Genomic DNA, 55219 nt, shown 5'->3' with positions numbered 1-55219 from the left:
TCGGTGATGCTCCAGGTGCCCTTGCCGGAGATCTTGAACTCGAAGGCCGGCCCGAACGACAGGGTGGAGCCCGAGGTACCGAGCGGAATCACCCGCCGGTGCGCGTTCGCCCACGCCTCCTTGATCTTGCAGGTTGCCGCGGCGCCCACCGTGATCTTCCCGGTGGTCTGCACCTCGCCGGTGAACGCGGCGTCGTAACGCGGCCGGCGCACCAGCCCGCCGAGATCGAGATGCTGGTCCACGTCGACGTCGGTCACGGTCGACGTCAGATCGGCACCGAAGGAAACCGCTTGCCCGTGCGGATCCTGACAGAACAACGACGTGGGACCGGTCACCGAGAACTCGAAGGCCTTGCCGACCTCGACCGCCGCGGCCCTCGCCGCCGGGGGCGCCCCGACCGGCCCGGCGTAGTCCAGGCTCAACGTGTCCACGGCGCCTTCGAGATCACTGGGCGCGACCGTGACCCGGACGCTCCCATCCAGCTGGTCGGCCACCTCCGTGACCGTGCCCGCCAGCCCGCTCGGGAAAGCGGGATCGCCAGGACGCAGCACGAACTGCCGCCCCACGGCCGGGGCCGTCGACCCCTTGGGCAGCCCGACCAACCACGGCTCGGCAACACCGGTGTCGGCGTGGTACCCACCGGTCACCCACTCGACATCCGCCGCGACGAACGCCCCGGACGCCGGGGTCAGCTCGAGCGACGACTGCGCCGGCGGCTGGACGTACTCGAAAGCAAGCCCCCTCCCCCGCGTCGCGCCACCCGCGGTCGTGACGGTGACGGCAACCTTGCCGAGCACCCCGATGGGAGACCGCACGACGAGCACGCCGGCGCGACGACTGAGAATCGTGGCCCGCTGAGTTCCGAAATGGACCGAACGAGTGGTCTCGAAACGCTTTCCGGAAAGGGTGACGCGGGTGCCACCCGAAAAATACCCGCTCGTCGGAGAGATCCGGGAAAGCGTCGGAGCGGCCACGAACGTGTAACGCACTTTCTTGCTGACGGCGGACCAGCCGGCGGGGGTTTTCACGCGTACGGACACCGTTGCGGGCCGAGCGCTCCGAGGCGTGCGAACCGTCACGGAAGTGGCGGTGGACCTGCCCACCACGACACCCGGGAGATTGCCGAAACGAACCGCCGAGACACCGCGCAGATTGCTTCCGCGAAGGGTCAGCTTGATCTGCCGCAGCGGCCCCGAGCTGGGAGTCAGCTTGGTCAGGACGGGCTTGGCGGCCGCATCCGCGGGGGCGGCGAGACCAGGAAGAAGGAGTCCGATCGACATTCCGACGGCAAGCAGAAGGGCACGCACCCGTCCCGTCATGACATTCCACCTCGAGATCATTTTCGGGTCCGGTGGCCCGACGCAATCTCAAACTAGGTCGCCCACAACCACGCCGCCACGGCGTCGCCTGGAGGGATTAGTACGGCCGGCGTCCTGAAGGGACCAATCCCATGGCATTCACCTCGGACGAACTGGTTGATGCGCGTGACGCCACCCGTCTCGCCGCCCCGAAAGGCGTGGCGCCGCCCAGCGTTTACACGGGCGTTGTCGCGCCATGCGCTGAATGCTGCCTCTGCCGCCGTCTTCGGGTGGTGTGGCACGGTGTCCTTGAGACCCGAGGAGGCTCCGATGGCTGCGACGGACAACCGCGACAGCGCCGACCTGAAGCTCGAGGTGGTCACCCTTCCCGTCAGCGACCTGGACCGGGCGAAGGACTTCTACGCCGGCCTGGGCTGGCGACTCGACGCCGATTTCGTTCTCGGCGGCGCCCGGGCGATTCAGTTCACCCCGCCCGGTTCCGCCTGTTCGATTCATTTCGCCACCGGCCCCGGGGCCGCCGCGCCCGGTTCGGCGCAGGGCTTGTTCCTGGTCGTTCCCGATGTCCAGGCTGCGCGGGAAAGGCTGGCCGCGCGGGGGTTCGGGTCGGGGAGATTTTTCACCGTACGCCGGAAGGCCAGGCGGACGGGCCCGCGCCGGACCGGGCGTCGTACAACTCGCTCGCCACGTTCAGCGATCCGGACGGGAACGGCTGGGTGTTGCAGGAGGTGACGTCCCGGCTGCCCGGGCGGGTCGAGGGCGGCGGTACGACGTACACGTCAGCGAATGACCTGGCAGAAGCCCTCCGGCGCGCTGCGGCCGCTCATGGGGAGCACGAGCAGCGCACCGGTGAAGCCGACCCGAATTGGCCCGACTGGTACGCGGAATACCTCGTCAGCGAGCAGGCCGGGACAGAACCTCCCAAGTAGACGCGCGGCGGCCCCACGCTACGAAGACGAAGAGCGCGAAGAGCACGACGGGCGTGATCACCAGCGCGCCGCCGTGGAGGATGAACGCCTGCGTGATGGTGGCTCCCACCATGAGCAGGGCGAGGCCGGCCGCCGCCAGGCCGGCCAGGCGGGGCACCAGGAGCCCGATGCCGCCGGCGAGTTCCACCAGGCCGATGAAGTAGCGGAACCATGTCGCCGCGCCCATGTCTTCGAAGGTCTGGACCGCGTACGCCTCACCCAGAAGTTTGGGGCCGGCCGAGGCGACGATGAAGAAGAGCGCAAGCGTGATCTGCAGTGCCCACAGCGTGCGGTGGAGTCCCCGGGCGAGCGGTGCGGGTGCGGTGTTGACGGCGGTCATGACGATCATCTCCTTGCTCGAATGGTGAGTACACCTCCTCAGACTTGCGGAACGAGCCGAACTCATCGGTCGGCCGAGAAAAGATGGGCCGACGGTAGCCGCACGAGCAGGCCGGCCCCGCCCAGGTCGCTGTCCACGACCTCGAGCGTTCCGCCGTGGCCGGCGCAGATGTCGTGCGCGATGGCCAGGCCCAGCCCGGACCCACCGGAGTCGCGGGCGCGGGCGTCGTCGAGGCGGGTGAACGGCAGCAGCACCCGTCGGCGGTCGTCCGGGGCGATGCCCGGCCCGTCGTCGGCCACGGTCATGCGTACCGTTGTCGCGGCCGGATCGGGAACGACGGTGACCGTGACGACGCTCCGGGCATGGCGTTCCGCGTTGTCCAGCAGATTGCGCAGCAGCCGGTCCAGCTGCGCCCGATCGCCGGCCACGACGGCGGCCCCGGTCACCTCGCAGCTGACCCGCACCGGCCCGGCGCGGCCCCGGTCGGCGACCTGATCCCGGGCCAGGGCCGCGAGGTCGACCGGCTCGCGCGAAACCTCGGCGCCGGCCTCCAGCCGGGCGAGCAGCAACAGATCATCCGCCAGACGATGCAACCGCCGCGCCTCGGCTGCCGCCTCCCGGATCACGCCCTCCTTGTCGGCACGGTCGGGATGAGCGGCCGCGACCTCCAGGATCGCCCGCACGCTCCCGATCGGGGTACGCAGCTCGTGCGCCGCGTCGGCGATGAACCGGCGCTGGCGCTCGGCGGACGCGGCCAGCCGGTCCAGCGTGTCGTTGAACGTCACCGCGAGCCGGGCGAGGCGATCGTCGGAGCCGGGCACGGACAGCCGCCGGTCGAGCCCCCGCGCGCTGAACTCCGCCGTCTGCGCGCGCATCCGCTCCACCGGCCGCAACGCCCGGTCGGTCGCGAGCCACGCCACCAACGCCACGAGCACCACCGCCACCGGTACGCCGGGCAGAAGCAGACGGTCCACCCGTGCCACCGCCCGCTCGGCCTCGAACGGCAGAACCACGGCGTAGAGCCGGATGGGCGGGGTGTACAGCGGCTTGGCACGCAGCCCGAGCTGGCTCAGATCCCACGGGGTGTCGAGGTCGGTGTCGGCGTACAGCACCGGGTACGTGCGGTGTGCCAGCCGCGCCCGGGCGCCCGGCGGTGGCGCGCCGAGCCGTACCGAGCTGTCCTGCGGCCGGTAGTCGCGGACCCGGCCGGCAGGCGGTGCCGGCAGCAGCTTACGGTCCGCGACGTACGGCTCCAATTCCTGGCTGCCTCTGCGCACCGCGTCGTCGGCGGACACCAGGAGGTAGGCCACCGTGTCCGAATCCGGAACCGAGGACTCGCCCAGACTGAACGTGACGAAAACGTTCAGGTCTTCGGCCTTCAGCGAGGGGTTGCCGACGACGGTGTTCTGCAGGCTCAGCACCATCGTTCGCGCCTCCTGCTCAGCTGCGCGCATCCTTTCGGCGTACACGATGTGCCGAAGCCACAACCCGGCACCGAGCAGAAGGAGAAGGGAAGCGACGCCGGCGGCGAACGCCGCCCGGACCCGAAGGTCACGCACCGAGATCCTCCAGCCGATACCCGACGCCGCGCACCGTGTGGATGGTCCGCACCCCGAACGGTACGTCGATCTTGCGGCGGAGCGCGCTCACGTACACCTCGACGATGTTGACGTCGCCGTCGTGGTGCAGGTCCCACACCTGATCGAGAATCTCCGTCTTGCCGACCACCTCACCGGGCCGCCGGATCAAGGCCTCCAGCACCCCGAACTCCCGCGGCGTCAGCTCCACGGGCCGCCCCGCCCGCTGACACGTCCGCGCCGCCGGATCGACAACCAGGTCACCGACCCGCAGGTCCGGCGCCGCCCCACCCTTGCGCCGCAACAACGCCCGCAGCCGCGCGACCAGCACCACGTATGAGAAAGGCTTCCGCAGGTAATCGTCAGCGCCCGTGTCGAGCGCCTCGGCCTCGTCGTACTCGCCGTCCTTGGCGGTCAGCACGAGCACCGGCGTGGTGTCACCGAGGCGGCGCAGCTCGGCGCAGACGCGATACCCGTTGAGGCCGGGCAACATCAGATCCAGCACGATCGCCGCGTACCGCTCCTGCGCGGCATAGTCGAGCGCCGCCCGGCCGTCATGCACGAGATCGACGGCGAAACCGTGCGCCTCGAGGCCGCGGCAGATCGCCCCGGCCATCGCCCGCTCGTCCTCGACCACCAGAATCCGCACGCCGCCCAGCTTGACACGCCTTCGCGGGCACCCTGAAGACGATCTTCAGGCGGTTCAGGCCCGGTTCAACGGCCGATTGCCAGCCTCCACGCCGTGAACCCCCGCGTACGCCCTCCCTGGCCCTACGTCGTAGCCGTCCTGTGCTTCGCCGCATATGTCCTTCTGGCGGTCCGCCAGCACCGCCTGATCCACACAACCGGCTACGACCTGGGCATCTTCGAACAGGCGGTGCGGGCCTACGCCGACGGCCGGCCACCGATCGTGGAGCTGAAAGGCCCCGCCTTCAACCTGCTCGGCGACCATTTCCACCCGATCCTGATGCTGCTCGCACCGCTTTACCGACTGTTCCCCACCCCGGAAACCCTGCTGGTCGCCCAGGCCGCACTGGTCGCGGTCTCGATCATTCCCATCGGGCGTACGGCGGTGAGCATCCTCGGCCAGGTCGGGGGGACGTTCGTGGCTGTCGCGTACGGAATGTCCTGGGGCCTGCAGGAGCTGATCGGCTTCGACTTCCACGAGGTGGCGTTCGCGGTGCCGTTGCTGGCATTCAGCCTCGAGCGGCTGCTGCGCCGGCAATGGTCCGCGGCTGTCGCCTGGGCGGCGCCGCTGGTGCTGGTCAAGGAGGACCTGCCCCTGACAGTCGCAGCCATCGGCGGATATCTGCTGTTGCAAGGCCGACGCCGGCTCGGCGCGTGGACCATGGCGTTCGGCGTAGCGTCCACGGCGTTCGTGGTGCTGGTGGTGTTGCCCTTTTTCAATTCCGCACATCACTACGCGTACTCGATGCAGGCGGGCGCCGGAACCCCGCTGTCCGACCGCCTGGCGACGCAAGCCGGTACGGTCGTCGCACTGCTCAGCGTCGGTGCCTTTGTCGCCGTACGCTCGCCTCTGCTGTTGCTGGCGCTGCCGACGCTCGGGTGGCGCTTTCTCGCGAACAGCCCGAATTACTGGGGCACTCGCTTCCATTACAACGCGGTGCTGATGGTGATCGTGTTCGCCGCTTTCCTCGATGCGGCACGCTCCCTCGGACGGGATGCTGATGCCTCACGCCCGGCCGGTCGGCTCGGGGTCATGCTCGCAGCCGGGTGTCTGGTCGCGTGTGCCGCGCACGCGCCCGGGCGGCCTCTCCGGGCCCTGGCCGAGCCCTCGTTCTGGCGGCGGGATCCCCGGGTCGCCGCGGCGCACGCGGTCTTCGACCGGATCCCGGACGATGCCGAGGTGGCTGCCACCAATCGACTGGTCCCACAGCTGACGGGACGTGCGCGGGTGCGCATGTTCCCTCCGCCGGGCGCGACGTCGACGGCGGAATGGGCGGTCGCGGATACGGCGGTCGATGACTGGCCTTATCGAGCCGCGGAGGTGAGCGACGAGGTGGTCACGCTGCAGGCCGCCGGCTATCGGGTGGTCGCCCGCTCAGACGGATTCGTTCTGCTACAGCGAAGTCAGCCCGGAATGATCAGGTCGCCGGAACGTCAAGGTTGGCGCTGAGCGTGTCCATCACTCGTCCTCGCGCGCTTCGACCGCGGTGCCGGCATGTTGGTCCGAAAACGCAGCGTGGAGGTCGTGTTACGAGGCCCCCGGGTGCGGCCCGATCAGCGGGCAGTCGGGCAGCTCGGTATGGGTCACCCGGGCGCCCGGGCCGAGCGGCAGGGCGATATCGAACCGGAAGCAGACGTCCTTGCTGCCGGCCGGGTAACGCGTCGTCACGCCCCACCTGTCGGCGGAGCGTTCGTCCGTCCACATGGTCCCGACCACCGCGGTCACCTCAGCGTCGGTCAGCTCGCCGTCCGCAACCGCCGACACCAGCCTCTGCTGACTACGGTCGGCGAAGCCGCGGGCGACCGCCAGCGATTCGTCGTCGATCGCGTGCTGGTGCCGTGGCAGCGCGACCCCGAACACCCAGACGACCACGCCCGCCACAAGCAGGAACGCCAGCAGCGCGAGGCCGGCCAAGGTCGCGACAGACCCACCGATGAGGCGGAGCGCTCGCGACGCCGTGCCGGTGTTCTCAGCGGACATCAGCAACCTCCGTAGCCGGATTCGTGCTGCTGCAGGCAAGTCACCCGGAAATTACCACCTGGTAGGCACTGGTCGCCGGACGGATGTCGCCACCGTTGGTCACGATGGACCGTGCCTCCAGCCTCGCTATCCGGCCGTCGACGTTGGCGGTAAGCGTTTCGTCGGCCGAGGACAGCTCGCAGGCCTGTTCGTTCGTGCAGCTGTGCGTGTGGGTGACGGTGAGTTCTCTGCGGTCGCTGCTGCACTTCTCGTCGCTGTCGACGGTGTCGGGATGGCACAGCCGCTCTCCCGTGAGCCGGAATTCAAGCGCGACCGCAATAGTCGGCGTCTGCTGGGCGCGACCAGCCGTCCCGCATCCGTGCGCGGCACCGGCCGCTCGTGCGGTCACGCTGACCGCACGCGCACCGTCAGCACTAACGCGGGTCCCTGTCACTTGGATGCCCGCCTCCAAGTACGTCCCCTCTGAACGGCCCTCGGCATAGCACGCCGAGGCGGCAACTGGCTCGGTCACGACTGACGCCGCAGCAGGCGGGACGACCGACCGCCACGCGAACGTGAGGACAACCGCCAGGCCGAGAGCCGCGATCAGTGCGCCCCGTCGGCGTCGGCGCATCCGGGCAGAGACCGGCAGAGTCGAGGCGAGCATGAGGGCACGCTACAAGGTCATGATCTTTACCGCCGTCCCCTGTCATGACAGCCGCTCAGCAGGCCGATTAGTGGTAGCCGTAAGCGGCTGTCAGACCGCCATGGTCACCGGCGGCAAGACTGCGCTTCGACGTGTTGCACGCCAGGACACCGCCTGCCTTCTCGAGCGCGTCATGAACGATCGGCTGTCCGTTCTCTACAAGCTCGCCACGTACGCGGGGCTGCGGCGTGCCGAACTGTGCGGCGTGCGCTGGTCCGACCTCGACCATCGCACGCAAGATCACCGAGCTCCACCATCCGGTCCGCCTACCCAGCCGTCCTTGACCCCATCTCTGCCGTGAGTCCGCACACCATGGAACGGGCATGCTCCCTGCCATCAATACAACGCTCCACGTGTTGACGGCAGGGAGCCGCTCTGCCCGGCTCGGCCCGGCCTCCCGGTGGGGTGGGCGGCCCCATCTTTGTCGAAGATTCCCGCCGGAGGCATCGCTGATCCGGTCGCCGCCGCGGAGCTCGGCCGGCGTTCGGCGGCGGAGCTGATGTCGCGGACGCTGTTCGGTGCCCGGGAGCCAGAATGGCTCACAGGAGCCCAGTGGCTCCCAAGACCACCGGTGAGCAAATGCCGCGGACATGAGAAAGGCCCTCAACCATGCCGTTGTGGCTGGTGGAGGGCCTTCTCTGTGAAGCGCGCCCGAAGGGACTCGAACCCCTAACCTTCTGATCCGTAGTCAGATGCTCTATCCATTGAGCTACGGGCGCTCGGTGCGTTGCCAGCATACACACCGGCTCAACACGCGGAGACTCCGGGATTCGAACCCGGGAGGGGGTATAAGCCCCCAACCGCATTAGCAGTGCGGCGCCATAGACCAGACTAGGCGAAGTCTCCTCGGAAGCCTTCAGGCCACCGACCGTCGAGGATACCGGACCGCCCGAGGGCCCGGCAAAGAGGATCCCCTCCGCGCGCCGCGCCGGAAATTGATCGACCACACCCGCTTCCAACAGGTGAAACCTCCGCGGCCAGGCTAGGCTGCCACGGCATGGAGGAGAAGCAGCCGCCGCCGCGTCGTCCGCGGGCTCCCCGGCCCGCGTTCAGCACGTCTGACCAGCCCGAATCCTCCGCGCCGCCGGCCGGTCGGCCCCGCAGGACGCCACCCCCGGTGACGTTTCGGCCGCCGGCTGCGGACAAGACCCAGAATCCTTCGGGTACGGGCACACCGTCCCCGAACGCAGACGCGTCCACCCAAGTGAACGGCTCACCCTCCCGCGCCCGCAAAGCCACCCCGCCCAAGAAGGCGGCGAAGAAGGCCGCACCCGCCAAGGCAGGCCCGGCCGTGACGAAGGCCACCCCGTCGAAGGCCACCAAGAGCGCCGCGCCTCAGAAGCAGGCTGCGCCTCGGAAAGACGCCGTGCCCTCCGAGAACGCCACGCAGGTGGGCTCGGCAGTGCCGGGGACGGCAGCCACGCAGGCCGGTTCGGACACGGCAGCAAAGCCGGCCGACCCGGCAACGACAGGGACGGCTGCCCCGCGGGCCGGTTCGGACACGGCAGCAAAGCCGGCCGACCCGGCAACGCCAGGGACGGCTGCCCCGCGGGCCGGTTCGGACACGGCAGCAAAGCCGGCCGACTCGGCAACGCCGGGAATGGCAGCCACGGAGGCCGGTTCGGACACGGCAGCAAAGCCGGCCCGCTCGGCAGCCCAGGGAACGGCAGCCACGCAGGCCGGATCCGGAACCACAGCCGAGCAGAGGAGACCGGCCGCCGCAGCGAAGAACGCCGCACCGGCGAAGAAGGCAGCGAAGGCGACAACGCCGGCCAGAAAGACCGCGCCGCTCAAGAGGGCGATCAAGGCGGCCGCCTCGGAGCTGGCGCCGGCCGTGGTCGAGCCGGACATGACCACCGTCCCGGACGAGCCGAGCCCCACACCCGAGGAAAAGGCCGCGCCCAGCCGGTCGGAGCAAGAAGCGCCCAGCCGGCCGGAGGAGCAAGCCCCGAGCCGGCCGGAGGAACAAGCAGCCACCGCGCCGGAGGAGCAAGCAGCGACCGCGCCGGAGGAGCAAGCAGGGACCGCCTCGGGGAAGCAAGCCCCGAGCGGACCGGACCAGCAACCACACAACGCACCCGAGATGAAGCCGCGAAGCAGCCCGGAGGAGCAACCCGGCAAGAAGGCCGAGACTGCTGAGCCCCCGGCTACGGCCCCGGGGCAGCCGGGGGCTGTCGTCCCCGTACAGCCGACCCTCCCGCCGGCGGCCCTGCCATCGACGGACACCGAGTCCGTCGAAGCCCGCCGCGCCGCTGCCCGCTTCGAGGCCTGGGTCCGCATCCTCGCGGACCCCGCCCACTCCCCGGAGCTGCTCGCCCTCGCCGCCGTCCAGGCCGTCGGCCCACGTGCCGCCGAATGGGCTGAGCGCACGGCGGACGCCTATCCCGCCGCGACGCCTGACGCCATCGCTCGGCTGGCGGTACAGCAGTTCACCCGGTTCGGCAGTGTGAACAGTGTCTTCGCCGCGGTTGCCGGCTCGTACGCTCCGCTTGCCCTGCTCGGTGCCGCGGCCCTGACTCAGGCGGAGCTGGCCCTGCACGTGGCCGCGGCCTACGGGTTCGATCCCACCGATCCGGCGCGGGCCGTAGATCTGCTGGTGCTGACGCGGGTTCATCCCGGGCGAGAGGATGCCGAGGCCGCGCTCGTCTCCGCGCGGGAGCACGGCTATGAGGGTGCCGGGCTGAGCGATGCCGTGTGGCGGCTGGGCCGGATGGTCACGGCGCACGCCGGTGGCTGGGCTGTGCTGCGGGTGGTCAACCGGTTCTTCCCCGCCAGCAGCCTCCTTGCCGCCGTACTGACCAGCCGGGCTGCCGCCCAGACCATGGGCGCACGGGCCACGTCCTTCTACCGGGGCTGATCGGCGGATAATTCTGGACCGGTGGCGTACCCCTATCGGGTGACCCAACCACACGCACATCCGGACCTATCCGCACAAGCGACGCGCCGACTGTCGGCAATTGTGCGGTCTAAGTCGCACCTTCGGTGCGATGCGTAACCTGTTCCGCTGCTCACGCTATGCGCATGGGAGACCTCGCGCGTTTGCTCAAAGAGAGCTGGAGCCTCGTCGAGGAGCACCAGGACAAAGTCGCCGGTTATTTCTACGCGCGCATGTTCCTCTCGCACCCCGATCTCCGGGATCTTTTCCCGGTCCACATGGACGTCCAGCGGGCACGGCTGCTCAACGCGATCGTCACCGCGGTCCAAACGCTCGAGGATCCGGAGAAGTTCGACGAGTATCTCCGGGCCTTGGGGCGCGACCACCGCAAGTTCCACGTGGAACCGGAGCACTACGAGGTGGTCGGCGGCGCGTTGATCGAGGCCATGCGGCATTTCGGGGGCGAGCAGTGGGGGATCGAGTACGACCAGGCGTGGGCCGATGCGTACGCGGTCATCGCGTCGAAGATGCTGGCCGGTGCCGAGGCGGACACGAACCCGCCGTACTGGTATGCCGAGGTGATCTCGCACGAGCGCCGCGCCAACGACATCGCGGTCTTCACGGTCATGCCGATGCAGCCGCTGGAGTTCCGGGCCGGGCAGTACCTGAGCCTCGAGTGCCCGCGGTTCCAGCCGCGGTTGTGGCGTACGTATTCACCGGCCAACGCTCCCCGGCGCGACAACACCCTGGAGTTCCACGTACGCGCGGTCGGCGCCGGTTGGGTGTCGAGTGCGCTGGTGCGGCGGCTGGAGGTCGGCGACATGATCCGGCTGGCCGCGCCGATGGGGTCGATGAACCTGGACCGGCGGTCGACCCGGGACGCGGTGTTCGTCGCCGGCGGCACCGGCCTCGCCCCGATCAAGTCGCTGCTGGAGGAGCTGACCCGCTACAACCGCACGCGGTGGGTGCACGTCTTCTTCGGCGCCCGGACCCGCGACGACCTGTACGACCTCGCCGAGCTGAACCGCCTGGCCGCGCGCTATCCGTGGCTGTCTGTGGTGACCGCGTGCAGCGACGATCCGACCTTCCCCGGTGAGCAGGGCAACATCTCGGACGTCGTCGCCCGGTACGGCCCCTGGAACGAGCACGACTTCTTCGTCTCCGGTTCGGGCCCGATGGTCAAAGGGACCCTCAAGACCCTCGCCGAGCTGCAGGTGCCCTCGATCCGCATCAAGTACGACAGCTTCTCGGACATGTAGCCGAACGACAGGTCAGTAGCTCCACGGGCGGCCGGTCTGGCCGTACTCCTCGACCGGTACGAGCGCGGAGTCGGCCGCCATCCGGTCCACGTACAGGCGCCCTTCCAGGTGGTCGATCTCGTGGCTGACCAGGCGCGCCATGGCTTTCTCGAAGGAGGTGATGACCCGGGTGCCGTCGTAGCGGGCGTGTTCCACGTCGACGCGCAGCGGCCGGACGACGAGACCGCGGTAGTCGAAGAAGGAGAGGCAGCCCTCGTACTGTTCGTCGGTCTCCCCGGACTCGTCGACGACGCGGGGGTTCAGCAGGACGACGGGCTCGGCGCCGCGTTCCGGCGGCCGGACCATGGCGGCGGCAACCGCCAGGCCGATCTGCGGCGCGGCCAGCCCGACCCCCTTGCTGAAGTCGTGGACCGTCTCGAGCCGCCCCAGGGTGGCCCGCAGGGCCGCCACGGCCTCACGGGCGTCGGACTCCTCCCGGGGCAGTTGGAAGTGCCGGGCGCGCTGGCGGAGCAGGTCCGCCCCGCGCTGCACGATGCCTATTCCGCGCATCCGCTGGCTCGCTCTCAGCTCATGGCCGTTCGGCTCCGGTGTGCGGGGTTCCACGGCCGATCGTTGCCGGGGGACGCCTTCGTCTCCGGTGTGCGGGGCGGTCTGCCCGCGGAACCGCCATTCGAGGCGGTAGCGGGCGTTGAGCAGGGGTGCGTCGGTCGACCATTCGAAGACCGCGCGTTGGTCGTCGTTGTGCCGTTCGAGCGGGGTACGGACGGGCACCTCCGCGGCGAGGGACGTCTCCATGCCCCAGACCTGCGGTTCGAACTCGACCGGGAAGTCCAGCCGTACCGTGAGGTTGCGGGTGGGCAGGCGCACGGCCCGCTGAAACCAGTGGCCCCACTTCTCCTCTCCGACCGTGTAGGCGTAGTCGATCGTTGTCCGTTCACCCGGATAGAGCGGGAACTGGCCCTGGTCGTTGGCGAAGAGCAGCCACACCTCCTTGGCGGCGTCGCGGTCGAGCTTGAGCCGCCAGTGCATCGGCTCGGCGGCGTCGCCCTCGCCGGCCACCGCGTGCAGGTCCATCTCCTCGAAGCTGAGCGGGTGCTGGCGGTGATGCTGGTTGGAGCCGGCCGGGTCGTGCGGATAGCGGTCCACGGCGATCTTGACGAGGTACCGGGTCACGGGTTCGACGCCGGCGTTGTAGAGGGCGCGCCGGATCCGGCAGCGGTACGCGCCCTTCGTGTACGTGAGCTCGGCCACCTCCTGTTCGACGATGAGCCCGGTGCCCGGTGGCAGCCACTGGACGGGCACCGGGGGGTCGCGGTGCAGCTGGGTGCCGCGGGCGTGCCGGAGTTCGTCGTACTCCTGGAATCGCTGCCAGATCACGCCGCCGGCGGCCAGGACGGCCTCGGCCCGCCGCGCGAAGTCCTCGGTGGGTTTGTGCCGGCGCCCCTCGACGTGACTGACGTAGGACGGGTCGAAGCCCATCCGGGCGGCGAGCTGCTTCTTGGTCATGCCGCGCTCGACCCGCCACTGCGCAAGCGCCGCCACGAACTGGTCGGCGGCCCTCTCGACTGGCGAGGTGGTCATCACGGATGTCCCCTTTGCGACAGGAATTTCAGTGTCCATGTCTTCCGGTGTCCGCATGGGGCTTGTAGCGCGTTGCCGACAGATACCTTGACGAAACCGGCAACGCCGCAACGCTGCGTTAGGTCACCCTTGCTCGGGGTATTCGTCCAGAAATACCTGACCGGGGCCCGGCATCCCGCGGGCCCGCAGGAATGGTTAGGCTAGCCTTAACGGGGTATGGTGGGTGATCCGGAGCGACGGCCGCACAGCGGGAGGTGACAGCAGTGATTCAGCAGAGCTCCTGCTGCCGCCGGGCCGGCGGCCACCGGTGACCACGACCCTCGACCAGCCCTTCGCGGGCCATTCCGCCTTCGCCGAGCCGCCGCTCGCGCCGATCACCGCGACCCTGCGAGCCATGTTCGGCACGTCCACCGAGCTGCCGGGTCTGGCTCCGGATCTTCTGGTACGCGATACGACGGGCTGGATGCCCGCGTCCGAGCTGACCGGCGCCGCCCTGGACGTCCTGCTCGACTCCTCGAAGCGGCGCTGGCAGGCGCAGCCGCACGCGGCCGCCGCGCTGGCCTGGAAGGCGTACACGTACTGGCTGGCGTTGCCGGCGGTGCTGGGCTGGGCCTCGGCGCGGCGGGTGCCGCTGCTGACCGGCACCGACGTGCTGATGCACTTCGACGACCCGCGTCCGCTCGTGACCATCGGCCTGCACCCGGACGTGACGGTGGCGGTGCTGCCGTCCGACCCGCTGGCCCTGAGCGGCCGCCCGGGCGTGCGGGTGGTCCCGACCGAGGCGGCCCTGCTCGAGGAGCTGCGCCGGTCGCTGCTGGACCAGCACCTGACGCCGCTGCTGGACGCGATCCACAGCAAAGTACGCCTCGGCAAGCGCACGCTGCTGGGCTCGCTCGCTTCCGGGGTCGGCTACGCCGTGCTGCGCTCGGCCGACGTGCTGCCGGGTTCCTCGGCCGAGACCATCGGCGTGCTGCTCGGCGCCCTCGGCGTGGAGGACCTGATCGAACTGGTCCCGGGCCGCGCCGGCAAGCTGGACGTGCAGCGGAAGACCTGCTGCCTGGCCTTCACCCTGCCGAAGCCCAAGGTCTGCATGGGCTGCTGCATCCAGCAGCACTGACCTCCGGACGGGCTCCGGTCAGCTGAGATCCGGCCCGCTCAGCGTCGCCTTGGGATCGTCGACCAGCGCCCGGACGTTCCACACCCAGGCCCCGCCGGTCCAGGTCGGCTGGAAGCCCAGCAGGTCGGTCATCGCCCGGAGCATCTCGATGTCGCGCTCCTGCGGCGTGAGCACCACCACCCCGGCCTTCCAGTAGCGAAGGTCGGCCAGCGTCATCTCACGCCGGGTGTCGGTGATCTCCGGCGTGGGGTTCCCCTGCTTGATGGAGCTCATCAGCCCGCTGGTCGGCCGCCACGGCGGCGAGAACAGCGCCGCGCGGTCGTTGGGGTCGAGCGGGTTCTGGGCCGGCAGCAACGCGTACGCGCTCGCGATCCGCATGTCCTGCCCGGTGTAGGCGCTCCACCGCATGGGGTCGGGATACTGGCTGTCCGGCAGGGGCAGCGCGACCACGGTGTGGTTGTCGTCGACGTACTGCCGCCAGGCACCCGACGTGACGAAGTCCGGCACCGGGTCCATGGGGGCGGTCCGCAGCGGCGTCGGGGCGAGCGGCACCAGAGCCATCGCCACCGCCGTGATCATCGCGACCCGGACCGGGCCGCGGGCGGACGGCTGCGCCTTCATCAGGTCGGACGCCTTCTGGCAGCCCAGCGCCAGCACGATGCCGATGACCGGCGCGATCGCCATGGCCCACCGGGTCGGCACGGCCGAGTTCAGCACCGGAACGCTGTGCAGCAGCGCCCAGAGGCCGTTGACGCCGGTGTCGACGCCGTTGAGGTGGATCCGCGGGCCGAGCGACAGGGCACCGAAGAGCAGCGCCAGGGCGGCCAGCGTGACCACCGCGGCGCTGCGGCGCATCCACGCCACCAGGCCGAAGAAGAGGATGATCAGGCCCCAGCCGAAGAACGCGTTCTCCTCGGAGGCGTTCTGCGCCAGCCGGGCGGCGGTCACGCTGTTGCCGGCGATGGAGCGCTGTGCGTACGCCGTGAAGGCACCCAGGTCGGTGCCGAAGTACCGCACGAACTCGGACAGGCCGCGGTAGCTCTGCGGCCCGAAGAACTGCACCGAGAGCGGGTACGCGAGCACGGCCAGCGTCACCGCGGCGGTCACACCCAGCGCCCGGAGGAAGGCCATCACCTCGGTGCGACCGGCGCGCTTGCGCCGGGCGATCGCCATGACCGTGCAGAAGACACCCAGCCCGACCGCGGCCATGAAGAGGATCTCGAGGTTGATGAACGCCTGCCAGATCAGCAGGCCGGCGAGGATCAGCCCGTTGCGGACCGCCCGGCCCGGCGTACGCAGCTCGAGGGTGCGCCAAATGATCAAAGGCACCAGGAACTGCGAGACGATGTTCGGGTGGCCGCCGGCGTGCGCGATCATGCTCGGCGCGAAGGTGATGAAGAGCGCACCCACCCAGGCCGCCAGCCGCGAGGTGACGAACTGACGCGAGAGCACGAGATACCACGAGATGCCGGTGATCGACAACGCGAGAGTGAGAAACGCGTTGAACGCCACATGCGGCCCGAAGAGGACAGTGACCGGCGTCATCGGCAGTGAAACGGCCAGCACACTGGTGTTGGCCATCATGTTCACCCCATCGGGGTAATTCATGCGATCCGAGAAGAACGGATAAGCGCCATCCGTGAGCACGCGTGCACCGTGCGCCAGCATCCACTCAAAGAATGCCTGATCCTGAGGATCGTCGCGCAACTCATGATCAAGATTGAGCCACAACGGCGCCGTCAGGAAGAGCGCTACCCCGACGAAGGTGGCGATCGCCAGGGCGTCTCGCCAGGTGAGAGAGCGCCACCAGCGACGCCGCGGCGCCGCCTCCGGTGCCGTCTCGCCCGCCGTGCGATCTGCGGGTATGACCGAGATCGGCGCGGCTGCAACCTCGCTTTCGAGGGTCAGCAGCTCCGCGTCCAGGTCTTCGGCGGCGGCCTCGGGGTCCGGTGGCAGAACGTTCCCGCCGGGCGACTGGCCGGTCGAGTCAATACCCGTAATCGTCATAGCATCGGCGAGCCTAACGGAGCTTGGTAACAGTGTCGTGACGGGCGGCCGAGGCGTGATCGACCCGATATGTACGCGCGTTTTACCGCCGCCTCACGCCAGTGGTGCATGATGGGTAACGATCCCGGGTACCCCCGGGGCAATGTCTCAATCAGGCAAAAATGGAGCGGTCACCCCCCGCTCAACTTTCGGTTGCGCGCACCGGATGCTTAACTCTTCCGGTCCCGCTGTCAGCTCGGATCGGCAAGACGAGGGAACCTTACTTATGGCAGACATCACTGGAGACCAGCGGATCCAGTCCGAAGTGCTCGAAGGCCTCGCCATGGCCGTGAACCACCGACGTTGGTTCGTCGAGCTCGCTCTCCCCTACCTGGGGGAGAACCCGATCGAGATCGGCAGCGGTCTCGGCGACTACGCCTTGGAGTGGGCGGAGCACGTCCCGCACTTCACCGCCACCGAGGCGGACCCGGACCGGCTGGTGCAGCTCAAGGAGCGCCTGGCCGACCACTCGAACATCGACGTGCGGCAGATGCTCCTGCCGGCGCCCGACGCCGCGGGTGAGTACAGCGCCGCGGTGTCCTACAACGTGCTCGAGCACATCGAGGACCACGTCGGCGCGCTGCGCAGCATGGCCGAGCTGGTCCGCCCCGGCGGCCGGATCATCCTGATCGTCCCGGCGTTCATGTTCGCCATGAGCCAGGTCGACATCGCGACGGGCCACATCCGCCGCTACACCAAGAAGACGATGCGCGCCGCCATGACCGAGGCCGGCCTCACCATCGAGAAGCTGCACTACGCGAACGCGCTGGGCCTCATCGGCTACTACACCGCGACGAGCATCTTCAAGCTGGCCCCCAAGGAGGGCCCGATGGTGAAGATCTACGACAGCCTCGTGCTGCCGGTCACCAAGGCCGCGGAGAAGGTCGTGAAGCCGCCGTTCGGCCAGTCGGTCTTCGTCGTCGCCAAGGTTCCCGGCTGACCCACGAACACCAGAAAGCCCGCCCGGTCACGGACCCGGCGGGCTTTTCTGCGTACGGCGGGTGGTCAGCCCTTGACCTGGTAGGTGGGGCGGATGGTGGCCCGCGCCAGGGTGTGGAACGCCAGGTTGAAGCCGACGTACGCGGGAGTCGCGTCCTCGCCGACCTCCAGGCGGTCCACGTCGAGGGCGTGCACCGCGAAGACGTACCGGTGCGGGCGGTCACCCGGCGGCGGTGCGGCGCCGCCGTAGCCGGCCTCGCCGTAGTCGGTGCGGATGGTGAAGGCACCGTCCGGCAGCGGGTCGACCCCGCGCGGCAGCTCGGTGACCGAGGCCGGCAGGTTCACCACCACCCAGTGCCAGAAGCCGCTGCCGGTGGGTGCGTCCGGGTCGAAGCAGGTCACCACGAAGCCGCGGGTCTCGGCCGGGAAGCCGGACCAGGCGAGCTGCGGGGAGAGGTTCTTGCCACCCACGCTGGGATGCACGTAAAGCTCGTCGAGCGGCTGCCCGTCGGCCACGTCCGTGCTGGTCACCGTGAAGGACGGAACCGGCGGCAGGATGTCGTACGGATCCGGTGCCTCTGCGCGTTCCAAATTCATGCTGTTGTCCTTCCAGCTGTGCGGACTCCGCGGTCCAGACTGCCCCCTGTGAGCTAAAAGTAACCGGGTGAGATGTCGCACAGCTTTCGGACGCGATAACCCCGGCGCCCGGTTCGGCGAGAAACGCACAGCTGGTGCGCGCCGGAGGGCTTGACCCGGGCGATAGTGGTGTCAGACATCCGACCGGGTTCGAGCGGCAGAGATCCCCGTGCCCGGTGGTGACGGTCGCTCAGCGCAGCCGCGGCCAGCAAGTCGGCACCTGTCCCGCGGGACAGGTGCCGACTGCCGTTGTGGGGAGCTACAGACCGAACAGCGGCAGGCAGGGTTCCAGGCCCGTGATCTCCACCTCGGTCGTCCGCGCCGCGGTCCAGGCGGCCCGGTCCAGCACCAGCCGGCGCCCGAGGACCCGCTCTCCGCGTACGACGTGCCACTCGGTGCCGTTGTCGGTGTAGCCGAGCTTGCGGGAGACGGCGTACGAGGCGGCGTTGTCCTCGAACGCCTCCGAGGTGGCGAACTCGGCGCCGAGGCCGGTGAACGCCAGCTCCAGCACCGCCGCGCGCATATCGGTGCCGTACCCCCTGCCCTGGTACGCCAGCCCGAGCCAGGAGCCCGTACCGACGATCCGGGCCGTGGCGAAGTCCCGGGCGCCGATGTCCTGCGTACCGATCACTTCGCCCGCGGCGACCACCACCAGCTGCAGCGTCCAGTCGCCGGGCGACCACCGACCCCACTGGGCCCACTGCCACTTGATCGTGTTGCGGGCCCGCTCCTCGGGCGTCGCGTCGGTCCAGGGCGCCACGAACGGCATCACCGCCGGGTCGTGCACACCGGCGGCCGCGACGTCGCCGAGCCGGGCGAGGTCCTCGAGGTCGGGCAGGCGCAGTTCGAGCCGCGGCGTACGCAGCCGCAGCCCGAACAACGGCCAATGGTCGGCGATCATGCCGGAATATTAGAACCGCTCGATGTGCAGCCCCGCGTACAGGCGCCGGTACACCACCCCGGTCCGCCGGTTCCCCGCGTCGATCATCATGCCGCGGCCCATGTAGATGCCCACGTGGCCGGCGCCCACCACGAGGTCGCCGGGGCGCGCCGCGGCCCGCGAGACGGTACGTGCCCGCGCCGCCTGTCCACCGGACGAGTGCGGCAGCCGCAGACCGGCGTGCGCGTACGCCCGCTTGGTGAAGCCGGAGCAGTCGAAGGCGCGCGGACCCTCGCCGCCGGACGCATAGCGCTTGCCGACCTGGGCCCGGGCGTAGGCGATCACCGACGCCATGCGCGCGGGCGTGCCGCGTGTGATGCGAGGCCGGACGGCGACGGCCCGGCGGACGACGCGCTTGCGCACGGCCGGACGGGCGTGCGCACGGCTCGCGGTCGCGGCGGCACGACGCTCGGCGGCTACGGCACGGCGCCTGGCGGCTGCCGCACGGACTTCGGCGGCCACGGCGCGGCGCTCCACGACGACCTGCCGCTCCACGGCGGCCATGCGTTCGGCGAGGGACAGTGCCTCCTCGGCCTGGCGGACGAGCTCGTCGTCCCGCCGTACCGTCAAAGCTTGTCCCCGGGTGGCGGACCGGGAGGCCGCACGCTGGCGGGCACGGTCCTGCAGGGCCGGCATCGCCGCCTGGGCGGCAGCAGCAGCCGGAAGTCGGAGAAGAGGCAGGTCAGAGGGGGTTACGGGTTCGAGGACCGGTGCACTCACAGCCAGCGCCAGGGCGCCGGCGGCCAGCACGCGGCCGGTGGACGGACGGGACAGCAGAGCCTCCGAACTAGGCCCGGGGCACTCACGCGCATCCCGTCCGGCGTGACGCAACTGCCGCCGCACCGGCTGTCATCCGTTGAGCGGCGACAATGGGAACCCGGACGTTATTGGTTAATTCCGTCGACCATGCCAACACACATTCGTGGCGCTGTTCGGCGGAACAGAAAAAATTAATCCCGGGCCGGTGTCGATTCCTGGGGCCCACGTTCGTGTAGGTGTGACGAGTAAGTCGAGAGGAGCCAGAGATGAAGACGTACCTGCTCAGCGTGTATCAGCCGGACGGGCCGGCGCCTGCGCCCGAGGTCCTGGAGCCGATCATGCGGGGCCTGGCCGAGCTCAACCAGGAATTGCACGACACCGGAGCCTTCGTCTTCACGGCGGGGCTCTGCCCGCCCGACACCGCCACGGTGATCCGCGCGAAGGAGGGCGATGTGCTGCTGACCGACGGCCCGTTCACCGAGGGCAAGGAACACCTCGGCGGATTCACCGTCATCCAGGCGCCCGACCTCGATGCCGCCCTGCGCTGGGGCGAGCGGATGGCCGCGATCACCACGCTCCCGATCGAGGTACGGCCGTTCGCGAGCTGAGCGAGGTCTACCGCGCGGAATACGGCCGCGCGGTCGCCGTCCTGACCCGCCTCCTCGGCGACCTCGACCTCGCCGAGGAGGCGGTCCAGGACGCGTTCGCCGTGGCGGCGGCCCGGTGGCCACAGGAAGGCCTGCCGCCGAGCCCGGCCGGCTGGATCATCACGACGGCCCGCCGCCGGGCGGTCGACCATCTGCGGCGGGAGGCCGCCCGCGGGGCCAAGGAGACGGAGGCGCTTCGTCTGCTCCCGCCGGCGGCCGGCCGGGAGGAAGACGACCTCTTGCGACTCATCTTCACCTGTTGTCACCCTGCCCTGCGGCAGGAGGCGCAGGTCGCGCTCACCCTGCGGCTCCTGGGCGGGCTCACCACACCGGAGATCGCGCGGGCGTTCCTGGTGCCCGAGGCCACCATGGCTCAGCGCATCGTCCGGGCCAAGGCCAAGATCCGGGACGCGGGCATCCCGTACCGGGTGCCCGGGGACGCCGAGCTGCCGGACCGTTTGCCGCCGGTCCTGGCCGTCCTCTATCTGATCTTCAATGCCGGGTACGCGGCCGGCAGCGGCCCCGACCTCGTCCGCGACGACCTGTGCACCGAGGCCGTCCGGCTGACCCGGATGCTCGCCGGGCTGATGCCGGACGAACCGGAGGTGGCGGGCCTGCTCGCGTTGCAGCTGCTCATCAGCGCGCGCCGCCCCGCGCGCACCACTGTGGACGGCGAGCTCGTGCGCCTCGCCGACCAGGACCGGTCGCTGTGGGACAGTGCGCTCGTGGCCGAGGGGCAGGAGATCGTGCGGGCGTGCGTACGGCGGGGCCGGCCGGGGCCGTACCAGCTCCAGGCCGCGATCAACGCCGTGCACAGCGCCGCCCCGACCGCCTCGGCCACCGACTGGCCGGCGATCCTGCAGCTGTACGACCAGCTCCTGGAGTTCGCCCCGACGCCGGTGGTGGCGCTGAACCGCGCGGTGGCGGTGGCCGAGGTCGCGGGTCCCGAGCCGGCGTTGACCATCCTTGAAGGTCTGGCACTGGACCACTACTACGTCTTCCATGCGGTTCGCGCGGAGCTGCTGGCCCGATCGGGGCGCACCGACGAGGCGATGGATGCCTACGATCGGGCTTCCCAGCTCACCCAGAACGAGGCGGAGCGGTCCTATCTACGCCGGCACGGCCGTCCGTAATACTCGGCGTCATGCCGACCTCACCGATCGATGACATCCGTGCCCTCTCTCCGGCGATCCGCACGATGGCACCCCTCACCGAACAGGACCGCGGCGTGCCGCCCGCCCTGATCGAGCAGCTCGCCGAGCTCGGTGTCTTCCGGCTGGCGGCGCCTCGGGATTGCGGCGGCCTGGAGACCGAACCGGCCACGCTGGTCGAGATCTTCGAGGAGCTCGGACGGGCCGACGGCTCGACCGGATGGTGCGCGATGATCGGCGCGGCCACGTCGATGGCGCTCGGCCACCTGCCGCGGAACACCGCCACGGACCTGCTGCGGGATCCCCGGTTCCTGATCGCCGGCGTGGCCGCCCCGCTGGGACGGGCGACACCGGTCGACGGCGGATACCGGGTGAGCGGGCGGTGGTCCTTCGCGAGTGCGTGCCACCACGCGACCTGGCTGGTCGGCGGGGTCGTCACGCCCGCGGGCGCACGGCTGGCCGTGCTGGACGCGGCCGAGGTGTCCATCCACGACACCTGGGACGTGGCCGGGCTGCGGGGCACCGGCAGCCACGACTTCTCCGCCGACGACGTGTTCGTTCCCGCCGAGCGGACGTTCTCCCTGGCCGAGCCGCCTCAGCAGACCGGGCCGCTGTACGCCTTCCCGGCCCTGTCGCTGCTTGCGCTCGGCATCGGCGCGGTCGCCCTGGGCATCGCACGGGCGGCGATCGAGGACTTCAGCGAGCACGCCCGGGCCAAGCGCAGCCCGCTCACCGGGGAGCCGGTCGCCGCCAAGCCGGGCGTACGGGTCGCCGTCGCGGAGGCCACGGCGCTGCACGGTTCGGGTCTCGCGTACCTGTTGAGCTCGGTGCGGACGGCCCGCACGGACACAGCGGGCCGGGCGGCGCTACGACTCGCGATCTGCACCGCTACCCGCAACGCCGCACGGGCGGTGGACCTCGTCTACAACGCCGCCGGCGGCACCGCGGTGTACGACTCCAGCCCCCTGCAGCGGCATTTCCGCGACGTCCACGTGGCGACCCAACACGCCATGGTGTCCGGCGACGTGACCGAGACGGTCGGCGCGGTGCTGCTGGGCCTTGGCGACACCGTGCCGACCGCTCGGCTCTGATCAGGGGGTCAGGGTCGCGTACAGATGAAAACGGGTGACGCTGCGCGGATGCACGCCGGGCATGGTCCGGACCTTGTCCCACAGCGGGCCTCGCGAGACGCTGCCGTCGTTGGCGGCCATGGCCCGGCGGTGCGCCTCGGCGGTCTCCCACTCGGCGTAGTTGAGAACCTGGGTGCCGTCGGTGCTGATGTGGAAGAACCCGCCGATGCCGCCTTCGGGTAGCGCTCGGTCGGAGGCCAGGGCATCGAACACCGCGTCGATCCAGGTCCGCGCGATCTCCGGGCCGTCGGTGTCGACGCGGACGGTCACGATCGCGCCCGGGGTGCGGTCCACGGTCTGCCGTTCGCCGCGGTAGAGCCGGTACGCGCCGCCGCCCGGCAGGTCCATGGTCGGGTGCTCGATCGTCCACTGTGAGTAGTGCAGGATTCGATCACCGTCGGCGTCGACGAAGAGCGAAAGGGAAAGGAGCCCGTCCGGCCACGGCTTCGCCCGCCACGCGGCCGCGACCGCTTCCGCGCCGGCTTCCTTGTCGCCGGCTTCCCACTCGCCGGCAATCACCGTCACGGCGTCCTTACTAGCCGGGTCTGGCATTCGCATGGGTCAGCTCCCGTACGGGCGGACGGCGCGAGCGTCCCGCAGCGTGTGCCCCCACCAGGAGAGCCGGTCCAGCATCCGTTGCGCGGCGACGACGCTCTCCGGGTCCAGGGGCCGGCCCGTGGCGTCGAAGCACTGGCGGCCGCCGTGGAAGCTGACGGTGTCGCGCACGGTCACGGCATGCAGCTCGGCGAAGACGGGACGCAGGTGTTCCACGGCGCGGAGTCCGCCCGAGAGCCCGCCGTACGCGACGAAGGCGACCGGTTTGGCCTGCCACTCGGCGTAGTGGTCGTCGATCATGGCCTTGAGCGGCGCGGGATAGCTGTGGTTGTACTCCGGCGTGACGACGACGAACGCATCGGCCTCCCCCAGCTGCTTGGTGACGGTGTCGGCGGCGTCGGCGAGATCGACGATCTCGGCGGCGAGGTCGGATCGCCCGCCGATCTCGGCGGCTGTCCAGGCGGCCACGGTGGGGCCGAACCGGCCTTGCCGGGTGCTGCCGACGATGACTGCGGTGCGAAGCGGCATGGTGTCCATGGCAAGCGACGCTAAAACCCCAACTAATGTTGAGGTCAAGGCGACGAGGGGACGACGCGATGGAGCTCACGGTGGGGCAGCTGGCCGCCCGCAGCGGCGTGACGGTGTCGGCGTTGCACTTCTTCGAGCGCCAAGGCCTGATCACCAGTACGCGCACCGCCGGCAACCAGCGCCGCTATCGCCGGGACGCGCTGCGGCGGGTGGCTTTCATCCGGATCGCCCAGCGGGTCGGCATCCCGCTGAAGGACGTCGCCGCCGTGCTCGCGGTGCTGCCCGACAACCGCACGCCGACCCGCGAGGACTGGGCCCGGGTGTCGCAGTGCTGGCAGGAGGAGCTCGACCGCCGCATGCGCCACCTCGAGCAGCTGCGCAGCGACTTCACCGGCTGCGTGGGCTGCGGCTGCATGTCGATCGACCGCTGCCCGCTGATCAATCCCAACGACGAATTGGGCCGACTGGGCGCGGGTCCCCGCCGCTTGATCGGTGACTGACGCCGTTCGGACGAACCGGACTTAGTGGACTTTCGCCCGCACGTGGCCTCGGCTCCCCGCGCGTGTCAAGATTCGAGCGTTAAGTCCGAAAAGCCCCGAAAGGCGCCCGTCTTATGCGTCGCACGTCCTCGCTTCTTCTGGCCCTTCTCACCGCAACGGTCACCCTCGTCGCCGGCGCGGGAACGGCCGCCCACGCGGCCCAGGCAGCCGTCAAGATGACCTTCAACGCCGCCCCGGAGCCGGTGATCAAGGGCGCGCCGGTAACCCTGAGCGGCCGGGTCTGGATCGGGGCCACCGGCAACCGCTCCCGGGTGAGCTTCTACTTCCGCAAGAGCGGCACCACGGCGTTCGCCTACAAGGGCTTCGCGACCGCCACGGACTCCGGCGCCTTCACCCGCCGCTTCACCGCCGAGACGACCGGGACGTGGAAGGCGGTCTTCGCCGGCACCGCGGCCCGCCGGAACGCCGCCCGCCTCGACGCGGTCCAGGTGATCCAGCGCCGCTCCAAGGAGATCGCCACGTGGACGGGCGACTCGACGGCCTGGACGAGCCCGACCCTCAAGGTGCCGACCGTCGACTTCAAGGCGATCGCGTCCTGGGACTGCGCCGAGCCGGACTTCTCCTTCTTCTACCTGACCTGGGAAGGCAAGACGAACGGCTACGAATACGTCGGCGCCGACAAGCAGTCGGGCTCGCTGACGCTCAACGGGCACGAGGGTGGACGGCTCGGCTTCTTCACCGTCAGCACGGCATCGAACTGCACGTGGTCCCTCCGGATCTTCTCCGGCATCACCACCGTGCAGGTCTGAGCACCCTCACGGCAGCAGCACGATCTTGCCCAGGTGATCGCTGGACTCCATCAGCCGGTGGGCCTCGGCCGCGTCACGCATCGGCACGGTGCGGTCGATGATCGGACGAATCGCACCGGCGTCGACCAGCGGCCACACCTGATCCTGTACCCCACGCACGATGCGGGCCTTGTCCTTCACCGGACGGGCCCGCAACGTCGTCGCGGCGACCGAACCCCGCTTGGCCATCAGGGCACCGAAGTCCAGCTCGCCCTTGCGCCCGCCCTGCATGCCGATGGTGACGATGTGGCCGTCGGTCGCGAGAGCCGCGATGTTCCGCGACAGATACTTCGCGCCGATGATGTCGAGAATCACGTCGGCGCCGTGGCCCTCGGTGAAATCCAAGGTCGCCTCGACGAAATCATCGGCGGTGTAGTCCACGGCCAGGTCGGCACCGAGCGCCAGCAACTGCTCGTGCTTACGCTCCCGGGCGGTCACGATGACGGTGGCGCCGAGGGCCTTGCCCAGCTGGATCGCGAACGTGCCGATGCCCCCGCCGCCACCGTGGACCAGCAGCGTCCGGCCCTGCCGCAGCCGGGCGATGTCCACCACGTTCGACCAGACGGTGCAGGCGACCTCGGGCAGCGCGGCCGCCTCCTGCAGCGACAGGCCTTGCGGAACCGGCAGCAACTGGCCGGCCGGCACGGCGACCCGCTCGGCGTAGCCGCCACCGGCCAGCAGGGCGCAGACCCGCTCGCCGACGTGGCGCCCGGTCACCTCCGAGCCCAGCGCCGTGATCACCCCGGCGCACTCCAGGCCCGGATACGGCGGAGCACCGGGCGGCGGTGGATAGTGGCCCTGCCGCTGCATCACGTCGGCGCGGTTCACCGCGGCGGCGGTGACCTCGACGACGACCTCTCCGGGTCCCGGCTCCGGATCGGGGACCTCGGCCCAGACCAGCGCCTCGGGCCCGCCCGGCTTCTCGATCACGATGGCGTGCATGGGATCAAGCTTGCCCGAAGGATGTGACACTTTCTGAACGGGCTCGGTCGACCGCTGGTGGGCCGCGCTGTTGTTGCTCAGATCCGGGCCCTCACCGGATCCGACGCTCACCCTCGCGCCACCGCCGAGCCTGTCAATTCTGCGGGGCAACGGGTCGTAACAGTCCCTCGCCGCCGTCCCCGGCGATGACGGCCTCGCGCGGCAACTGGCGTCAAGCACGACGGGCGGTCATCGCTCCCGCGACCATCACGGGCCCCGGGAGAGACCGGAAGACATCGACGAACTGACATCAACTCAATCCAACGCTCCCTGGGCTCACTGCCACCGGGTCATACGTCTTAGCAGCTCACAGGTATTTTATTAAGCTTGATATAAGACGTAGCGATACACGACCGCTTCGCATAACAAGAACCGGGTCAAGAGCAGCCGTTCGGGCAGTCTTCCTTAAAGATTCCTTGTCAGGTTGAAGAACGCATCCATACTCGTCGACACTGCACGGGTCCCGCGGGACAAGGGGCCTGGTCGGCGCGGGGGCGCGCCGCCAGGCCCCGCGTCGCTCCCCGGTCGCACGTGAGGACAGCATCGCCATGGGACGCTCCATCGCCGGCCCTTCGGCACTCATAGCCGGCCGATGCCTTGACTTCGCCGGCGTTACGCCGCACCCGGCCTCCACGACCGTCGCCCCACCCCTCGACAAGGCCAACGGGCCGCAGACCGCTCCGACCCGTACCGAACAAGCCGCGGAGCACACGCACGTACGAGCCGGCCGCAGCCGCGACAGCCCCTCCTTGCAGGTCGGCACTCCCTGCACAATCGGCGTCACTGAGCGTTGTGACCGCGGATGGCAGGTGGCCACGAATGGCCGCACGCATCTCGAGGAAGCATGGAATCAGCTGGCGGGGATTTCGGATTCGGCACATTCGTGATGTCACAGAACGCATACGGATCCTTACCCGCGAAGATGCGTCTCGATCACACCTCGGCTTGACAAACGATGAACGACCCCCTTTAATAGTGGGCCCGCAAGATCAACCAAGGAATGAGCGAGTTGACTTTGAGAAAGAATTTGGTCGCCAGCGTCGCGTTGACACTTCTCGCTGGCGCAGTCGCCGTGGTGAGCGCTCCATCCGCCGCCGTCGCAGCCACCAACGACTACACTCGCCTTCAAAACCTCAAATCGCTTTACTACATGGTCAGAAAATCGAACGACTATGTCGTCCAGGACGAGGTTTACAACCCGAATGGGTATTGGCAACGTATTCAGCTCAGTAACGGTCATTACCAGTACATGAACCTGCAGACGAAGGGCGGCCTCGGCATCGACGGCGCCTCGACGAAAGCGGGAGCCGCGGCCTACGTGGGCGACTATTCCTCCAGCGCCGCCAATCAGCAATGGACCTTCCCGAGGACCACAGCCACCAGCAACGCCGGCTGGGCGATGATCAAGAACGTGAAGAGCGGCCTGTGCCTCGGCGTCTCGAGCGCGAGCACCACGGCTGGTGCCGCGGTCGCGCAGTACGCCTGCGACCCGTCCGCAAAGAACCAGGCTTGGCGACAGTACTCGCCGCTCTGACGGTGACCTCGACTGGTTTCGAGTAGCTGTTCGTACTCGAAATCGTTAACCTGCCCCGCCGCGGCGACGACACGTCGCCGCGGCGGAGGTCCCGGTGGAGCGCCACAGGCCTCCAGCGACCGACGAGGACGGCGAAGCGGCGTGGCGTCACAGTCGACGTCCGGATCGGTAGCCCGGGTGCAGGGCCGCCCGAATTCCGCGCCGAAGTTCCAATGTTTCCGGAGTACCAGGCGTCGACCGTTTCCGTTTGACCCAAAGGGTAGTTTCGGTGAGGCGGTCGCCGTCGAACAGCTTGCCATTCGGGATCACGTGCGACCAGCCGTCGGCGACGTCCGTGGCCCGAGCGTTCCGTGGCGAGCAGCCGGCCGAGGCACCACCCCACCAGGCACGTTCGTCGGTGTCATCTTCGGTAAGCATCATCGCTTGTCGAAATCGCCGCACTGTCGAACCTTCCGATGGTCAACGACGTACCGTTAAGCATGGGTGGGGATGTCGTCAACAGAACCGAGCTGGGTCCGACCGGCTGGAGTGCCACAGCAGTCGAGCCGATCTCGTCCGGGAAGTCGGGGGACATGCCCGCCGAGCAAGCAACCCATGACGGTGTGGTGAGGCCGAGAATGCGCGACAGCGCACCGGCCTGGCTGAGGGTGCGTTGGTCGCCGTCGTTGTTGCTGGTGTTGTTGCTGTGTGTCGCGGCTGGTGTGCGTTTCGGCCTGCTGGTCGCGGAGTGGCCGGCGAGTAACAGCGACGAGGGCACGATGGGGCTGATGGCGATGCACATCGCCCAGGGCCGCGATTTCCCCAGCTTCATGTACGGCCAGTCCTACATGGGCACCGCCGAGGCCTACCTCGCCGCCCTCATCTTCCGGGTGTTCGGTGCCTCGCTGATCGGGCTGCGCACCGCCATGCTGCTGATGTACCTACTGTTCCTGGCCACCATGTACGTCCTGGCCCGCCGCCTGTACGGCACCACGATCGCCCTGGTATCAGTAGCGCTGCTCACCCTGGGCTCCCGCGAGTTGTACGGCCACCAGCTGGTCGCCCAAGGCGCCATCCCCGAAACACTGCTCGCCGGCACCCTGCTGCTCCTGCTCGCCCACCGGCTGCTGGACACCACCCACGACACCAGCCACCCCCACGCACACCGGTGGCGGCTCGCCGGCTGGGGCGCCACCGCCACCCTCGGCCTGTGGAGCACCGTCCTGATCGCCCCGTTCGTGCTCACCTCCGCCGTACTGGTCTGGATGAGCCTGCGCCGGCGCACCACCCCCATTCCCGGCAGCTGGCCGGCCCTGGGCGCCGGCCTGCTCACCGGCGCCATCCCCTGGATCCTGCACGACCTCAGCCGCCCCTGGCACGACAGCGGGATCCTCGCCGTGATCAACATGTACCTGCACGGCGGCACCGGCCTCAACGGCGCCGCATCACCCGGCCTGACCACCCAGGTCATCAACACCGTCACCACCAGCCTGTCCTACGTCACCGGCGGCTCGGCACTCGCACACCCGAACTCCCCACCCGCCTGGTTCTTCGGCATGTCCGGAAGCTGGCACCCACCCACCGACGACCTCGTCTCCACGCTGTGGGGCATCGCCCTCATCCTGCTGTGGAGCATCGGACTCGTCACCGGCATCCGCCTGCTCCGCCACCACCGCGCCACCACAGCGCAACAACCCACCGCGGACATGCCCACCCAAGCCCAAACCTGGGCAAGATTAGCGATGCTGACCGCCGCCGCCCTGACCGTGCTCGCCTTCGCCGCCAGCCCCACCCCCGGCGTCGCCCCCGCCAACAACTTCCGCTACATCATCGGCGTGCTCATCGCCACCCCCGCCGTCATAGCCCCCCTCTGGGCCCTACCCGCCATCCCACCCCGAGCCGGTGCCCTGCTGCGAACCGCCGTGCTCACCCTCACCGCGATCACCCTCACCCTGGGCACCGTGCAGGCCTACCGCGACGCCGGCCAAGGCCCCACCGAAACACCCCGCCGACAACTCATCAACGCCCTGCACCACGAAGGCATCACCCACATCTACAGCGGCTACCTCGAATGCAACCGGCTCACCTTCCTCAGCAACGAACACATCACCTGCGCCGTACTCTTCGGCAGCCCCACCGACGGCCTGCACCCCGGACTCGACCGCTACCAGCCCTACCGCACCGCCGTGCAAGCCGACCCCCACGCCACCTACGTATTCCGCACCAGCGACATCCGCAACACCGTCCTGGCCCACTCCACCTGCCAATGGCAGAAACACTGGAACCTCGCCGGCTACCACGTGTGGCAACCAGCCCAACGCTGCCCCATCCCCGCCGAACAGGGTCGGTGACGCCCAATCGGTATGCCGCGGCCGGCGCGGAGATGGCGAGCGCTGGACACAAGCTCACGGGACACCATCACGCCGCCTCTCTCGTGGAATGGCCGGACGGCAGACGCGGCGGTCCGCAGCCGAAGCATGGCGTTCCCGGCGTACCGGTACTCTTCTCCCGAGACACCCGAGTAAGCCGGATCTACGGAACGTGACCTTCGGCTGGGGCAGCCGTGCACGACGGCGATGGCGTGGCCATCACCACCCTCCGCGCCGTGTCGCACACGTGTCGTTGGCCGATCTCTATACTCGGGGCTCATGGCTGCTAACGCAGCTCAGGAGGGCTCGCCTAGTGGCCGATGGCGCCGGTCTTGAAAACCGGTGAGGCGTTCCGCGTCTCCGTGGGTTCGAATCCCACGCCCTCCGCCTCTCACTACGCAGAAAGCCCGCTGATCTGCGCGGACGTACATCGGCGCGGCCTCCCTTGTCGATCGAGGCAGTCACACTGAGTCTCGGATGATCTCCCTCAGGCTGACCCCTCGCGGCAAATGCGCGGCAACCTTCAATCGCCATCCCCAGCTGTCGCGTCCAGCTTGAGGCGCTACGACGTACGGGTTGCGCGGGGATGGCATGAGAGCCCAGTTGCTCATCTCGGGCGGCACCGTGTCGCGAATCCGCTGCACCATCCGGCGTGCGTCGGCCTTCGCGTCCAGTAGTGAGTGACCTTCCGCCGCCCTCGCGCCCAAGCACCTGCCAGCCGGTGTCCGTGCGCAGCAGGAAGAGATCACGCCGGTTTACGCCATAGCGGCGTGTGACTGCGACCGATAGTTGGCCAGCTTCTGCAGTGGAGCCCGACCGGCGCCGAACGCGTTGCGACGGTTAGTTGGGCAGATCCTTCTGCGCAGCCGGCATCGGCCGCCATGGGTGGTCTGGGTCGGTGACCGCTGTGGTTGTCGTCGCGGCGGCGGTGGTCTGCACTGCGTAGGTGGCGCGCCCGGTTCCGTGGACGGCGCCGAGGTAGGTGTGGCCGGTGAGGTGGCACCAGGCCGGAAGGTCCACGGGCGCGGCAGGGTCGGTGGCGATGAGGTGGATGACGGCGCCCGTCGGCACCGCGAGGATCAGGCGGCGTAGCTCGATGAGCAGTTGTACGCAGCGACGGTCGCCGCCGTCGAGGACGACGGGCCCGGTCATGCGGCGACGGGCAGGTCGGCCAGGCGCCATTCGAGCATTCCGTCGGCGAGCCGGGCGGCGCGGCGGCCTTCAGCGGTGAGCAGCCGGACGGCATCGTGGGCGAGTACGCAGTTCGCGCCGCGGCAGTAGGCAACGATCTCCACGTCGGCGGGCAGCTCGGCAAGCCGCTCGGGGAGCTGGTCGAGGGGGATGGAGACAGCCCCGGGAATGTGACCCGCGGCGTATTCCTCGGCGGGGCGCACGTCGACAGCGACGACGTGCCCGGCGGCGAGCCGGCGCTGCAGCTCGGCACGGTCGACGGCTTCGGTGTCGTCACCGCCGAGATAGGCGTCGCGGGCCGCGGCAGCCCCCGCATTACGGGCTCCCGCGACGTCGCGCAGCGACGCGTACAGAGCGGCGACATCGGGCCCGGCGATCCGGTAGAAGATCTTGGTGCCTTCGCGGCGGGTCGCGACCAGGCCGGCCTGCCGCAGGGTTTGCAGATGCGCCGAGCAGGTGGTCAGTCCCAGCCCGGCGGCGGTGGCGAGGTGTTCGACGCTGCGCTCGCTTTGCGCCAGCAGGTCGAGCAGTTCGAGGCGTTTGCCGCTGCCCAGTGCCTTGCCGACGCGGGCGAGGGCGTCGAACAGCTCGGCCTTGACGATCGGATCACCCATACCGTTCCTCCAAAGTTTCATGGAATAGTGTAGGAGCGGGGAGGGTGGTGCCGCCACCTGACAGGGGAGGTGTGTCATGGGTATCGAAGCGCAACTGGTGCCACTGGTGGACGAAGGGCTGGGCAACAGCGCCTGGCTGCTCGACGTAGGCGACGGCCGAGCCCTCGCCGTGGACCCGCCCCGGGACCTACGGGCGCTGCGCACTGCGGCCGCGCGGCGTGGCCTGAGCGTGGCGTGGGCCGCGGACACCCATCTGCACGCCGACTTCCTCACCGGGGCGGTCCAGCTCGCCGCCGACGATGGCGCGCAGATCCTCGCCTCGGCGGCGGGGATGCGCATGTTCGAGCACCGCGGCCTGGCCGACGGTGACGAGGTCGACCTCGGCGGGCTCACCCTGCGCGCCCTCGCGACGCCCGGACACACCGACGAGCACCTGTCGTTCCTGCTGCTCGACGGCCGCACGCCGGTCGGAGTGTTCACCGGCGGGTCGCTGATCGTCGGCTCCGCGGCGCGCACCGACCTGCTCGGCGACAACCGCACCCTGGAACTCACCCGCGCCCAGTACGCCTCGCTGCAACGCCTCGCGACCCTGCCGGACGCCACGCACGTGTGGCCGACCCACGGCGCCGGGTCGTTCTGCTCCGCCCCACCCGGCGCCGAACGCACCTCCACCATCGGCGCCGAGAAGACCACGAATCCGCTGCTGGCCGCCCCGGACGCCGACACCTTCGTCCAGCGGCTGCTCTCCACGCTGGGCTCCTACCCGGCATACTTCGCCCGGCTCGCCGAGATCAACCGACGCGGCCCTGCCCTCATCCACGGCCGCCCGCAGCTGCCCGGACTGTCGGCCGACGAGGTGCGCCGCCTGGCAGCCGATGGCGCGGCCATCGTGGACGTGCGGCCCGTGGTCGACGTCGCCGCCGGACACATCCCCGGAGCAATCGCGATCCCGCTGCGGGCCCAGTTCGCGACCTGGCTCGGCTGGCTCATCCGCCCGGACGCTCCGATCGTCGTGGTGCGCAACGCCGACCAGGACCCAGCGCACATCCTGTGGCCAGCGCTCAACATCGGCGTCGACCGCATCGTCGGCGAGCTTGCCGGCGGCATGCCGTCCTGGACCGGCTCGGTGACCACCACCCGGCTGGTCCGCCCGCAGGAGGTCGACGCGCCGGCGCTGGACATCCGGCAGGCCGGCGAGTACACCGCCGGACACCTGCCCGGCGCCACCCACCTGGAACTCGGTTCGCTACTCGCCGAACCCGACGCCGCACCCGACGGTCCGGCAGTGGTGATGTGCGGGCACGGCGAACGCGCCATGACCGCCGCCACCCTTCTCGAGCACGCCGGTCGCCACGACCTCAGCGTGCTCGTCGGCGGGCCCGGCGACTGGGCCGCCGCCACCGGCAACACACTTCAGGTGGACCAATGACCAGCATGCGCAGCACCGTACCGACCGCAGGGCCCCGGCTCGGACTTGCCGCGAACGCCACCCAATTCACGCTGCTGGTGATCGTGAACGCCCTCGTCGGCGGGGTGCTCGGCTCCGAGCGCACGGTGCTGCCGCTGCTGGCCGACCGGGAGTTCGGCCTCGCCGCCTACACCGCCGCGCTGACCTACATCCTCGCGTTCGGCGCCACCAAGGCCATCACGAACTTCTTCGCCGGCACCCTGTCCGACCGCTACGGCCGCAAACCCGTCCTGCTCGCCGGATGGCTGATCGCCTTGCCTATCCCGGCGATGCTGATCTGGGCGCCGAACTGGGGCTGGGTCATCGCCGCCAACGTCCTGCTCGGCGTCAACCAAGGCCTGGCCTGGTCCACCACCGTCATCATGAAAATCGACCTCGCCGGCCCAGCCCGTCGCGGCCTGGCCATGGGGTTGAACGAGGCCGCCGGTTACATCGCCGTCGCCGCCACCGCCATGGTCACCGGCGCGCTCGCGGCCGCCTACGGGCTACGTCCGGCGCCCTTCCTGCTCGCCGCCGCCTACATCGCCCTCGGCCTCGGCCTTTCCCTGCTCTTCGTCAAGGACACCCGGGGGCATGCCCGCCACGAGGCGACCACCCACACCACCGGTCCGCACGCAGCAGACGTATCCACTCGGCAGGTGTTCGCGCTGACCAGCTGGCGTGAACCGGCCCTGTCGTCGGCCAGCCAAGCCGGCATGGTGAATAACCTCAACGACGGTCTGGCCTGGGGCCTGTTCCCGATCCTGTTCGCGACCGCCGGGCTGACACTGACCCAGATCGGTGCCCTCGCCGCCCTCTACCCGGCGGTGTGGGGGCTCGGGCAACTCGCCACCGGCCCGGCCTCCGACCGCTACGGCCGCAAACCGTTCATCGTCGCCGGGATGCTCACCCAGGCCGCCGCCCTCGCCCTGGTCGCGCTCACCGACGACTTCCCCGCGTGGGCCGCCGCCGCGGTACTGCTCGGCGCCGGTACCGCCATGGTCTACCCGACCCTGCTCGCCGCCATCAGCGATGTCGCCCACCCCCGCTGGCGGGCCCGCGCCGTCGGGGTCTACCGGCTCTGGCGCGACGGCGGCTTCGCCGCCGGTGCACTACTCGCCGGGATCGTCGCCGACCTGGCCGGCATCCGCGCCGCCGTCTGGGTCGTGGCCGCCCTCACCGCCGCATCCGGTGTGCTCGCCTGGGCGCGCATGTACGAGACCCACCGCCGGCACTGACCCGCCCCAACACCCGACCCCACCGGGAAGGACCGACATTTGATGACTGCGACCGCGTACGTCGACTCGCCGCAAGCGCGCGAGGCGTTACACCGCCGCACCCTCAAGGTCGTCATGGCCTCGCAGGTGTTCAGCGGCGCCGGACTGGCAGCCGGGGTCACCGTCGGCGCCCTGCTGGCCGAAGACATGCTCGGCACCACCAGCCTGTCCGGGCTGCCCGCCGCCCTGTTCACCTTCGGCTCCGCCGGTGCCGCCCTGGCCGTCGGACGCCTGTCCCACCGACTCGGCCGCCGTGCCGGACTCACCGCCGGATACGCCGCCGGCGCCCTAGGGGGCGCCGGGGTCGTCCTCGCCGCCGTCCTCGACAACGTCGCCCTGCTTCTCCTGTCATTGCTGGTGTACGGCGCGGGCACCGCGACCAACCTGCAAGCCCGCTACGCCGGCGCCGACCTCGTCGGGGCCGACCGGCGCGGGCGAGCAGTCAGCTCCGTACTCGTCGCCACCACCCTCGGCGCGGTCGCCGGCCCTAACCTGGTCACCGCCACCGGCCGCGCCGCCGAGCGCTGGAGCATTCCTGGTCTGGCCGGGCCCTTCGCGCTGGCCACCATCGCCTACGGCCTCGCCGGAACCATCCTGTTTCTGCTGCTGCGCCCAGACCCGCTGCAGATCTCCCGCACCCTGCCACCCGAGCCCGCCGACACCGCCAACCCGCCCGCACAAGGACGGCGCTTCGCCGGCAGCGTCACCGCCGGCGCCGCGACAATGGTCCTCACCCAGCTGGTCATGGTCGCCGTCATGACAATGACCCCGGTGCACATGAAGGCCCACGGCCACGGCCTGGCCGCTACGGGCCTGGTCATCGCCCTGCACATCGCTGGGATGTACTTGCCGAGCCTGGTCACCGGCATCCTCGTCGACCGCATCGGCCGCGTCCCCGTCGCCGTAGCAGCCGGCGCCACCCTGCTCGCCGCCGGCATCATCTCGGCCGCGGCCCCTGAGCACTCCGTCGCTCTGCTCGCCCTTGCCTTGATCCTGCTCGGCCTCGGCTGGAACCTCGGACTCGTCTCCGGCACTGCCATGATCACCGACGCGGCCCCTCAGGCGACCCGCGCCAAAACCCAAGGCGCCGTTGACCTGTGCGTCGCCCTCGCCGGCGCCGGCGGCGGCATCGCCAGCGGACTGGTCGTGTCCGCCACCAGCTACGCCACCCTCTCCATCGCCGGAGGCATACTCGCCCTCGGCGTCATCCCCTTCGTCGCCACGCAGAGCCGATACCACAGCACCGACGAGGTCCAAGCCGGACAAGGTTGAAGCCGCCCACCTTCGACCGGTCCAGCACTCCGGCTGCCACTATCGCCATGCGGGGACAACAACGTTGCATCGGCCAACTATCGACGCCCCCGGTCGACCACCGCGAAAAGGCCGTATTCCGGTTCCGGCGGCCACAGCCGCAGTCCGTCCAGGACCGGACGCAACTCAGCGCGCTGTCACGTCGCCCCACCACTGAGCCGGACCAGAGACACAGGTCAGTAGTGGTGACCTCACTGGCACTCCTCGTTCCCATCGGGAAGCGCGAGAGCCGCCGCGATCCGTCGACGTGCCGCCTCATCCTGGCCATCGATGCACTTGGCGTAGACCTTCAGGAGCACATGGACGCTGTGTCCGGCCCACTCCGCGAGCTCGTCGAGCAGGGTAGTCTCACTGATTCTGTGCGTTCTCGCTCAGGCTGACGGTCGCGGCAATCACGCGGCAAAGGTTCGAGGGTTGCGTCCGCACAGTGCTGCTGCCTCGGGACCGAGGCCTCATCAGTGAGCCGAACTCCGCACCCCTTCGAAGCTCACCAGCGAACCCGGCGTTGCCCGTGTCCGGACGCGGAGTCTGCCTGCGGGTCCTTCGGGCACCGCTCAGGCCGCGGCGAGGTGGTTCTGCCGGAGCAACTCGTCGATGCCGGCGGGCGGCATCGGCCGGGCGAAGTGGAATCCTTGCGCATGGCGGTAGCCGAGTTCGGCGAGCCGCCGGGCCTGATGGGCGGTTTCGACGCCCTCGGCGACGGTGCGCAGGCCCATCGTGTCGGCGATCCCGGTCAAGGCGGTGGCGATGGCCTCCTGCTGCGGCGTGCCGCCCAGCCCGTCGATGAAGGATTTGTCGACCTTGATGGCGTCCACCGGGCAGGTGCGTAGCAGGCCGAGTGAGGAGTGTCCGGTGCCGAAGTCGTCCAGGGCGATGGCGACCCCGAGTTGAGACAGCGCGTGTACGGTCGCCAGGGCACGTCCGCCGCCGAAGACGGCAGTTTCGGTGATCTCGATGGTGAGCTGACGTGCCGGGATTCCGTGGCGGGCGAGCGCGGCGGCCACCACGTCCGGCAGAGCCGGATCGAGCAGTTGCCGCGCCGACACGTTGACGGCCACCGACCGTAACGCGTCCGCGGCGTGCTCGCGCCGCCAGGCGGCGGCTTGCGCGCATACCGTTTCGATGGTCCACGCACCCAGTTCCACGATCAGCCCGCTGTCCTCGGCAACCGGGATGAACTCCGTCGGCGAGATGACACGGCCGTCCGCCCGGTTCCAGCGAATCAGAGCCTCCACGCCCATCAGCCGTCCGTGGGGCAGCTCGACGATCGGCTGGTAGAGCATGTGGAACTCGCCCGCGACCAGCGCCCGGCGCAGTTCCGCCGCCATCGTCGCGCGGTGGCTCAGTTGACGTTCCAGGGAGGCGTCGTAGACGACGGCTCGTCCGCCGGATGCCACCGATGCACGCAACGCAACCTCAGCTCGCCGGTGGAGATCGCCCGCGTCGCCGTGAGCGATGCCGACGAACACGTCGACGAGCACCTCCTGGCCGGCGGCGTGCAGCGGCTCGGCGTTGACGGCCAGCAACCGGTCCGCGAGATCAGGGTGCTCCCCGCGCAGTAGCAGGCCGAATTCATCACCGCCGGGACGGCCCACCAGAGCCTGATCGCCGGCGAGCCGTCGCAACCGGCCGGCGTACGCGACGAGTAACTCGTCCCCGACCTGCGGCCCCAACCCGTCGTTGAGCTCCCGGAAATCCTTCAGATCGATGAGTACGACCGTATGCGAGCCGCGGGCACGATCAGCGGCCGCGGTGAAGTAGCGGCGGCCGACCAGGCCGGTGAGCTCATCGTGCATCGCCTGATGGGCGACCTTGTTCAACAAAGCGGTGTTCTCGCCCAACGCCACCGCCTGCCGTGCCACCACGAGCAGGAGCAACAAGGCGGTCCCGGCGACCTGCACCAACGTCAGGTGCCCGGTCCGCAGAAAGACGATGGCCAGCAGAAGACTCGTCAGACCCGTCGCGACCATCGGCACGACGTTGCCCTTGCGGTAAGCAGATGCCGGCGCCACCGCCGCCGGCGAGCGTTCGGCAGACGCGGCACGGCCCTGCGCCCGTGCGGCGAGCACGCCGAACAGGCCGACGAAGGGCAGCACCGCGGCGGTGCCGTTCAGATGTGGCCAGGGGCGTAGCAGCGATATCAGAACAGTGGACAGTGGGCCGAGGAGCCCGATCGTTGCCAGCCACCACAGGGCTCCCTGCGGCACCGGGCTGCGCCGCGCAGACATGATCTTGATGACGACCACCACGCCTGCGACGGCGGTCGCCGTCATGGCGATGTTCAGCCATCGGGCCGAGACGCCGGCGCCGAAACGGTGGTTGAACCAGTCCACGTACTGCGAGGCGGCGATCGCGGAGGTCACTGCCACGACTGCCACGTCGAGCACGGCCGTGGTCAGTTGTCGCCAGCTGCGGCCGCCACCGGGCAGCCGCAGCATCGACCAGACGGCGAAGAAGGTCGCGACCGCGTACAGCAACAGGGTGCGTCCGCTGATCGGCGGCATCCCGGAGTACGCGGTAGTGCTGATATCGACGCTCTGGCTGAGCCCCGCCAGCACCACTGCGACCATGCCGAGCGCAACGTGTCGCCAGAAAATGCGCAGCGCCCCGTCAGCCAGCATGACGAGCCTTCCGGAGGCGGCCACCGCGACGGCCGGTCCCGCGACGGCCGGTACCCACACCAGCTGTCTCGAAAAGCCGACGTGCATGCCTAGCAGCAGGAGAAGCAGCTGGACGAGCGCCAGCGCGAGGGCGAGTGGTGTGAACCAGCCCGGCCACCGATGCGCCTTCCGCTGAGGGGCTATCCGAGCCATGTTGCCTCCCCCCACCGGGACACCGCCTGCATCCGGCATGAATCGGCCACGGCGCCACCGAGCTGAAGGTTCTTGCTAGACGTCTGCACACGAGCAGAAGGGCGGCCGTAAGACGCGGGCCAGGGACTGGGAGGCCGGAGCTTCGCAACGCCAAGGAGCCGACCTGCAGCACGTGAACGCATTAGTCCGGCAGACGCACTCCGAAGCCATGAAAGGTGGGCGCGGCTACACAGAACGCCGCGAGTAACACGAACGCGAACACGCTCAGCGCCGCAGCACGCCGCGCAGCCCTGTCGCGCAGCGTGCCAGCTGCGACAAGGCCGATTCCCCAAGGCAACGACCACCACAACGCGAACTGCCCGGCGGCCGTGAGGCTCGTGTAACCCCAGTGCGCGCACAACCACAAAGGCACCACCACCGCTGCCACGACACCGGCGGCGACGCTACCCGCCATCAGGGTCGGAGACGGCCGGCCCTCGCCGGGACCAGTGCGGTACAGCAGCACACTGACCGCAGCCGCCACGGCGGCCGCGGCCGCCACTCCCATGGCCACCAGTGATCCGACGGCCGCCCGGCGGTAACTTGCTCCGTCAGCGCCGGCCAGGTTCCACCAATCCTGATGCGCGACGACCGCGATCCCGCCTACCTGCAGAGCGGCCAGCGCAGCGACGACGGACGTACTTCGCGCCGCCGCGGGCCGTACGGCGGCGACGAGACCGGCCACCGCCATTACGGCGACAAGCACCGGCAGCATCGACGGATACGGGGTCGAGGGAGCCTGCCCGAGCCGGAAGTCCGGGTATCGATCCGGGTAGTCAGTCCAGCTGGCGGGCATGGCGAGCAGGGCACCCACCAGGGCCGCCGACGATGCAAGTACCGCACCGTACGTCCGCGCGATGCGGGCTGAAGAGGCCGTGCGCTGCGGCTTCGCTCCATCAGATTTCACAGGACGATCAACGAATCACCCGACGATCTCTGGTCCTTGGGGATCAGACGAACGGTCGGGCCCGCACCCGAGGAACGGGGTGCGGGCCCGGCCGTCGGCCGATGCCGGGTCAGTTGTCGATGATCTTCCAGCCCTGGTTGCTGGTGCCGTCGCAGCGGAACTGCGCCGCCTGGCCGCCGTTCGCGGTGCTCGCGCCCGAGATGCCCAGGCACAGGCCGCTCTTGCGGTTCTTCATGCGGTAGACGTTCGCGGGGTAGCCCGAGTAGACCTCGAAGCGCCAGTCCTGGTTGTTGCTGGTGTCCGGGGTTGCCTGGATGGCGTTCGCGCCGGCGGCGGTGCTGGCGCCGTCGATGCCGAGGGCCCTGCCCGAGTGGACGTTGCGGAAGCTGTAGTAGCCGCTGCCCGCGTCGTAGGCCGTCCAGTTCTGCGAGGTGATCAGGTCACCGCCCGACAGCGCCACGGTTTGCTGGACGACTCGGACGCCGTTGGCCGTGCTGCCGTTGAGGGGCTGGAGCACCTTGCTGGACTTGAGGTTCATGAAGCCGTACCGGCCGTCGCCGGGGCTCAGCCGGACGGCGGCGCGACTGCCTTCGGGTGACTGAGCGTGAGCGGCGACCGGGCTGACGGCCGTCAGCATTACTCCTGCGAGGACCGCCGCGGCGGCCTTACCGGCTCGTGTCGTGCGCATGTTACGTCTCCTCCCGTATGACGTTGCGAGAGCATCATGGCAGACCTCGAACGATCCCGCTGTCCCGTTAGGACCGTCGCGACCCAAAAATCTTCATCAATGTATTTATGGCTCAGAGGTGGTGCTGAGCCGCCATAGATCCGCCTTATCAGCGGAGCGTCCACAGCAATCCGTTGTCGTGGGACATTGTCGTAGATCAATTTATCTCGTTGCGGCCGACGCCTGCGAATCCCTCGCGCGGCCCGGGGCGGGCATCGTGGGCCCTGCAGCGAGACCGATCACTCTGGGTGATCCGAGGTAGAATCCCGCATGGTCATCAGCAAGGACGCACTGGAGTCCCTCAAGGCGGATCCGGCCGCTGCCTCCATCCGCCGGTCGCTCGAGTTCTACTACGGGAACCCGCGCCAGGATGCCGCCATGGACGCCCTGTACGCGCGGTTCGTGCGGCCCGGCGATCTCGTGTTCGACATCGGCTCGCACGTGGGCGACCGCATCGGCAGTTTCCGCCGGCTCGGTGCGCGGGTGATCGCCCTGGAACCCCAGCCTCTGTGCGTCCGCGCCATCCGTGATCTCTACGCGGGTGACGAGGAGGTGACGGTCGTGGAAGCCGTGTGCGGAGCTCGCGAGGAGACCGTCACGTTCTACGTCAACTCGGCGAACCCGACGGTGTCCACGGCGTCGCCCGACTTCGTGAAGGCCGCGGACGGTGCCGTCGGCTGGCAGGACCAGGTGTGGGACTCGGAAGTGGTGGTGCCGGCGGTCACCCTGGATTCGCTCATCGAGAAGTACGGCACCCCGGCGTTCACCAAGATCGACGTCGAGGGTTTCGAGGACTCGGTTCTCGCCGGCCTGAGCCGGGCACTGCCGGCCCTGTCGTTCGAGTTCACGACCATCGAGCGGGCCGTGGCGCAGCGCTGTCTCGAGCGCGTCACCGCGCTCGGATTCACCCACTTCAACGTGTCCATGGGCGAGAGCATGACGCTGGAGTTCGGCGACTGGGTGTCACCCGAGGCGATGGCCGCTCACGTGCTGGCGCTGCCGCACGAGGCCAACTCCGGTGACGTCTACGCGCGGATCACGAGGTCCTGACGACGGCTTTGACCTCCACCGGGATGCCGTTCAGCACGCTGTTGCCGGACAGCGCGTCGGTGGCGAACTCGTCGGTCAGCACGTTGCTGTTCACCCCGGGACGGGTGGCCGCGACCGACATCCGGGTGCCCGGCACGCCGTGCCCCCAGCCGTGCGGCAGGCTCACCACGCCCGGCATGACGCCGTCGGTGACCTCCACGCGGGCCACCAGCTCACCCGCCCGGGACACCACCGACGCCTCATCCCCGTCGGTGAGGGCGAGCCGGTCCGCGTCCAGCGGGTGGACCTGAAGGGTGCACCGGTCCCGGCCTTTGATCAAGGCCGGGACGTTGTGCATCCAGCTGTTGTTCGAGCGCAGGTGCCGGCGGCCCACCAGGACGAGGTCGTCGCGCTGCCGGTCGAGCGCGGCGCGCAGGCGGTCCACGTCGGACACGATCGGTGGGGCGCACAGTTCGACCGTGCCGGTCGGCGTCCGCAGCACCGACGGGATTCGGGGTTGCAACGGCCCGAGGTCGACGCCGTGCGGGTTGGCCAGCAGCTTCTCCAGGGAGAGGCCGTCGGGTCGAGCTCCGAAGGCGTCACCATAGGCACCGGTACGCAGTGCCACGTCGAGCAGCCGCTCCGCGGGATGCTCGCCGGCGACCAGCGCCCGCAGGTCGGCGGCCGGGTGGCCGGTGGCCGCGGAGACGCTCTCCAGCGCCTGGTCCAGCATCTGCTCGTGGAGCACCGCGGGATCCGCGCCGGCGCCGCGACCGGTGACGATGAGGGTGAGCCTGGCGAGGATGTCGCACTCGTCCATCCCACCGGCGTCGGGCGGGAGTGCCGGCGGCGAGTACGCCGCGAAGTTGCGCACCGCCAGCGCCAGGAACGAGAAGTCGTAGTGCCCCTTGCGGGCGGCGTCGGTGGGCGGCAGGACGACGTCGGCGTGCCGGGTCGTCTCGTTGAGGTACGGGTCGACGCTCACCATGAAGTCGAGCCCACCGAGCGCCCGGTCGAGCCGGCCGCTGTTCGGCGTCGACAGCACCGGGTTGCCCGCCACGGTGATGAACGCGCGGACCTGACCGTCGCCCGGCGTCTCGATCTCGTCGGCGAGCGTGGCGACCGGCAGCTCGCCCTTGACCTCGGGAAGTTCCCGTACGCGGCTGTGCCACCGCCCCACCCGGAAGCCCTTACCACCGGGGCGGGTCTGCGGGCGCAGGTGCGCAGCCAGCGGGAACATGACTCCGCCCGGCCGGTCGAGGTTGCCGGTCAGCACGTTGACGACGTCGACCAGCCAGCTCGTCAGGGTGCCGAATTCGACCGTGCACGTGCCGATCCGGCCGTACACCGCGGCCGTCGGGGCGGCGGCCAGCTCACGGGCGAGACCACGGATCCGCTCCGCCGGCACGGCACACACGCCGGTCACCGCCTCGGGCGGGAACGCGCGCGCCAGCTCACGCAGCTCGTCGAGCCCGGTGACGTGGCCGGCGAGCGCACCGAGATCGACGAGGTCCTCCTCGAACAGCGTCCGGACGATCCCGAACAGCAGGTACGCATCGGTGCCCGGCCGGATGAACAGATGCTCGTCGGCGTGCTCGGCGGTCCGGGTGCGGCGCGGGTCCACGACCACGAACCGGCCGCCACGGGCCTGGATCGCCTTGAGCCGGCCGGGGAAGTCGGCGGCGGTGGCGAGGCTGCCGTTGGACTCCCACGGGTTGGCGCCCAGCATCAGCAGGAAATCCGTACGGTCCACGTCCGGCACCGGGATGGCCAACGGGCTGCCGTAGAGGTAGCCGCACGACACGTGCTTGGGCATCTGGTCGACCGTGCTCGCCGAGTAGATGTTGCGGCTGCCGAGGGCGCGCAGCAGCGGCGCGACGTAGAGGCCGCCCGCCATGGTGTGGACGTTCGGGTTGCCGAGGTACACGGCGACCGCGTCGGGCCCGTAGCGCTCGACGACGGGCCGCAGCCCCGCCTCGATCGCCGCGAACGCCTCGTCCCAGCTGACCTCCTCGTGGCGGTCGCCGCGCCGCACCATCGGGCCGCGCAGCCGGTCGGGATCGGCGGTGAGCTGTCCGAAGGTGGCTCCCTTCGGGCAGATGAAGCCGTGGCTGAACACGTGCTCACGATCGCCGCGAGCCGCGACGACCCGGTCGCCGGTCACGGTGAGCTCCAGCCCGCAGGCCGCCTCACACAGCGGACAGGTCCGATACGCCGTACGCGTCGTGTCATCAGCCACGCCAGTCACCAGCCTTCCGGCCGCAGCGGCGCGGCCCTCGGTTGTTACCGGCCAGTATTGCCGCTGCGGCGGGCTCAGTCGAGATCCGGGAGCGAGGCCTTTCCGCGGTCCGGCAGCAGGAACGGCGTGTCGATGTCCGGCGTGCCCTCGCCGATGTACTCGGCCCGCACGCCGCCGTCCCGGGTCACGACGAGGTAGATGTCGCCGTCCGTCCGGATCGTGTACTTCGGCTTGTTCCCGGCCGTACCCGTCTTGCGGAAGCGGAACAACTGATCACCGCGCGCCGAGTCACAGGCCGCCGCGGTGACGGTCTTGTTCTTGTTCGCCTGCAGGCACGACGCCTCGCCGCCGGTACGCAGGCGGGCCGTCCTGATCCAGTAGCGGTCTCCGTCGACCTTGGTGAGGACGAACAGTGCGCGGTCGCCGAAGTCGTCGGAGAGCTCGACGCGCTTCGACTTGCTGACCGCCAGCGTGCCCTCGTTGCCGACCGCAAGCAGCCCGACCTCCCGATCACCACCGAAGACGCCTGCCGAGGCGTTCGAGGTCTTGGCCACCGCGACGGGTGAGCCCGTCGAGGGTGCGGCGGTGGAGCTCCGGCCCGCGCAGGCCTGCTGGGTCAGCAGTACTCCGGCCACTACCGCCGAAGCGGCAGAAATTCGTGCAAATCGAGGGGCGATACGCACAGTCTTCTCCTGTCGTGAAGGGGGTTGATCAGTCGAGCGAAGGCAGGGAGGCCTTGCCGCGGTCGGGCAGCAGGAAGGGTGTGTCGATGTCGGGGGTGCCCTCCCCGACGCCGATCGCGACGACGCCTGTGCCGCCGTCGGACAGCCGGCCGTCCGGGTCCTGGACGAGGTAGATGTCCGTGCCGGTCCGGATGGTGTACGTCGGCTTTCCGCCGGACTCGCCGACCTTGCGGAACCGCCACAGCTGGCGGCCCTGCGCGGCGTCGCAGGCTGCCGCGGTGACCGGGACCGCGGCGCCGGAGGTGGCGGCGGCCTCCAGACAGAACGCCTCGCCGCCGGCGCGGAGGCGGGCGGTCTGGATCCAGTACCTGTCCCTGGAGACCTTGTGCAGCACGAAGAGCGCGCGGTCGCCGAAGTCGTCCGAGAGGGCGGCCCGCTCGTTCTTGTCGACGGCCACCGTGGCCTCGCTGTTCTCCGGCAGCAACAGCACTTCCCGCCCACCCGAGAACACGTCCGAGGACGAGGAAGGGGAGTTCTTGGACGAGGTGGAGGTCGGGGGAGTGGAGGACGGCCGGGACGGAGATGGGGAAGACGACGGTGGCGCTGCCGTGACGGAGGGCGGCGTTGCGGGCAGGCTCGCATTCTTCGGCTGCCGGGTCAGCGCGATGCCCACCCCGGCGCCCCCGACCACGAGGAAGGCGAGAACACCGCTCGCCACCTGACGGCCGCGACGCCGGCGATCGGCGCGGGCCCGGACGGCCGCCGCCGGGGCGAGGCGTCCCGTGCGCTCGCCGTACTCGGCAAGCGCACCGAGGTCGCGGCCGAGGTCGTCGCTAGGCATCGTGATTCACCCTCCCCATGGCGTAGTCGTCGGTGTCGGACAGGTGTGCCGCCATCGCCCGTCGGCCGCGGGCCAGCCGGGCCTTGACGGTGCCGGTCGGCGCCCCGACCTCGGCGGCGATCTCGCCGACGCTGAGGCCGACGAGGTGGTGCAGGACGATCACCCGCCGCTGGTCGGCCGGGATCTGACGCAGGGCGTGCACCAGCGCCACATGATCCGGGCCGAGCCCCTCGATCTCCTGGTCGACGGTCTCGCGGTGGTGCGCCCGGATCCGGTTGACCGCCTTGCGCCAGGCGCTGACGGCGTTGCGGGCGGCCACCCGGCGTACCCAGGCCTCCGGACTGTCCGCGTCCCGGACCGTCTCCCAGCGGTCCCAGGCCTTCAGGTATGCCTCCGCGACCGCGTCCTCCGCCTCGGCGCGATTGCCCGTCATGGCGTAGACCTGACCGAGGACACGGCGTGACGAGCCCGCGTAGAAGGCGTCGAACTCTTCCGCGTCCCGCATCGATCGGATCTCCCCCGCCAGGCCTCGCCCCCGGCCCCGGCGGCCGGATTCGCCTGAGTGACGCCCGGGCGGCACTCCCGGTTGCATCGTGATCGGCTTTTCTCGCGGACGCTCGCTGCATGCCCTCTTGACGCCCGGACGGGGCACCCGGTTGCCCGAAAACCCCTGCGGATCAGGCCGGCGGGTTGACGATCATCTGCGGGCCCTCCCCGCGGGCCGCGAGCCGGTCCTGCGGATTGATCAGCTTGCAGCGCTGCAGCGACAGGCAGCCGCAGCCGATGCAGCCGGTGAGCTGGTCGCGCAGCCGTTCCATCAGGGTGATGCGGTCCTCCAGCTTGCGCCGCCACCGCGCGGACAGCCGGGCCCAGTCCGCCTTCGTCGGCGTCCGGTTCTCCGGCAGGGCGGCCAGAGCCTCCCGGATCTCCTCCAGCGAGACGCCGACCTGCTGCGCGATGCGGACGAACGCCAGACGGCGCAGCTCCTGCCGCTGGTAGCGGCGCTGGTTACCGCTCGTGCGGGTCGAGCGGATCAGGCCCTCGCGCTCGTAGTAGCGCAGCGCGGACGGTGCCACGCCGCTCCGGGCCGCCATGTCCCCGATGGTGAGCAGGTCCACAATCGCCGTCCTTGAGTTGAAGTGAACTTCAAGTTGCAGGGTGAGGGTATGACTGCGACTGCCGTTAAACCAGACCTTGGCTCGCTGCTCACCCGGATCACCGGGGACCGCAAGCACGCGCCCAGTGCGTACTCGACGCTCGATGTGTTGTGGGTTCTCTACGACCGGATCCTGCGCGTGTCGCCGGAGACAGCCGACGAGCCCGACCGCGACCGGTTCCTGCTCTCCAAGGGGCACGGTCCCGCCGCCTACTACGCCGTGCTCGCCGCGAAGGGGTTCATCCCGGAGGAATGGCTCGACGATCTCGCCGGCAGCACGAGCCGGCTCGGCCACCACCCCGACCGGGTGCTCGTCCCCGGGGTGGAGATCGGGACCGGGTCGCTGGGTCACGGTCTCGGGCTCGCCGTCGGCACGGCACTGGGTCTACGAGCTCAGGGGTACGCCGAAGCGCACACGTTCGTGCTCCTCGGCGACGCGGAGCTGGACGAGGGCTCGAACCACGAGGCGATCGCCTACGTGGCGGCGACCGGGCTGCCCCTGACCGCCATCGTCATCGACAACCGGTCGGCCACTCACGGCTGGCCCGGCGGCATCGCGAGCCGCTTCGTCGGCTGGAGTGTCTCCATCGTGGACGGCCGGGACCACGCCCAGATCGAGGCCGCCCTGCAGCCGCGCAACCGGCCCCATGTCGTCATCGCCACCGTCGAGCCGAAGGGACGCTGATCATGCGAGAGACGTTCGTCGCCACCACCACCGCCATCCTCGAGGACGACCCGCGTACCGCCGTGGTGCTCGCCGACATCTCCGCCGACGCCTTCGCGCCGGCCGCCCGCCGGCACCCCGACCGGGTCATCAACGTGGGCATCCGCGAGCAGCTGATGACCGGCGTCGCGGGCGGGCTCGCCCTCACCGGGATGCGGCCGTACGTGCACTCGTACGCGCCCTTCGTGATCGACCGGGCGTACGAGCAGATCAAGCTCGACCTCGGCCACCAGGACGCCGGCGCGGTCCTGGTCAGCATCGGCGCCTCGTACGATGCGTCCGCCGAGGGCTACACCCACCAGTCGCCGGGCGACGTGGCGCTGCTCGACACGCTCGAGGGTTGGACTGTGCACGTACCCGGGCACCGGGACGAGGTGCCGGAGCTGCTGCGCGCCGCGGCCCGGCACGACGACCGGGTCTACGTGCGGCTCTCCTCGCAGGAAAACCGGCAGGCCTATCCGGGGGTGGATCTCAAGGTGATCCGGCGTGGCCCGGTGGGCGGGGCGGTGGTGCTCGCCGTCGGGCCCATGCTCGACCCGGTGCTGCGGACCGGGCTCGACGTGACGGTCGCGTACACCAACACGCCGCGTCCGCTCGACACGAACCGGCTACGGGAGCTCGTCACCGACGAGATCGTGGTCGTCGAGCCGTACCTCGCGGGCACGTCCAGCCGCGTCGTCTCCGCGGCGCTGTCCGCCGTACCCCATCGGGAATTGCACCTGGGGGTGAGCCGCACCGAAGAGCGACGCTATGGAACGCCGGCCGACCACGCCCGGTGGCACGGCCTGGACCCGGAGGGCCTGCGGACGTCGATCGCCGCTTTCCTGCGAGAAAGCTAGGCGGCGATCGGCAGACTCGGGCGGCGCTCGCGGAACACGTGCTGGAGCAGGGCGTCGAAGTGCCAGACCCGGTCCGGCTCGCCGACGCGGACCCGGAAGCGCTCGCGGACGCCGTCCACCGCCGTGGCCGCGACCTCCACGGCCGACTGCCGCAGGTCCGGGTTCCAGGTCACCTCGCTCAGGTGGCGCAGGTTGGCGTTGAGGTGCAGCCGCAGCCGGTGCAGCACCCGGGTCTCCTGGGTGATGACCAGCCGACGGTACGTGAGCAGCAGCAGGAACTCGCCGGACATCGGCCGGTCGGGGTTGCTGCACCGCGTGACCAGCACCGTCGCGTCGTCCGGCTCCACGCAGCGGCGGAAGATCGGCATGTGCCGGCTCACGGTGGCGATGGCGACTCCGGCCTCCGCGGCGGCGGGAAGGAACGTACGGGAGAACACGTCCATGTGGCGTTTAACGGCGACGCGAAGGGGAAGCAGCGGCCGCTACACGATGAATATCGAATTACAAAATCTCGACCACCGTCGCGTTGGCCATTCCGCCGCCCTCGCACATGGTCTGCAGGCCGTAGCGCACCCCGTTCTGTCGCATGTGGTGCAGCATCGTCGTCATGATCCGGGCCCCGGACGCGCCCAGCGGATGACCGAGGGCGATCGCCCCGCCACGCGGGTTGAGGCGGGACGGGTCGGCGCCGGTCTCCGCCAGCCAGGCCAGCGGTACGGGCGCGAACGCCTCGTTCACCTCGTACACACCGATGTCGTCGATCGTGAGCCCCGACTTGGCGAGCGCCTTCGCGGTGGCCGGGATGGGCGCCGTCAGCATGATGACCGGGTCGTCGGCCGCGACGACGGCGGTGTGGATCCGCGCCAGCGGCCGCAGGCCGTGCGCCGCGGCCCAGCGTGAGGTGGTGACGGCGAGCGCGGCGGCGCCGTCGGAGATCTGCGACGCCGAGCCCGCCGTGACGACGCCGTCGGCCTTGAACGGGGTCTTCAGCCCGCCCAGCTTCTCCAGGGTGGTGTCGCGGCGGATGCCCTCGTCGCGCGTGACGTCGCCGACCGGGGCGATCTCGGCGTCGAAGTCGCCGGCGTCCTGGGCCTTGGCGGCCGCGGCGTGACTGGCCAGCGCGTACTCGTCGAGCTGCTGCCGGGAGAAGCCCCAGCGCTCGGCGATCATCTCCGCGCCGACGCCCTGGTTGAAGGTGGTGGTGCCGTAGCGTTCGCGGACCGTGTCGCCGTACGGGTTCTGCCCGGCGGCGCTTGAACCCATCGGCACCCGGCTCATCGACTCCACCCCGCCGGCGACCACCAGGTCGGCCTGCCCGGACAGGACGGTCGCCGCGGCGAAGTGCAGCGCCTGCTGGCTGGAACCGCACTGGCGGTCCATGGTCGTGGCGGGCACGCACTCGGGCCAGCCCGCCCCGAGCACCGTATTGCGCCCGATGTTCCAGGACTGCTCGCCGACCTGGGAGACGCAGCCCCAGAACACGTCCTCGACGTCGGCCGGATCGAACCCGGCCCGGTCGCGCAGGGCCTGCAGCACCCCGGCTCCGAGGTCCACCGGATGGACGCCGGAGAGCCCGCCGTCACGCCGCCCCACCGGAGTCCGTACCGCACCGACGATCACCGCATCTCGCATACCTCGAAGGTACGTTGTGCTCATGTCGCCTCTCCAGTGGCGGGTGAAACCCGTCCTGCCCGTGACCAAACTCCTGGGCGCGGTCGCGCTCGTCGTGCTGGTCGTCGCGTTCGGTCGTGGCGACCCGGTGCAGTGGGTGCTCGCGGCCGCGGGCGCGACGGGGCTGGCCCTCTGGGCCCTGCGCGACGTCATCCGCCCGGTCCGGCTCTCGGCCGACACGAGCGGCGTCACGCTGGTGGTGGGCTTCGCGAGCCGGCGCCACCTCGCCTGGTCCCAGGTGGAGAGGATCCGGGTCGACCGCCGCCACCGCCGCGGGATCCGCAGTGAGCTGCTCGAGATCGACGGGGGCGAGAGCCTGCACCTGTTCAGCGTGCACGAGCTCGGCACCGAGCCGGAGGACGTGGCGCGGGCCCTCACCGAGCTGCGCCCCGTCCAACCACCCCGCCACCACCCGGCTAGCTGAGCATCGCCGTGCGGTAGACGGCGATCACCAGCAGGATCAGGAACATCGCCGCGACCCCGACGCCCTGGACGAGGTTGCGCTTGTCCCGCGGCGCGTACGCCAGGACGGCCGCGACGATCGCGCCCGTGACCAGGCCGCCGAGGTGGCCCGCGACGGAGATGCCGCTCGCCGCGAAGGTGAAGACGACGTTGATGACGATCACCGGCAGGATCGGCGCGACGCTGAGGTTGAGGCGCTTGAGCAGCACGAAGATGCCGGCCATCAGGCCGAAGACCGCCGTCGACGCGCCCGCCGTCAACTGCCGTGGATCCGAGAACACGTACGCCGCGACGTTGCCGCCGAGCCCCGCCAGGAAGTAGAGACCGAGGAAGCGCAGCGGGCCGAGCACGCGCTCCAGGTCGCGGCCGAGGATCCACAGCGCGTACATGTTCATCAGCAGATGCAGCACTCCGTAGTGCAGGAACATCGCGGTGACCAGGCGATACCACTCGCCGTTGCCGGCGATGCCGTGCAGGACCTCGGCGCCTTGCGGGCCGTAGTAGGCGCTGCCGAGGACGGCCCCCCACTGCGTCAGCGGCGTGCCGGAGCCCAGCAGGCCGCCCCAGCCGCCGCCCGCGACGGCGTTCGCGCCGCCCGTCATGATCGAGAGGATCATGACGGCGACGTTGACGCCGATGAGGACCTTGGTGGCGGTCCCGGCCCGGCCGGCCGCGCTCCCGCCGAAGGCGGTGCGGGCCGGCCGCTGCGTGCGCCGCCCCTGGGTGACGCACTCCGGGCACTGGTGCCCGACCGAGGCCTCGTTCATGCAGTCCGGACAGATCGGCCGCTCACAGCGGGTGCACCGGACGTAGGTCTCCTTCGACGGGTGTCGGTAGCAGACGGGAGCCGTCACCGGAGACTCACTCATGCATCAAAGGTACCCGTGGGACCTGGTCAGTCGTTGACCCGCTCGATCTCGACGCGCTCGATGACCACGTCCTCGCGGGGGCGGTCGCCGGGGCCGGTCGGGGTGGTGGCGATCGAGTCGACGACCTTGGCGGACGCCTCGTCGGCGACCTGGCCGAAGATGGTGTGACGCCGGTTCAGGTGCGGGGTCGGGCTGACCGTGATGAAGAACTGCGAACCGTTCGTGCCCGGGCCGGCGTTCGCCATCGCGAGCAGGTACGGGCGGTCGAACTGCAGCTCCGGGTGGAACTCGTCGGCGAACTGGAAGCCCGGGCCGCCCCGGCCGGTGCCGGTCGGGTCGCCCATCTGGATCATGAAGTTCGCGATGACCCGGTGCGAGATGGTCCCGTCGTAGTACGGGCCGCTGCCCTTCTGGCCGGTGCGCGGGTCGACGTAGTCCTTGGTGCCCTCCGCGAGCTCCACGAAGTTGCGCACGGTGGCCGGCGCGTGGTCCGGGAAGAGCTGGAGCCGGATCGGGCCGTGGTTGGTGTGCAGGGTGGCGTAGAGCTTCTCAGCCACGGGTACTCCTATCGGCGTTGGACAAGTTCATTGCAGTTCGGATCCTCCCCCATGTGTCTGAACCGGGTGCGCGGGGGTACCCAAGAGGGCAGCATGGACCCGGGAGAGAACCACAGGAGGTGCACTGGTGTTCGCAACTATGCGACGGAAGAACCGCAACGCGAGGATGAAGAGCGAGCTCGGCCAGAGCGTTGAACACTTCAAGCGTGCGGCATCGCTCGCCGCACAGGAGACCAGCGCGACCGTGGGGCCCAAGTTCGCCGCCGCGAAGGACCGCATGCAGCCCGCGACCGACAAGGCCAAGGACGCCGCGACCAGCGGCTGGGACAGCGCTGTAGCGACCCTCGGCCCGCTGGTGGCCGCGGCGAGCGACAACGTCCGGCAGACCGGCAAGAAGGCCGCCAAGACCAGCAAGAAGGCCAACAAGCAGGCTGCCAAGGCGAGCCGGAAGAACGCCAAGAAGCTCGAGAAGAAGGCCGACAAGGCCGTCGGACGCAAGAGCAGCAAGAGCGGCAAGCTGATGAAGATCGCGCTCGCCGGTGCCGCCGTCGGTGCCGCGGGTGCCTACATCATGCGCAAGCGCCGCAGCGACCAGTGGGACGAGTACGACCCCACCGGCCCGATCAGCACCTCGACCCCGGCCGGGGCCGAGGACGCGGCGTTCGAGCCGGCCGACCTGTCCGGCCCGTCCGGCTTCGTGACGCCGGCCGGCAGCAGTGGTCCGGTCGTCGGTGCCGTCGGTGCCGACCCGGTGCTTCCCGCCGACGCCGACCCGGCGCTGATGCCCGAGGGCGACCAGACCTCTTCGGCGCTGCACAGCCCCGAGGTGGCCCGGATGGCCAACGGCAAGAACAAGAGCTGACCCCCGGTTGCAGACCGTACGGCGGGCGGGCTCCCCACGCGGGGGTCCGCTCGCCGTTCTGCGTACCGGTCAGCGGTTCTTCTGCGCGGCGTTCGCCAGGCGGGCGCGTTCCGGGTCGAGCGCGGGCCCCAGCGGCAACAGCTCCACCAGCTGGCCCGGGATCGCCTGGGGCTGGACGCCGCCGTACCCGAGTTTCGCCAGCACGTCCCGGCTGGCAAGGGGATAGCTGCGGCCCGTGTCGGTGACGATGCTGACCGTGCCGCTGCTCGCCGGAGCGGTCGGGGAGGAGGCGACGACGACCACGGCCCCCTTGCCTCGCGGCACGTAGATGCGGTCGGCCTGAACCGACCCGGGAGCGGGATCCTCGCCCCGGACCGCGTTTCCCGCCGGCGGCTGCGGGCCGATCCGCACGCTGATCTCGCCGTTCGCGCCCCCGTCGTACGTCAGGCAGACGCTGTCCGGGCCGTTGAGCAGCACCGGGACCGCCGGAGGCAGTCCGGCGGCGGTCGCCGCGGCAACCGGCTGGGTCTTCGAGCGGGGCAGGTTGCCGTACAGGGTCGGGGTTATCTGCTGCGCCGTGTACGCGTCCGGGTCCGCCTGCATGAGGTTCGCCTGCACCTCGGTGAGGTCGGCGACGCCGTCGCTGAGCACGACGCCCCACTGGTCCGCGGTGCTGCCGTCGCTGTGGATGCGCAGCACCTGACCGACCTGGAAATTGGCGACCGCCGCCGAGCGGCTGCCGAAGTCCGCGATCAGGGGCGGCTTCAGGTCCGGGCCGATCGGCACCGCGTTGATCCACGCCGTGGCGACCGGCAGCGCGGCCTGGTTCCACCGGAAGAAGGTCCGGGTCTGCTGAACGCGCGCGGCCGGGATGAGGAACCGCTTGTTGTTGTAGACCAGGAAAGTTCGGCCGGCACGGTCCGTCACCAGCAGGCCACGCAGCTGGTCGGGCGGGGTGTCGGCGCGCGGGACGGGCAGCACGGTGCCGCCGCTGACCGCCTCACCGATCGTCAGCACGCTCTCCGCGTCGTCGGCGTCGGAGCCGCCCTGCGGCACCTGCGAGCAGACCGTCCACAGGCTCTTGAGCAGACCGCCCTTCGCCGGCGGCAGGGTGTCGGGGGCGTCCGGAATGCCCATCGGATCACCGAGCGGCACCGCGGCGAGGCTCTCCGGCGAGGCGTTCTTCATCTGCGGCGCCTGCGCGTTGGCGATCAGCAGCCCGGACGTGTAGTTCAGCACCGGGTGCATCTTGTCGTCGGACTTGAGGTAGACGTAACGCGCGCCGGTGCCCTTCTCCAGGAACACCACGGACTCGTCCCGGGGATCGACCGAGCTGCGTCCCTTGAGCAGGCCGTACGCCGCGGCGCCACCGAGCGCGAGCGCCGCCACCACGATGCTCACGAGCACGGTGGTGCCGGCCCGCCGCAGCGGCGACCGGTGCGGGTCAGGGTCGTGCGTGACCAGCGCGGCCACCACGCGCTGCTGCGCGTACTGGTACGAGTGCAGCTGATCCTGCCGAGACGGCACGCGACTTCCCTCCCAGGTGTGACCCCGCCCGCCACTGTAAAGGTCCCCGGCGGGCGCTGGGGGGCAGGCTACAACCAGCCGTTACGCCGGAAGGCACGGTAGAGCAGCACGGAGATCAGCAACATGACGGTGATCACGCCGGGGTAGCCGTACTGCCACTGGGTCTCCGGCATGTGCACGAAGTTCATGCCGTACACGCCGGCGATGGCGGTCCAGACCGTGGCGATACCGGCCCATGCGGCGATCTTACGCATGTCGTTGTTCTGATCGACCGTCACCTGCGCCAGCCGCGCCTGGAGGATCGAGTTGAGCAGGTCGTCGTAGGAGGAGACCTGTTCGACCGTACGGGTGAGGTGGTCCTGCACGTCGCGGAAATACCGCCGGATCTCCTTGGGCACCAGCCGGCTCTGCGGTGCGGTGATGGTGGCGAGCGGGCGCTGCAGCGGCACCACCGCCCGGCGGAACTCCACGATCTCGCGCTTCATCTGGTAGATCGCCTGCACCGGGCTGCCGGCGTCGCGCGAGAAGGCGCCCTCCTCGATCAGATCGAGGTCGGCCTCCACCTGGTCGGCCACCGCCATGTACGCGTCCACCACCCGGTCGGTGACCGCGTACGCGACCGCCCACGGCCCCTGGGCCAGCAGGTCGCCACGGCCTTCCATGTCCGCCCGTACCGGAGAAAGGCGCGTCGCATCGCCGTGCCGGACCGTGATGACGAAGCGCTCGCCGACGAAGAGCATCATCTGGCCGGTCTCGACGATCTGCGACGTCTCGGTCAGCTCGCTGTGCGGCACGTAGCGGGCGGTCCGCAGCACGAGGAACTGCACCGCGCCGAACTGCTCCAGCTTGGGTCGCTGCTCCGCCTTGACGGCGTCCTCGACCGCCAGCTCGTGGAGGTTGTAGGTGCGGGCGATCGCGGACATCTCCGCCTGGGACGGCTCGTGCAGACCGAGCCAGACGAAGGCGTTGTCGCGGCCGCACGCCTCGCGCAACGCCTCGTCGGGGGTGAACTCGCCGGGCTCGCGTTTGCCGTCGACGTAGACGCCGCAGTCGACCACCGCGCTGCCATGGAACTCCTCGCCGGCGCCAGCGCCGGCGGCTTCGCCGTCGGTGGTGCCGAGGAAGCGGTTCATCGCCCGTACGGGTGCGGTCCAAGCTCGCGACAGCGACCTGTTCACGCCGGCCGGCCGGCTGCGGCGCACGCTGCTCTCGCTCATGACTGCCTCCCTCAGGGGGTGCGGACGCCCGATCCTCGGTGGCGGGCCCGCCCGAGGTTACGCCCGTGAGGTTGCCCAGTCCGTACGCCGCGCATGCCGAGGGCACGGGGTGCCACCGCAAGGTGGCGCCGGACGGACCGGCCGCATTTCGGGGGGTGAAGGGTGCGAGCGGCCCGCCCGGCGCCGGGGGCGGGGGTGGGTGTCGACGCGCCGCACCGCATGGTCATGCAGCCTGACGCCGCAAGCATTGTGAGCCGAACGCCGGTCCCGGGGGAAACCCGGAACCGGC

The 55219-nt window shown here is 70.0% G+C and carries 53 protein-coding genes and 3 tRNA genes (1 of these 56 cut by a window edge); 22 read left to right on the top strand and 34 right to left on the bottom strand.

Annotated features, from left to right (window positions below):
• Window positions 1-1280: the 5' portion of an IPT/TIG domain-containing protein gene (locus tag ACIBO8_RS01765; RefSeq protein ID WP_396113860.1), read on the bottom strand. The gene continues 1075 nt to the left of window position 1, outside the view; the window shows 1280 of its 2355 coding nt (coding positions 1-1280); the start codon lies at window positions 1278-1280; the stop codon falls past the left edge of the window.
• Window positions 1281-1628: 348 nt separating this feature from the next.
• Here ACIBO8_RS01765 and ACIBO8_RS01760 point away from each other — a divergent pair, with 348 nt between their 5' ends.
• A complete protein-coding gene (locus ACIBO8_RS01760) occupies window positions 1629-2048 on the top strand; it encodes a VOC family protein (protein ID WP_396113170.1) in 420 nt (139 codons plus the stop codon).
• 162 nt (window positions 2049-2210) lie between these two features.
• Here ACIBO8_RS01760 and ACIBO8_RS01755 read toward each other — a convergent pair whose 3' ends face one another.
• The 3 genes from ACIBO8_RS01755 to ACIBO8_RS01745 form a co-directional block, all read right to left on the bottom strand.
• Window positions 2211-2624, bottom strand: coding sequence for a DoxX family protein (locus ACIBO8_RS01755; protein ID WP_396113169.1), 414 nt, complete (start codon window positions 2622-2624; stop codon window positions 2211-2213).
• Between the two features lie 62 nt (window positions 2625-2686).
• Entirely contained in the window at window positions 2687-4183 is a 1497-nt protein-coding gene (locus tag ACIBO8_RS01750) for a sensor histidine kinase (RefSeq protein WP_396113168.1), read from the bottom strand.
• Window positions 4176-4850 carry a response regulator transcription factor gene (locus ACIBO8_RS01745; protein WP_396113167.1) on the bottom strand — a complete coding sequence of 225 codons (675 nt, stop codon included), beginning with the start codon at window positions 4848-4850 and terminating at the stop codon, window positions 4176-4178. The genes ACIBO8_RS01750 and ACIBO8_RS01745 overlap by 8 nt, the downstream gene beginning before the upstream one ends.
• Before the next feature lie 93 nt (window positions 4851-4943).
• Between ACIBO8_RS01745 and ACIBO8_RS01740 the strand changes: the two genes are divergently transcribed.
• On the top strand, window positions 4944-6338 hold the full coding sequence (locus tag ACIBO8_RS01740; RefSeq protein WP_396113166.1) for a DUF2079 domain-containing protein: 1395 nt from the start codon (window positions 4944-4946) through the stop codon (window positions 6336-6338).
• 78 nt (window positions 6339-6416) lie between these two features.
• Here ACIBO8_RS01740 and ACIBO8_RS01735 read toward each other — a convergent pair whose 3' ends face one another.
• The 6 genes from ACIBO8_RS01735 to ACIBO8_RS01710 form a co-directional block, all read right to left on the bottom strand.
• A complete protein-coding gene (locus ACIBO8_RS01735; RefSeq protein WP_396113165.1) occupies window positions 6417-6869 on the bottom strand; it encodes a hypothetical protein in 453 nt (150 codons plus the stop codon).
• A 40-nt stretch (window positions 6870-6909) separates the two neighbouring features.
• A complete protein-coding gene (locus ACIBO8_RS01730) occupies window positions 6910-7515 on the bottom strand; it encodes a hypothetical protein (protein WP_396113164.1) in 606 nt (201 codons plus the stop codon).
• A 67-nt stretch (window positions 7516-7582) separates the two neighbouring features.
• The gene (locus ACIBO8_RS01725) at window positions 7583-7798 is read right to left on the bottom strand and encodes a hypothetical protein (protein ID WP_396113163.1); all 216 of its coding nucleotides are present in this window, start codon (window positions 7796-7798) and stop codon (window positions 7583-7585) included.
• 402 nt (window positions 7799-8200) lie between these two features.
• A tRNA-Arg gene (locus tag ACIBO8_RS01720) sits at window positions 8201-8273 on the bottom strand.
• A gap of 36 nt (window positions 8274-8309) precedes the next feature.
• Window positions 8310-8400 (bottom strand) — tRNA-Ser (locus ACIBO8_RS01715).
• Window positions 8401-8889: 489 nt separating this feature from the next.
• Entirely contained in the window at window positions 8890-9405 is a 516-nt protein-coding gene (locus tag ACIBO8_RS01710) for a hypothetical protein (RefSeq protein WP_396113162.1), read from the bottom strand.
• Window positions 9406-9637: 232 nt separating this feature from the next.
• Here ACIBO8_RS01710 and ACIBO8_RS01705 point away from each other — a divergent pair, with 232 nt between their 5' ends.
• Complete coding sequence (locus ACIBO8_RS01705; RefSeq protein WP_396113161.1) at window positions 9638-10411, top strand: hypothetical protein; 774 nt, start codon at window positions 9638-9640, stop codon at window positions 10409-10411.
• A 164-nt stretch (window positions 10412-10575) separates the two neighbouring features.
• On the top strand, window positions 10576-11688 hold the full coding sequence (locus ACIBO8_RS01700) for a globin domain-containing protein (RefSeq protein ID WP_396113160.1): 1113 nt from the start codon (window positions 10576-10578) through the stop codon (window positions 11686-11688).
• A 12-nt stretch (window positions 11689-11700) separates the two neighbouring features.
• Here ACIBO8_RS01700 and ACIBO8_RS01695 read toward each other — a convergent pair whose 3' ends face one another.
• Window positions 11701-13269 (bottom strand): peptide deformylase, encoded by a 1569-nt coding sequence (locus ACIBO8_RS01695; RefSeq protein WP_396113159.1) that lies wholly within the window; start codon window positions 13267-13269, stop codon window positions 11701-11703.
• 394 nt (window positions 13270-13663) lie between these two features.
• Here ACIBO8_RS01695 and ACIBO8_RS01690 point away from each other — a divergent pair, with 394 nt between their 5' ends.
• Window positions 13664-14386, top strand: coding sequence for a hypothetical protein (locus ACIBO8_RS01690; RefSeq protein WP_396113859.1), 723 nt, complete (start codon window positions 13664-13666; stop codon window positions 14384-14386).
• A gap of 18 nt (window positions 14387-14404) precedes the next feature.
• On the opposite strand, the gene ACIBO8_RS01685 is transcribed toward ACIBO8_RS01690, so the two are convergent.
• Window positions 14405-16393, bottom strand: coding sequence for a hypothetical protein (locus ACIBO8_RS01685; protein ID WP_396113158.1), 1989 nt, complete (start codon window positions 16391-16393; stop codon window positions 14405-14407).
• 265 nt (window positions 16394-16658) lie between these two features.
• Between ACIBO8_RS01685 and ACIBO8_RS01680 the strand changes: the two genes are divergently transcribed.
• Window positions 16659-17372, top strand: a complete 714-nt coding sequence (locus ACIBO8_RS01680; protein ID WP_396113157.1) for a class I SAM-dependent methyltransferase — start codon at window positions 16659-16661, stop codon at window positions 17370-17372.
• Window positions 17373-17437: 65 nt separating this feature from the next.
• Here the strand turns inward: ACIBO8_RS01680 and ACIBO8_RS01675 are convergent, their stop codons facing one another.
• The 3 genes from ACIBO8_RS01675 to ACIBO8_RS01665 form a co-directional block, all read right to left on the bottom strand.
• Window positions 17438-17968, bottom strand: a complete 531-nt coding sequence (locus ACIBO8_RS01675; protein ID WP_396113156.1) for a YbhB/YbcL family Raf kinase inhibitor-like protein — start codon at window positions 17966-17968, stop codon at window positions 17438-17440.
• A gap of 298 nt (window positions 17969-18266) precedes the next feature.
• Window positions 18267-18908: a GNAT family N-acetyltransferase gene (locus ACIBO8_RS01670; protein WP_396113155.1), complete on the bottom strand. Its 642-nt coding sequence runs from the start codon at window positions 18906-18908 to the stop codon at window positions 18267-18269.
• Between the two features lie 9 nt (window positions 18909-18917).
• Entirely contained in the window at window positions 18918-19517 is a 600-nt protein-coding gene (locus ACIBO8_RS01665) for a C40 family peptidase (protein WP_396113154.1), read from the bottom strand.
• 455 nt (window positions 19518-19972) lie between these two features.
• Between ACIBO8_RS01665 and ACIBO8_RS01660 the strand changes: the two genes are divergently transcribed.
• Genes ACIBO8_RS01660 through ACIBO8_RS01650 form a run of 3 tightly spaced genes read left to right on the top strand, consistent with a single transcriptional unit; the run spans window position 19973 to window position 22595 of the window.
• On the top strand, window positions 19973-20314 hold the full coding sequence (locus tag ACIBO8_RS01660) for a YciI family protein (protein WP_396113858.1): 342 nt from the start codon (window positions 19973-19975) through the stop codon (window positions 20312-20314).
• Window positions 20311-21486: an RNA polymerase sigma factor gene (locus tag ACIBO8_RS01655; RefSeq protein WP_396113857.1), complete on the top strand. Its 1176-nt coding sequence runs from the start codon at window positions 20311-20313 to the stop codon at window positions 21484-21486. The genes ACIBO8_RS01660 and ACIBO8_RS01655 overlap by 4 nt, the downstream gene beginning before the upstream one ends.
• A gap of 11 nt (window positions 21487-21497) precedes the next feature.
• Window positions 21498-22595 carry an acyl-CoA dehydrogenase family protein gene (locus ACIBO8_RS01650; protein ID WP_396113153.1) on the top strand — a complete coding sequence of 366 codons (1098 nt, stop codon included), beginning with the start codon at window positions 21498-21500 and terminating at the stop codon, window positions 22593-22595.
• Here the strand turns inward: ACIBO8_RS01650 and ACIBO8_RS01645 are convergent, their stop codons facing one another.
• Together ACIBO8_RS01645 and ACIBO8_RS01640 are read right to left on the bottom strand one after the other, a co-directional pair.
• A complete protein-coding gene (locus ACIBO8_RS01645) occupies window positions 22596-23159 on the bottom strand; it encodes a hypothetical protein (protein ID WP_396113152.1) in 564 nt (187 codons plus the stop codon).
• Between the two features lie 36 nt (window positions 23160-23195).
• Complete coding sequence (locus tag ACIBO8_RS01640; RefSeq protein WP_396113151.1) at window positions 23196-23726, bottom strand: NADPH-dependent FMN reductase; 531 nt, start codon at window positions 23724-23726, stop codon at window positions 23196-23198.
• Between the two features lie 59 nt (window positions 23727-23785).
• On the opposite strand from ACIBO8_RS01640, the gene soxR (ACIBO8_RS01635) reads away from it, so the two are divergent.
• Together soxR (ACIBO8_RS01635) and ACIBO8_RS01630 are read left to right on the top strand one after the other, a co-directional pair.
• A complete protein-coding gene (gene soxR, locus ACIBO8_RS01635) occupies window positions 23786-24217 on the top strand; it encodes a redox-sensitive transcriptional activator SoxR (RefSeq protein WP_396113150.1) in 432 nt (143 codons plus the stop codon).
• A 113-nt stretch (window positions 24218-24330) separates the two neighbouring features.
• A complete protein-coding gene (locus tag ACIBO8_RS01630) occupies window positions 24331-25026 on the top strand; it encodes a hypothetical protein (protein ID WP_396113149.1) in 696 nt (231 codons plus the stop codon).
• Between the two features lie 6 nt (window positions 25027-25032).
• Here the strand turns inward: ACIBO8_RS01630 and ACIBO8_RS01625 are convergent, their stop codons facing one another.
• Window positions 25033-26007, bottom strand: a complete 975-nt coding sequence (locus tag ACIBO8_RS01625; RefSeq protein ID WP_396113148.1) for an NAD(P)H-quinone oxidoreductase — start codon at window positions 26005-26007, stop codon at window positions 25033-25035.
• A 1039-nt stretch (window positions 26008-27046) separates the two neighbouring features.
• Between ACIBO8_RS01625 and ACIBO8_RS01620 the strand changes: the two genes are divergently transcribed.
• The 3 genes from ACIBO8_RS01620 to ACIBO8_RS01610 all read left to right on the top strand — a co-directional run bounded on the left by ACIBO8_RS01620 (window position 27047) and on the right by ACIBO8_RS01610 (window position 30315).
• Complete coding sequence (locus ACIBO8_RS01620; RefSeq protein ID WP_396113147.1) at window positions 27047-27580, top strand: RICIN domain-containing protein; 534 nt, start codon at window positions 27047-27049, stop codon at window positions 27578-27580.
• 617 nt (window positions 27581-28197) lie between these two features.
• Window positions 28198-29910, top strand: coding sequence for a glycosyltransferase family 39 protein (locus tag ACIBO8_RS01615; protein WP_396113146.1), 1713 nt, complete (start codon window positions 28198-28200; stop codon window positions 29908-29910).
• A gap of 317 nt (window positions 29911-30227) precedes the next feature.
• Window positions 30228-30315 (top strand) — tRNA-Ser (locus ACIBO8_RS01610).
• A 453-nt stretch (window positions 30316-30768) separates the two neighbouring features.
• Here ACIBO8_RS01610 and ACIBO8_RS01605 read toward each other — a convergent pair.
• Both ACIBO8_RS01605 and ACIBO8_RS01600 read right to left on the bottom strand, forming a co-directional pair.
• Window positions 30769-31080 carry a sulfurtransferase TusA family protein gene (locus ACIBO8_RS01605; RefSeq protein ID WP_396113145.1) on the bottom strand — a complete coding sequence of 104 codons (312 nt, stop codon included), beginning with the start codon at window positions 31078-31080 and terminating at the stop codon, window positions 30769-30771.
• Window positions 31077-31733 carry an ArsR/SmtB family transcription factor gene (locus ACIBO8_RS01600; protein WP_396113144.1) on the bottom strand — a complete coding sequence of 219 codons (657 nt, stop codon included), beginning with the start codon at window positions 31731-31733 and terminating at the stop codon, window positions 31077-31079. The genes ACIBO8_RS01605 and ACIBO8_RS01600 overlap by 4 nt, the downstream gene beginning before the upstream one ends.
• A 76-nt stretch (window positions 31734-31809) precedes the next feature.
• On the opposite strand from ACIBO8_RS01600, the gene ACIBO8_RS01595 reads away from it, so the two are divergent.
• The 3 genes from ACIBO8_RS01595 to ACIBO8_RS01585 are packed head-to-tail and all read left to right on the top strand — an operon-like array spanning window position 31810 to window position 35729.
• A complete protein-coding gene (locus ACIBO8_RS01595) occupies window positions 31810-33162 on the top strand; it encodes a rhodanese-like domain-containing protein (protein WP_396113143.1) in 1353 nt (450 codons plus the stop codon).
• Window positions 33159-34418 carry an MFS transporter gene (locus ACIBO8_RS01590; RefSeq protein ID WP_396113142.1) on the top strand — a complete coding sequence of 420 codons (1260 nt, stop codon included), beginning with the start codon at window positions 33159-33161 and terminating at the stop codon, window positions 34416-34418. The genes ACIBO8_RS01595 and ACIBO8_RS01590 overlap by 4 nt, the downstream gene beginning before the upstream one ends.
• 42 nt (window positions 34419-34460) lie before the next feature.
• The gene (locus ACIBO8_RS01585) at window positions 34461-35729 is read left to right on the top strand and encodes an MFS transporter (protein ID WP_396113141.1); all 1269 of its coding nucleotides are present in this window, start codon (window positions 34461-34463) and stop codon (window positions 35727-35729) included.
• 593 nt (window positions 35730-36322) lie between these two features.
• Here the strand turns inward: ACIBO8_RS01585 and ACIBO8_RS01580 are convergent.
• From ACIBO8_RS01580 to ACIBO8_RS01570, 3 genes are all read right to left on the bottom strand, one after another.
• Window positions 36323-38413, bottom strand: a complete 2091-nt coding sequence (locus ACIBO8_RS01580; protein ID WP_396113140.1) for a putative bifunctional diguanylate cyclase/phosphodiesterase — start codon at window positions 38411-38413, stop codon at window positions 36323-36325.
• Between the two features lie 349 nt (window positions 38414-38762).
• Window positions 38763-39416, bottom strand: a complete 654-nt coding sequence (locus tag ACIBO8_RS01575) for a hypothetical protein (protein ID WP_396113139.1) — start codon at window positions 39414-39416, stop codon at window positions 38763-38765.
• A gap of 220 nt (window positions 39417-39636) precedes the next feature.
• The gene (locus ACIBO8_RS01570; protein WP_396113138.1) at window positions 39637-40215 is read right to left on the bottom strand and encodes an RICIN domain-containing protein; all 579 of its coding nucleotides are present in this window, start codon (window positions 40213-40215) and stop codon (window positions 39637-39639) included.
• A gap of 309 nt (window positions 40216-40524) precedes the next feature.
• On the opposite strand from ACIBO8_RS01570, the gene ACIBO8_RS01565 reads away from it, so the two are divergent.
• The gene (locus ACIBO8_RS01565; protein ID WP_396113137.1) at window positions 40525-41304 is read left to right on the top strand and encodes an FkbM family methyltransferase; all 780 of its coding nucleotides are present in this window, start codon (window positions 40525-40527) and stop codon (window positions 41302-41304) included.
• Here the strand turns inward: ACIBO8_RS01565 and ACIBO8_RS01560 are convergent.
• The 5 genes from ACIBO8_RS01560 to soxR (ACIBO8_RS01540) form a co-directional block, all read right to left on the bottom strand.
• A complete protein-coding gene (locus ACIBO8_RS01560) occupies window positions 41291-43522 on the bottom strand; it encodes a molybdopterin oxidoreductase family protein (RefSeq protein ID WP_396113136.1) in 2232 nt (743 codons plus the stop codon). The genes ACIBO8_RS01565 and ACIBO8_RS01560 overlap by 14 nt on opposite strands.
• Before the next feature lie 74 nt (window positions 43523-43596).
• Window positions 43597-44157, bottom strand: a complete 561-nt coding sequence (locus ACIBO8_RS01555) for a hypothetical protein (RefSeq protein WP_396113135.1) — start codon at window positions 44155-44157, stop codon at window positions 43597-43599.
• A 76-nt stretch (window positions 44158-44233) separates the two neighbouring features.
• Window positions 44234-45046: a hypothetical protein gene (locus ACIBO8_RS01550; RefSeq protein WP_396113134.1), complete on the bottom strand. Its 813-nt coding sequence runs from the start codon at window positions 45044-45046 to the stop codon at window positions 44234-44236.
• Window positions 45039-45551, bottom strand: a complete 513-nt coding sequence (locus ACIBO8_RS01545) for a SigE family RNA polymerase sigma factor (RefSeq protein WP_396113133.1) — start codon at window positions 45549-45551, stop codon at window positions 45039-45041. The genes ACIBO8_RS01550 and ACIBO8_RS01545 overlap by 8 nt, the downstream gene beginning before the upstream one ends.
• Window positions 45552-45723: 172 nt before the next feature.
• The gene (gene soxR, locus ACIBO8_RS01540) at window positions 45724-46164 is read right to left on the bottom strand and encodes a redox-sensitive transcriptional activator SoxR (RefSeq protein ID WP_396113132.1); all 441 of its coding nucleotides are present in this window, start codon (window positions 46162-46164) and stop codon (window positions 45724-45726) included.
• A 48-nt stretch (window positions 46165-46212) separates the two neighbouring features.
• On the opposite strand from soxR (ACIBO8_RS01540), the gene ACIBO8_RS01535 reads away from it, so the two are divergent.
• Window positions 46213-46887, top strand: coding sequence for a transketolase (locus ACIBO8_RS01535; protein WP_396113131.1), 675 nt, complete (start codon window positions 46213-46215; stop codon window positions 46885-46887).
• A 2-nt stretch (window positions 46888-46889) separates the two neighbouring features.
• Entirely contained in the window at window positions 46890-47765 is an 876-nt protein-coding gene (locus ACIBO8_RS01530) for a transketolase family protein (protein ID WP_396113130.1), read from the top strand.
• On the opposite strand, the gene ACIBO8_RS01525 is transcribed toward ACIBO8_RS01530, so the two are convergent.
• Both ACIBO8_RS01525 and ACIBO8_RS01520 read right to left on the bottom strand, forming a co-directional pair.
• Window positions 47762-48208: a hypothetical protein gene (locus tag ACIBO8_RS01525; RefSeq protein ID WP_396113129.1), complete on the bottom strand. Its 447-nt coding sequence runs from the start codon at window positions 48206-48208 to the stop codon at window positions 47762-47764. The genes ACIBO8_RS01530 and ACIBO8_RS01525 overlap by 4 nt on opposite strands.
• A 58-nt stretch (window positions 48209-48266) precedes the next feature.
• Complete coding sequence (locus tag ACIBO8_RS01520; RefSeq protein ID WP_396113128.1) at window positions 48267-49397, bottom strand: acetyl-CoA C-acyltransferase; 1131 nt, start codon at window positions 49395-49397, stop codon at window positions 48267-48269.
• Between the two features lie 22 nt (window positions 49398-49419).
• On the opposite strand from ACIBO8_RS01520, the gene ACIBO8_RS01515 reads away from it, so the two are divergent.
• A complete protein-coding gene (locus tag ACIBO8_RS01515; protein ID WP_396113127.1) occupies window positions 49420-49860 on the top strand; it encodes a PH domain-containing protein in 441 nt (146 codons plus the stop codon).
• On the opposite strand, the gene ACIBO8_RS01510 is transcribed toward ACIBO8_RS01515, so the two are convergent.
• A complete protein-coding gene (locus ACIBO8_RS01510) occupies window positions 49853-50767 on the bottom strand; it encodes a rhomboid family intramembrane serine protease (RefSeq protein WP_396113126.1) in 915 nt (304 codons plus the stop codon). The genes ACIBO8_RS01515 and ACIBO8_RS01510 overlap by 8 nt on opposite strands.
• A 26-nt stretch (window positions 50768-50793) precedes the next feature.
• Window positions 50794-51324 carry a peptidylprolyl isomerase gene (locus ACIBO8_RS01505; RefSeq protein ID WP_396113125.1) on the bottom strand — a complete coding sequence of 177 codons (531 nt, stop codon included), beginning with the start codon at window positions 51322-51324 and terminating at the stop codon, window positions 50794-50796.
• 139 nt (window positions 51325-51463) lie between these two features.
• Here ACIBO8_RS01505 and ACIBO8_RS01500 point away from each other — a divergent pair, with 139 nt between their 5' ends.
• Window positions 51464-52186, top strand: coding sequence for a hypothetical protein (locus ACIBO8_RS01500; protein ID WP_396113124.1), 723 nt, complete (start codon window positions 51464-51466; stop codon window positions 52184-52186).
• A 69-nt stretch (window positions 52187-52255) separates the two neighbouring features.
• On the opposite strand, the gene eccB is transcribed toward ACIBO8_RS01500, so the two are convergent.
• Window positions 52256-53713: a type VII secretion protein EccB gene (gene eccB, locus ACIBO8_RS01495; protein ID WP_396113123.1), complete on the bottom strand. Its 1458-nt coding sequence runs from the start codon at window positions 53711-53713 to the stop codon at window positions 52256-52258.
• Between the two features lie 68 nt (window positions 53714-53781).
• Entirely contained in the window at window positions 53782-54930 is a 1149-nt protein-coding gene (locus tag ACIBO8_RS01490; RefSeq protein ID WP_396113122.1) for a magnesium and cobalt transport protein CorA, read from the bottom strand.
• Between the last annotated feature and the right edge of the window lie 289 nt (window positions 54931-55219).

It is taken from the genome of Actinoplanes sp. NPDC049681, assembly GCF_044465265.1.
GTDB lineage: Bacteria > Actinomycetota > Actinomycetes > Mycobacteriales > Micromonosporaceae > Actinoplanes.
The sequence above is the reverse complement of the archived record's forward strand: the minus strand, read 5'-3'. Positions and strand labels throughout refer to the sequence as shown.

Excerpts from the sequence above, each read along its gene's own strand:
- ACIBO8_RS01760 (WP_396113170.1), top strand. The coding sequence starts at position 1,629 with ATGGCTGCGACGGACAACCGCGACAGCGCCGACCTGAAGCTCGAGGTG.
- ACIBO8_RS01755 (WP_396113169.1), bottom strand. The coding sequence starts at position 2,624 with ATGACCGCCGTCAACACCGCACCCGCACCGCTCGCCCGGGGACTCCAC.
- ACIBO8_RS01735 (WP_396113165.1), bottom strand. The coding sequence starts at position 6,869 with ATGTCCGCTGAGAACACCGGCACGGCGTCGCGAGCGCTCCGCCTCATC.
- ACIBO8_RS01730 (WP_396113164.1), bottom strand. The coding sequence starts at position 7,515 with ATGCTCGCCTCGACTCTGCCGGTCTCTGCCCGGATGCGCCGACGCCGA.
- ACIBO8_RS01710 (WP_396113162.1), bottom strand. The coding sequence starts at position 9,405 with ATGTCCGGCTCGACCACGGCCGGCGCCAGCTCCGAGGCGGCCGCCTTG.
- ACIBO8_RS01705 (WP_396113161.1), top strand. The coding sequence starts at position 9,638 with ATGAAGCCGCGAAGCAGCCCGGAGGAGCAACCCGGCAAGAAGGCCGAG.
- ACIBO8_RS01700 (WP_396113160.1), top strand. The coding sequence starts at position 10,576 with ATGGGAGACCTCGCGCGTTTGCTCAAAGAGAGCTGGAGCCTCGTCGAG.
- ACIBO8_RS01695 (WP_396113159.1), bottom strand. The coding sequence starts at position 13,269 with ATGACCACCTCGCCAGTCGAGAGGGCCGCCGACCAGTTCGTGGCGGCG.
- ACIBO8_RS01690 (WP_396113859.1), top strand. The coding sequence starts at position 13,664 with ATGTTCGGCACGTCCACCGAGCTGCCGGGTCTGGCTCCGGATCTTCTG.
- ACIBO8_RS01685 (WP_396113158.1), bottom strand. The coding sequence starts at position 16,393 with ATGACGATTACGGGTATTGACTCGACCGGCCAGTCGCCCGGCGGGAAC.
- ACIBO8_RS01680 (WP_396113157.1), top strand. The coding sequence starts at position 16,659 with ATGGCAGACATCACTGGAGACCAGCGGATCCAGTCCGAAGTGCTCGAA.
- ACIBO8_RS01675 (WP_396113156.1), bottom strand. The coding sequence starts at position 17,968 with ATGAATTTGGAACGCGCAGAGGCACCGGATCCGTACGACATCCTGCCG.
- ACIBO8_RS01670 (WP_396113155.1), bottom strand. The coding sequence starts at position 18,908 with ATGATCGCCGACCATTGGCCGTTGTTCGGGCTGCGGCTGCGTACGCCG.
- ACIBO8_RS01660 (WP_396113858.1), top strand. The coding sequence starts at position 19,973 with ATGAAGACGTACCTGCTCAGCGTGTATCAGCCGGACGGGCCGGCGCCT.
- ACIBO8_RS01650 (WP_396113153.1), top strand. The coding sequence starts at position 21,498 with ATGCCGACCTCACCGATCGATGACATCCGTGCCCTCTCTCCGGCGATC.
- ACIBO8_RS01640 (WP_396113151.1), bottom strand. The coding sequence starts at position 23,726 with ATGGACACCATGCCGCTTCGCACCGCAGTCATCGTCGGCAGCACCCGG.
- soxR (WP_396113150.1), top strand. The coding sequence starts at position 23,786 with ATGGAGCTCACGGTGGGGCAGCTGGCCGCCCGCAGCGGCGTGACGGTG.
- ACIBO8_RS01630 (WP_396113149.1), top strand. The coding sequence starts at position 24,331 with ATGCGTCGCACGTCCTCGCTTCTTCTGGCCCTTCTCACCGCAACGGTC.
- ACIBO8_RS01625 (WP_396113148.1), bottom strand. The coding sequence starts at position 26,007 with ATGCACGCCATCGTGATCGAGAAGCCGGGCGGGCCCGAGGCGCTGGTC.
- ACIBO8_RS01620 (WP_396113147.1), top strand. The coding sequence starts at position 27,047 with ATGAGCGAGTTGACTTTGAGAAAGAATTTGGTCGCCAGCGTCGCGTTG.
- ACIBO8_RS01615 (WP_396113146.1), top strand. The coding sequence starts at position 28,198 with ATGCGCGACAGCGCACCGGCCTGGCTGAGGGTGCGTTGGTCGCCGTCG.
- ACIBO8_RS01605 (WP_396113145.1), bottom strand. The coding sequence starts at position 31,080 with ATGACCGGGCCCGTCGTCCTCGACGGCGGCGACCGTCGCTGCGTACAA.
- ACIBO8_RS01600 (WP_396113144.1), bottom strand. The coding sequence starts at position 31,733 with ATGGGTGATCCGATCGTCAAGGCCGAGCTGTTCGACGCCCTCGCCCGC.
- ACIBO8_RS01595 (WP_396113143.1), top strand. The coding sequence starts at position 31,810 with ATGGGTATCGAAGCGCAACTGGTGCCACTGGTGGACGAAGGGCTGGGC.
- ACIBO8_RS01590 (WP_396113142.1), top strand. The coding sequence starts at position 33,159 with ATGACCAGCATGCGCAGCACCGTACCGACCGCAGGGCCCCGGCTCGGA.
- ACIBO8_RS01585 (WP_396113141.1), top strand. The coding sequence starts at position 34,461 with ATGACTGCGACCGCGTACGTCGACTCGCCGCAAGCGCGCGAGGCGTTA.
- ACIBO8_RS01575 (WP_396113139.1), bottom strand. The coding sequence starts at position 39,416 with ATGCCCGCCAGCTGGACTGACTACCCGGATCGATACCCGGACTTCCGG.
- ACIBO8_RS01570 (WP_396113138.1), bottom strand. The coding sequence starts at position 40,215 with ATGCGCACGACACGAGCCGGTAAGGCCGCCGCGGCGGTCCTCGCAGGA.
- ACIBO8_RS01565 (WP_396113137.1), top strand. The coding sequence starts at position 40,525 with ATGGTCATCAGCAAGGACGCACTGGAGTCCCTCAAGGCGGATCCGGCC.
- ACIBO8_RS01550 (WP_396113134.1), bottom strand. The coding sequence starts at position 45,046 with ATGCCTAGCGACGACCTCGGCCGCGACCTCGGTGCGCTTGCCGAGTAC.
- ACIBO8_RS01545 (WP_396113133.1), bottom strand. The coding sequence starts at position 45,551 with ATGCGGGACGCGGAAGAGTTCGACGCCTTCTACGCGGGCTCGTCACGC.
- ACIBO8_RS01535 (WP_396113131.1), top strand. The coding sequence starts at position 46,213 with ATGACTGCGACTGCCGTTAAACCAGACCTTGGCTCGCTGCTCACCCGG.
- ACIBO8_RS01530 (WP_396113130.1), top strand. The coding sequence starts at position 46,890 with ATGCGAGAGACGTTCGTCGCCACCACCACCGCCATCCTCGAGGACGAC.
- ACIBO8_RS01525 (WP_396113129.1), bottom strand. The coding sequence starts at position 48,208 with ATGGACGTGTTCTCCCGTACGTTCCTTCCCGCCGCCGCGGAGGCCGGA.
- ACIBO8_RS01520 (WP_396113128.1), bottom strand. The coding sequence starts at position 49,397 with ATGCGAGATGCGGTGATCGTCGGTGCGGTACGGACTCCGGTGGGGCGG.
- ACIBO8_RS01515 (WP_396113127.1), top strand. The coding sequence starts at position 49,420 with ATGTCGCCTCTCCAGTGGCGGGTGAAACCCGTCCTGCCCGTGACCAAA.
- ACIBO8_RS01510 (WP_396113126.1), bottom strand. The coding sequence starts at position 50,767 with ATGAGTGAGTCTCCGGTGACGGCTCCCGTCTGCTACCGACACCCGTCG.
- ACIBO8_RS01500 (WP_396113124.1), top strand. The coding sequence starts at position 51,464 with ATGCGACGGAAGAACCGCAACGCGAGGATGAAGAGCGAGCTCGGCCAG.
- ACIBO8_RS01490 (WP_396113122.1), bottom strand. The coding sequence starts at position 54,930 with ATGAGCGAGAGCAGCGTGCGCCGCAGCCGGCCGGCCGGCGTGAACAGG.